General features: G+C 46.4%; 45 protein-coding genes, 1 tRNA gene and 2 pseudogenes (1 of these 48 running past the window's edge). 30 read left to right on the top strand and 18 right to left on the bottom strand.

Annotated elements, in window-relative coordinates; all coding sequences use genetic code 11:
• The 3 genes and pseudogenes from HP548_RS10910 to HP548_RS10900 all read left to right on the top strand — a co-directional run.
• Positions 1-1,811: pseudogene (locus HP548_RS10910) on the top strand (collagen-like protein); the annotation flags it as partial.
• A gap of 412 nt (positions 1,812-2,223) precedes the next feature.
• Complete coding sequence (locus tag HP548_RS10905) at positions 2,224-3,651, top strand: FAD/NAD(P)-binding protein (RefSeq protein WP_175381644.1); 1,428 nt, start codon at positions 2,224-2,226, stop codon at positions 3,649-3,651.
• A 167-nt stretch (positions 3,652-3,818) separates the two neighbouring features.
• Positions 3,819-4,268, top strand: coding sequence for a hypothetical protein (locus tag HP548_RS10900; protein ID WP_099853612.1), 450 nt, complete (start codon positions 3,819-3,821; stop codon positions 4,266-4,268).
• Between the two features lie 116 nt (positions 4,269-4,384).
• Here HP548_RS10900 and HP548_RS10895 read toward each other — a convergent pair whose 3' ends face one another.
• Positions 4,385-5,068 (bottom strand): G1 family glutamic endopeptidase, encoded by a 684-nt coding sequence (locus HP548_RS10895; protein ID WP_175381643.1) that lies wholly within the window; start codon positions 5,066-5,068, stop codon positions 4,385-4,387.
• A 262-nt stretch (positions 5,069-5,330) separates the two neighbouring features.
• On the opposite strand from HP548_RS10895, the gene HP548_RS10890 reads away from it, so the two are divergent.
• The 4 genes from HP548_RS10890 (at position 5,331) to HP548_RS10875 (ending at position 10,104) form a co-directional block, all read left to right on the top strand.
• Complete coding sequence (locus HP548_RS10890; RefSeq protein ID WP_175381642.1) at positions 5,331-6,077, top strand: DeoR/GlpR family DNA-binding transcription regulator; 747 nt, start codon at positions 5,331-5,333, stop codon at positions 6,075-6,077.
• Between the two features lie 2 nt (positions 6,078-6,079).
• Positions 6,080-6,991 carry a 1-phosphofructokinase gene (gene pfkB, locus HP548_RS10885; RefSeq protein ID WP_175381641.1) on the top strand — a complete coding sequence of 304 codons (912 nt, stop codon included), beginning with the start codon at positions 6,080-6,082 and terminating at the stop codon, positions 6,989-6,991.
• A gap of 135 nt (positions 6,992-7,126) precedes the next feature.
• Entirely contained in the window at positions 7,127-9,121 is a 1,995-nt protein-coding gene (locus tag HP548_RS10880; protein WP_076292089.1) for a PTS fructose transporter subunit IIABC, read from the top strand.
• 197 nt (positions 9,122-9,318) lie between these two features.
• Positions 9,319-10,104: a class I SAM-dependent methyltransferase gene (locus HP548_RS10875; RefSeq protein ID WP_175381640.1), complete on the top strand. Its 786-nt coding sequence runs from the start codon at positions 9,319-9,321 to the stop codon at positions 10,102-10,104.
• A 125-nt stretch (positions 10,105-10,229) separates the two neighbouring features.
• On the opposite strand, the gene HP548_RS10870 is transcribed toward HP548_RS10875, so the two are convergent.
• From HP548_RS10870 to HP548_RS10860, 3 genes are all read right to left on the bottom strand, one after another.
• The gene (locus HP548_RS10870) at positions 10,230-11,369 is read right to left on the bottom strand and encodes a zinc-dependent alcohol dehydrogenase (RefSeq protein WP_175381639.1); all 1,140 of its coding nucleotides are present in this window, start codon (positions 11,367-11,369) and stop codon (positions 10,230-10,232) included.
• A 76-nt stretch (positions 11,370-11,445) separates the two neighbouring features.
• Positions 11,446-12,609, bottom strand: a complete 1,164-nt coding sequence (locus HP548_RS10865) for an oxalate decarboxylase family bicupin (RefSeq protein ID WP_076292086.1) — start codon at positions 12,607-12,609, stop codon at positions 11,446-11,448.
• A 119-nt stretch (positions 12,610-12,728) separates the two neighbouring features.
• On the bottom strand, positions 12,729-13,613 hold the full coding sequence (locus tag HP548_RS10860) for an SDR family NAD(P)-dependent oxidoreductase (RefSeq protein WP_175381638.1): 885 nt from the start codon (positions 13,611-13,613) through the stop codon (positions 12,729-12,731).
• Positions 13,614-13,822: 209 nt separating this feature from the next.
• Here HP548_RS10860 and HP548_RS10855 point away from each other — a divergent pair, with 209 nt between their 5' ends.
• On the top strand, positions 13,823-14,257 hold the full coding sequence (locus HP548_RS10855) for a MerR family transcriptional regulator (protein WP_175381637.1): 435 nt from the start codon (positions 13,823-13,825) through the stop codon (positions 14,255-14,257).
• A 61-nt stretch (positions 14,258-14,318) separates the two neighbouring features.
• On the opposite strand, the gene HP548_RS10850 is transcribed toward HP548_RS10855, so the two are convergent.
• The gene (locus tag HP548_RS10850) at positions 14,319-15,251 is read right to left on the bottom strand and encodes an AraC family transcriptional regulator (protein ID WP_099853602.1); all 933 of its coding nucleotides are present in this window, start codon (positions 15,249-15,251) and stop codon (positions 14,319-14,321) included.
• Positions 15,252-15,416: 165 nt separating this feature from the next.
• On the opposite strand from HP548_RS10850, the gene HP548_RS10845 reads away from it, so the two are divergent.
• The 5 genes from HP548_RS10845 to HP548_RS10825 all read left to right on the top strand — a co-directional run bounded on the left by HP548_RS10845 (position 15,417) and on the right by HP548_RS10825 (position 20,145).
• Entirely contained in the window at positions 15,417-15,692 is a 276-nt protein-coding gene (locus HP548_RS10845; RefSeq protein WP_175381636.1) for an Atu4866 domain-containing protein, read from the top strand.
• A gap of 26 nt (positions 15,693-15,718) precedes the next feature.
• Positions 15,719-16,456, top strand: a complete 738-nt coding sequence (locus tag HP548_RS10840; RefSeq protein WP_175381635.1) for an SDR family oxidoreductase — start codon at positions 15,719-15,721, stop codon at positions 16,454-16,456.
• Between the two features lie 142 nt (positions 16,457-16,598).
• Positions 16,599-17,501, top strand: coding sequence for a LysR family transcriptional regulator (locus HP548_RS10835; RefSeq protein WP_076292081.1), 903 nt, complete (start codon positions 16,599-16,601; stop codon positions 17,499-17,501).
• Positions 17,502-17,599: 98 nt separating this feature from the next.
• Positions 17,600-18,349 (top strand): spermidine synthase, encoded by a 750-nt coding sequence (locus HP548_RS10830; protein ID WP_326067265.1) that lies wholly within the window; start codon positions 17,600-17,602, stop codon positions 18,347-18,349.
• Between the two features lie 179 nt (positions 18,350-18,528).
• Positions 18,529-20,145 carry a sensor domain-containing diguanylate cyclase gene (locus HP548_RS10825; RefSeq protein ID WP_099853596.1) on the top strand — a complete coding sequence of 539 codons (1,617 nt, stop codon included), beginning with the start codon at positions 18,529-18,531 and terminating at the stop codon, positions 20,143-20,145.
• A gap of 70 nt (positions 20,146-20,215) precedes the next feature.
• On the opposite strand, the gene HP548_RS10820 is transcribed toward HP548_RS10825, so the two are convergent.
• The 4 genes from HP548_RS10820 to HP548_RS10805 all read right to left on the bottom strand — a co-directional run bounded on the left by HP548_RS10820 (position 20,216) and on the right by HP548_RS10805 (position 23,458).
• A complete protein-coding gene (locus tag HP548_RS10820) occupies positions 20,216-20,575 on the bottom strand; it encodes a winged helix-turn-helix transcriptional regulator (protein WP_064639235.1) in 360 nt (119 codons plus the stop codon).
• Between the two features lie 207 nt (positions 20,576-20,782).
• On the bottom strand, positions 20,783-21,178 hold the full coding sequence (locus tag HP548_RS10815) for a DoxX family protein (RefSeq protein ID WP_099853594.1): 396 nt from the start codon (positions 21,176-21,178) through the stop codon (positions 20,783-20,785).
• Between the two features lie 59 nt (positions 21,179-21,237).
• Positions 21,238-22,230, bottom strand: a complete 993-nt coding sequence (locus tag HP548_RS10810; protein WP_175381633.1) for a Gfo/Idh/MocA family protein — start codon at positions 22,228-22,230, stop codon at positions 21,238-21,240.
• Between the two features lie 40 nt (positions 22,231-22,270).
• Positions 22,271-23,458, bottom strand: coding sequence for an adenosylhomocysteinase (locus HP548_RS10805; protein WP_175381632.1), 1,188 nt, complete (start codon positions 23,456-23,458; stop codon positions 22,271-22,273).
• 239 nt (positions 23,459-23,697) lie between these two features.
• On the opposite strand from HP548_RS10805, the gene HP548_RS10800 reads away from it, so the two are divergent.
• Positions 23,698-23,781, top strand: a tRNA-Leu gene (locus tag HP548_RS10800).
• A gap of 58 nt (positions 23,782-23,839) precedes the next feature.
• Here HP548_RS10800 and HP548_RS10795 read toward each other — a convergent pair.
• Positions 23,840-24,019, bottom strand: a complete 180-nt coding sequence (locus tag HP548_RS10795; protein WP_063564909.1) for a hypothetical protein — start codon at positions 24,017-24,019, stop codon at positions 23,840-23,842.
• Between the two features lie 160 nt (positions 24,020-24,179).
• On the opposite strand from HP548_RS10795, the gene HP548_RS10790 reads away from it, so the two are divergent.
• Positions 24,180-25,334 (top strand): sn-glycerol-1-phosphate dehydrogenase, encoded by a 1,155-nt coding sequence (locus tag HP548_RS10790; RefSeq protein WP_175381631.1) that lies wholly within the window; start codon positions 24,180-24,182, stop codon positions 25,332-25,334.
• Between the two features lie 686 nt (positions 25,335-26,020).
• Here the strand turns inward: HP548_RS10790 and HP548_RS10785 are convergent.
• Positions 26,021-26,617, bottom strand: coding sequence for a helix-turn-helix domain-containing protein (locus HP548_RS10785; RefSeq protein ID WP_024629188.1), 597 nt, complete (start codon positions 26,615-26,617; stop codon positions 26,021-26,023).
• A 438-nt stretch (positions 26,618-27,055) separates the two neighbouring features.
• Here HP548_RS10785 and HP548_RS10780 point away from each other — a divergent pair.
• The 10 genes and pseudogenes from HP548_RS10780 to HP548_RS10735 all read left to right on the top strand — a co-directional run.
• A pseudogene (locus HP548_RS10780) lies at positions 27,056-27,448 on the top strand (phage holin family protein); the annotation flags it as partial.
• A gap of 284 nt (positions 27,449-27,732) precedes the next feature.
• Positions 27,733-28,020 (top strand): Dabb family protein, encoded by a 288-nt coding sequence (locus tag HP548_RS10775; protein ID WP_063564906.1) that lies wholly within the window; start codon positions 27,733-27,735, stop codon positions 28,018-28,020.
• A gap of 171 nt (positions 28,021-28,191) precedes the next feature.
• Complete coding sequence (locus HP548_RS10770; protein ID WP_175381630.1) at positions 28,192-28,653, top strand: DUF86 domain-containing protein; 462 nt, start codon at positions 28,192-28,194, stop codon at positions 28,651-28,653.
• Between the two features lie 11 nt (positions 28,654-28,664).
• A complete protein-coding gene (locus HP548_RS10765; RefSeq protein WP_175381629.1) occupies positions 28,665-29,570 on the top strand; it encodes a DUF4261 domain-containing protein in 906 nt (301 codons plus the stop codon).
• 187 nt (positions 29,571-29,757) lie between these two features.
• Positions 29,758-30,144 (top strand): YtxH domain-containing protein, encoded by a 387-nt coding sequence (locus HP548_RS10760; RefSeq protein WP_175381628.1) that lies wholly within the window; start codon positions 29,758-29,760, stop codon positions 30,142-30,144.
• A gap of 226 nt (positions 30,145-30,370) precedes the next feature.
• Positions 30,371-31,180 (top strand): glutamate racemase, encoded by an 810-nt coding sequence (gene racE / locus HP548_RS10755; RefSeq protein ID WP_076292102.1) that lies wholly within the window; start codon positions 30,371-30,373, stop codon positions 31,178-31,180.
• A 237-nt stretch (positions 31,181-31,417) separates the two neighbouring features.
• Complete coding sequence (locus tag HP548_RS10750; protein ID WP_409347649.1) at positions 31,418-32,632, top strand: M14 family metallopeptidase; 1,215 nt, start codon at positions 31,418-31,420, stop codon at positions 32,630-32,632.
• Positions 32,633-32,862: 230 nt separating this feature from the next.
• Positions 32,863-33,120, top strand: a complete 258-nt coding sequence (locus tag HP548_RS10745; RefSeq protein ID WP_062322197.1) for a hypothetical protein — start codon at positions 32,863-32,865, stop codon at positions 33,118-33,120.
• A gap of 144 nt (positions 33,121-33,264) precedes the next feature.
• The gene (locus HP548_RS10740; RefSeq protein ID WP_063564902.1) at positions 33,265-33,567 is read left to right on the top strand and encodes a hypothetical protein; all 303 of its coding nucleotides are present in this window, start codon (positions 33,265-33,267) and stop codon (positions 33,565-33,567) included.
• A 21-nt stretch (positions 33,568-33,588) separates the two neighbouring features.
• The gene (locus HP548_RS10735) at positions 33,589-33,810 is read left to right on the top strand and encodes a YuzB family protein (protein ID WP_024629198.1); all 222 of its coding nucleotides are present in this window, start codon (positions 33,589-33,591) and stop codon (positions 33,808-33,810) included.
• 93 nt (positions 33,811-33,903) lie between these two features.
• Here HP548_RS10735 and HP548_RS10730 read toward each other — a convergent pair whose 3' ends face one another.
• Entirely contained in the window at positions 33,904-34,302 is a 399-nt protein-coding gene (locus tag HP548_RS10730) for a hypothetical protein (protein WP_076292070.1), read from the bottom strand.
• 204 nt (positions 34,303-34,506) lie between these two features.
• Between HP548_RS10730 and HP548_RS10725 the strand changes: the two genes are divergently transcribed.
• Together HP548_RS10725 and HP548_RS10720 are read left to right on the top strand one after the other, a co-directional pair.
• Positions 34,507-34,788 carry a hypothetical protein gene (locus tag HP548_RS10725; protein WP_076292069.1) on the top strand — a complete coding sequence of 94 codons (282 nt, stop codon included), beginning with the start codon at positions 34,507-34,509 and terminating at the stop codon, positions 34,786-34,788.
• Between the two features lie 173 nt (positions 34,789-34,961).
• Positions 34,962-35,792, top strand: a complete 831-nt coding sequence (locus HP548_RS10720) for an aldo/keto reductase (RefSeq protein ID WP_024629201.1) — start codon at positions 34,962-34,964, stop codon at positions 35,790-35,792.
• A gap of 147 nt (positions 35,793-35,939) precedes the next feature.
• Here HP548_RS10720 and HP548_RS10715 read toward each other — a convergent pair whose 3' ends face one another.
• The 4 genes from HP548_RS10715 to HP548_RS10700 form a co-directional block, all read right to left on the bottom strand.
• Positions 35,940-36,674, bottom strand: coding sequence for a DsbA family oxidoreductase (locus HP548_RS10715; RefSeq protein ID WP_175381626.1), 735 nt, complete (start codon positions 36,672-36,674; stop codon positions 35,940-35,942).
• A gap of 156 nt (positions 36,675-36,830) precedes the next feature.
• Positions 36,831-37,256, bottom strand: coding sequence for a cytidine deaminase (locus tag HP548_RS10710; RefSeq protein WP_175381625.1), 426 nt, complete (start codon positions 37,254-37,256; stop codon positions 36,831-36,833).
• 89 nt (positions 37,257-37,345) lie between these two features.
• Positions 37,346-39,343, bottom strand: a complete 1,998-nt coding sequence (locus HP548_RS10705) for an LTA synthase family protein (protein ID WP_175381624.1) — start codon at positions 39,341-39,343, stop codon at positions 37,346-37,348.
• Positions 39,344-39,556: 213 nt separating this feature from the next.
• Entirely contained in the window at positions 39,557-40,708 is a 1,152-nt protein-coding gene (locus HP548_RS10700) for a THUMP domain-containing class I SAM-dependent RNA methyltransferase (protein ID WP_175381623.1), read from the bottom strand.
• A gap of 241 nt (positions 40,709-40,949) precedes the next feature.
• Here HP548_RS10700 and HP548_RS10695 point away from each other — a divergent pair, with 241 nt between their 5' ends.
• Complete coding sequence (locus HP548_RS10695) at positions 40,950-41,582, top strand: O-methyltransferase (RefSeq protein ID WP_099853576.1); 633 nt, start codon at positions 40,950-40,952, stop codon at positions 41,580-41,582.
• Between the two features lie 244 nt (positions 41,583-41,826).
• Here the strand turns inward: HP548_RS10695 and HP548_RS10690 are convergent, their stop codons facing one another.
• The gene (locus HP548_RS10690; RefSeq protein ID WP_175381622.1) at positions 41,827-43,038 is read right to left on the bottom strand and encodes an asparaginase; all 1,212 of its coding nucleotides are present in this window, start codon (positions 43,036-43,038) and stop codon (positions 41,827-41,829) included.
• A 226-nt stretch (positions 43,039-43,264) separates the two neighbouring features.
• On the opposite strand from HP548_RS10690, the gene HP548_RS33065 reads away from it, so the two are divergent.
• Positions 43,265-43,402 (top strand): hypothetical protein, encoded by a 138-nt coding sequence (locus HP548_RS33065; protein WP_217504676.1) that lies wholly within the window; start codon positions 43,265-43,267, stop codon positions 43,400-43,402.
• 143 nt (positions 43,403-43,545) lie between these two features.
• Entirely contained in the window at positions 43,546-44,760 is a 1,215-nt protein-coding gene (locus HP548_RS10685; RefSeq protein ID WP_175381621.1) for a cytochrome P450, read from the top strand.
• 117 nt (positions 44,761-44,877) lie between these two features.
• Here HP548_RS10685 and HP548_RS10680 read toward each other — a convergent pair whose 3' ends face one another.
• Positions 44,878-45,146 carry the end of an MFS transporter gene (locus HP548_RS10680; RefSeq protein ID WP_076292060.1) on the bottom strand. It continues 943 nt past the right edge of the window, so 269 of the gene's 1,212 nt are visible here — the last part of the coding sequence; its start codon lies off the right edge, out of view; it ends in the stop codon at positions 44,878-44,880.

The raw sequence follows: 45,146 nt of genomic DNA, 5'->3' as shown, positions 1-45,146 counted from the left end.
CTGGAGTAGGAGTCACCGGGGCTACTGGAACTACCGGAGCAACGGGTCTTACAGGAGTAACAGGTGCGACAGGCGCAACCGGGACAACTGGCGCCACAGGATGTACAGGTGTGACTGGTGCAACCGGAATAGGAATCACCGGGTCTACCGGAGCTACAGGTACGACAGGGTCTACTGGCGAAACTGGTGCGACAGGCGCAACCGGAACCGGAGTTACAGGAGCAACGGGTCTTACTGGAGTAACAGGTACGACAGGAGCCACGGGAACAGCAGGAGCTACTGGTGCACCGGGGCTTACTGGTGAAACTGGTGCGACAGGTGCCACCGGAGTAGGAGTCACCGGATCTACTGGTGTGACCGGTGTAACAGGTGTAACTGGAGTAGGAGTCACCGGATCTACTGGTGTGACCGGTGTAACAGGTGTAACTGGAGTAGGAGTCACCGGGGCTACTGGAACTACCGGAGCCACAGGCACGACAGGATCTACTGGGGTAACAGGTGCGACAGGTGCAACGGGAACAGGAACAACAGGAGCTGCTGGAGCAACAGGTTTTACTGGAGTGACAGGTACGACAGGAGCCACCGGAACGGGAACGACCGGCGCCACAGGTGCAACAGGGCTTACTGGGGTAACAGGTGCGACAGGAACCACCGGAACCGGAGCTACGGGAGCCACAGGTGCAGCGGGTCTTACTGGAGCTACCGGAGCAACGGGAACAGGAACGACAGGAGCTACAGGCGCGACGGGTTTAACAGGTATAACTGGTGTGACAGGGGCAACAGGAACCGGAACAACTGGAGCTACAGGCGCGACGGGTTTAACAGGAGTAACTGGTGTGACAGGGGCAACAGGAACCGGAACAACTGGAGCCACAGGAGCAACGGGTCTTACTGGGGTAACAGGTGTGACAGGTACAACAGGAACGGGAACAACTGGAGCCACAGGCACGACGGGACTTACTGGAGTAACTGGTGTGACAGGGGCAACAGGAACCGGAACAACTGGAGCCACTGGAGCAACGGGTCTTACTGGGGTAACAGGTGCGACAGGGGCAACAGGAACCGGAGCTACGGGAGCCACTGGTACAACGGGTCTTACTGGGGTAACAGGTGCGACAGGGGTCACAGGAACAGGAACGACTGGGGCTACTGGTGCGACGGGTTCAACGGGTGTAACGAGTGCAACTGGTGCGACAGGAGCAACGGGAACGGGAACAACAGGCGCAACTGGGGCTACCGGGGCGACTGGAGTTACTGGATCCACTGGATCCACAGGAGCCACAGGAGCCACAGGAGCCACAGGGGCTACGGGTGCATCAGGGCCCAATCTAGCTGCACAAGGATTTTCTGCATTTTTGGCTAATCTATCAACAACAACCAGTGCACAGTTAACCAACTGGAGTACAGCAAGTCCTTACTATGGTAATGCAAATTTTAATGCAACTACAGGCAATTACACGGCGCCCAATACTGGGACCTACTCGATTGTGGCAACAATCAATTTTTCTACAACTGCCGCAATTGCCATCTCATTGGGTGCTGGGGTCAATCCAGCGTTTCTGGTGCAAAGAACATCCCCCACTACGACTACATTGGTCAATGGACTATTGCCGATCCTGAATATCAGCGTAACGCTACTTACGTTGCGGGCAGTGCTTGGTAGTGGAGCCGTAACGCTAGCAGCACAGGTTACGCTGAACGCAGGCGATGTGATCGGGTTGTTTTACGCAGCGAATGGATTAACGATTACTCTGAACTTGGGCATTGGTGCAACGAACGGTATTGTATGGTCAGTACACGAATTGACATGAGGTGTTGATTTTCAGCACCTCACCTATTTGAAAATAAGACAAAACGAAAACAGATCCGGGTTGGATCGACCGTTAATATCCAACCTGATCTGTCTTTTTTACATACAGGACGAAGCCATTAAAATTTGGTTTCGTTATAGTTAACAAGCATGTTAGATATTTTTAGATCTGATGACAAGAAATCTGTCGTGATATTCAAAAAAATGACTCCAACTCATATAATAACGCTAATCCTTATGAAAATGATGTAAGGGATTGAGACGGAATCACCGTCTTTATCCATATGGTAAATGAATTAGGCTGCTTTGAACTTATAGAATATCCATCAACAAAACAAATTATTACACCAACATAACATTAAACGAGCGGTTCGTAGCAGCATACGAGTGGACGTTGAAAGGGTTGATGAATGATGAGCCTTGAAACATTAAACCAACGAGTACAAGATGATCTGGCTTATCTCGCATATGGAGGTGCGGATTGGATTCGCCCTCGCGAACATGACGAAGGCCATATCTATGATGTCGTTATTGTAGGTGGTGGGCAGAGCGGTTTGGGGGCTGCTTTTGGATTCCTACGTGAGCGGATATCCAACATTCTGGTCATTGATGAAAATGCCGCAGGGTTGGAGGGACCTTGGGAAACTTACGCGCGTATGGTCACGTTACGTACACCAAAACATCTGACTTCCATTGATCTCGGTATTCCTTCGCTGACGTTTCGAGCATGGTGGGAAGCGCAAGCGGGTCCTTCGGGATGGGATGAGGTTGATAAAATTCCGCGCAGCGAATGGATGAACTATCTGCGTTGGTACAGGGATGTGCTTAGACTACCTGTCGTGAATGAAGTGAAACTGAGACTGATTGAACCTGCAGATGGAGGCTTACACCGGCTACACATTACGGGTGCAGGGGCTCCAAGTAATATGTTGCTGGCACGAAAGGTTGTCTTGGCTACGGGCATCCAGGGTGGTGGAGAATGGCATGTACCGCCGATGATCGCTGAGAAAGTACCTAGACATCTGTACGCTCACACATCCGAGCTAATTGATTATGAACGGTTAAAAGGAAAAAGGATTGCCATACTTGGTGGCGGGGCGTCTGCCTTTGATAATGCCAACTTTGCACTTGCCACAGGCGTGGCTGAGGCTCACGTATTTGTGCGGCGGGAACAATTGCCAAGCGTTAACCCGATACGTCAGATGGAACAATCCGGTATGATCGAACGTTTTCACGTATTGTCGGACGAGGATAAGTATGTGACCATTTCCCATTTTTTTAAATACAATCAGCCACCAACCAATGATACCTTCAACCGGGCCGCTGCATGGCCAGGCTTCCAATTACATCTTCATGCGCCTTGGCTGAATGTACAGATGAAGGATGGGAAAGCGGTAGTGACTACGCCACAGGGCCAGCACTCCTTTGATTTTCTGGTCATCAGCACGGGTATGGTGAGTGATCCGTCACTGCGCCCCGAGCTCAGAATGGTGGAGGCACACATTGCACGCTGGGCAGACCGTTTTCAAGCTCCGATGGAACAAAGGAATGCATTACTTGACGCACATCCCTACCTTAGTCCCGGATTTGCAATGACCAGCAGAGATGAGGAGGGACAGGTTAAACTGCGTGGGTTGTTTGTCTTTAACTACTCTGCACTTGCAAGTTGCGGCCTCTCTGCCTCGGCAATATCGGGGACAAAGAATGCTGTGCCGAAGTTGGTTTCAGCTGTAGCCGATCAGCTTTTCCTGGATGACCGTGAGCAGATCTTGGAGCAATTTTTGAAGTATAACGAACAGGAATTTACTGCGAGTTGGGTGAAGAGTGAAGTTGGAATCTGAGTATTCAAAATGACCGTACAGCGGAGTAAGATGCTGTACGGTTTTCCTTTTTCTAAAGTTACATTTACGGGTGCTTATATAATGCTGTAAAATATCGAAATATACAGCGTTAAGGCAGGCGATAGATTATTGTGAGAATCATGGATTATGAGGGGTTCAGAACCCATTTGAAGAAAGCGTCACGCAAACGAAATGAACCCTTGATCAAAATTGTGGCTTTTCAGGAAAAGTATATGAAGATTGATGAGATCCAATATTATGATGTAGAGCAGAACTATATGAGTGTTCAGGCGTGTAATACGCTGTGGATGAACTTGAAAGATAAATCGTTCCGCAATCTGGTGTCCCATGATCTGAAGTATTTCCAAACCATGGACAACCTCGGGCGTCATTCATTGGAAAATCTAATTAAAGAACTGTACGACATGGCTGTTCCAATTCTGCTGGATTATGATCCAAGTGATTTTTATAGTTTGCAGCAGTTGTCCGAAATTCTGGTGCTGGATGAGATGAAGCTAATAGAGAAATTGGAGATGGGGCGTTTCAAGGGAGCATTTATTAACGAAGAAGGAAATTGGGTAAAACCCAAACCAGACAGGGCTGAGTTATTCTTATAATTGAAAAAAGAGACTCGTGTCAATTCCACAATGACCGAATATCCATTCTGCAATGGTACGCCGAATACGGCTCATTGCAGTTTTTTTTCATTAACGAATCTGTCAACGAAGAAGACTTAGCCGTTTCGTTTCACGACGAAAGAGTCTCCGCGTGGTCCCGGTGCTCCTGGAATGGAAACAACCTGTTTTTGCTGAATCATGATGCCTTTCTCTTTGGCAACGAAGCCGGGGGAGCAACCATTCAGGCGACAACATTTGAAGGTGACAGGCGTAATTTTTGCCATCTTGGAGATGGAACTTCCCACTGATGGGGCTTCTACAATCCACTCCGCGGATGATTGTTGGCCTGTATATTGCTGAACGGTGCGGAAAGTCCAACTTTGGGTCAGGTTATGGAGTGTGATACACCAGCGGGTACGATTGATTTTATAAATGGCAGCTCTGATCCGATCTCCTGGTGATACAGGAAAAGGGATGACCGTTTCAAAGTCCGGAAGAATTTCCCACCAGGCATAATAACTAGCTTGGCCGTTAACCCAGTCATGGCCTGTTCCAGTCTGAATGAGATTGGAATTCTCGTATCCATCAATACCGATCCAGGCTGAGGAGTATGAGGACTTGGATGATGGTAGAACAAAGGGCACGTTCCATTCAGCCGAGATACGTCTGAATTTAGCTTTGTCACTCGCTCGGGCATAACCGCTCCAGTTGGAGGAAATCCACCCGAAGCGTAGTGAAGAATTTGTTTTACCTGTATGAGGAATACAAGGTCTTCGGTGTTTATTTCTACTATTCGTCATATGGCCACCTCCCATGTGGAAATAGAGACGAAATCATTCGTTCGATATTATCAAATGCATGGAAGAAGAAAGAGGATATGGACATTCTGAAAAAGAAATAAGATTTGAACGATTTTGAACGATATTTAGGGTTGAATACGATGTTTGATGTCTATTAAATGTCGAATGTTGATGGTTTTTGAATGTTTTTAAATTAATTTGAATGAAAATGATTGTTTTTTACGGATTTTATGTTACTATAAAAGCAGTTGGAGGAATGAAAATGCTAACTGAAGAACGATATGCTGCAATTATAGAGCGCTTACATGAAAGAGGAATTGTGAAACTGCAAGAGCTTGTCGATGTGCTTGGTGCTTCTGAATCAACGATACGGCGCGATTTGATTGATCTGGAGAGCCGTCAGATGCTGAAACGCATACATGGTGGTGCTGCTCTAGTGAATGAAAAGACGCCAGAACCAGGTATGGAAGAAAAAACGTTCAAAAACATTCAACAGAAAACGGCGATTGCTCGTTTAGCTGCGCAGGAGATCAACAATGGTGAATGTATCTATCTGGATGCAGGGACGACAACATTAGCCATGATTTCCTATATTGAAGCCAAGGACGTTACGGTAGTGACGAACGGACTTTCACATGTAGAAGCGCTGGTAAGTAAACGAATACGCAGCTATCTACTTGGCGGAATGATGAAAATTCACACCAAAGCGGTGATTGGCAGTATCGCATTACAGAACATGGACAACTTCCGTTTTGATAAATGTTTTATTGGAACCAACGGAGTGGACGCCGAAATGGGGTATACAACTCCTGATCCGGAGGAAGCCTTGATTAAAAGGCGTGCACATCAATTGTCCGGTAAATCTTACGTGCTGGCTGATTCCAGCAAAATTGGAGAAATTACTTTTGCCAAACTGTTTGACCTTGAGGAGGCAGACTTGATCACAGAACATATGCCGGAACACTGGCGCTCTGTAATCGCCGAGAAAACTAAAATAATTGAGGGATAGCCATGATATATACCGTAACACTTAACCCTTCCATTGATTACATCGTGGAAGTGCATGATCTGAAGCTTGGTGATTTGAATCGCATGAATCGGGACCTGAAACTTCCTGGAGGCAAAGGTATTAACGTATCGCGAGTGCTTAATCAACTGGGAGCCGAAAACACTGCACTCGGATTTCTGGGAGGGTTCACGGGCCGCTTCATTAATGACAAATTACAGGAAGATAAGATCCTGACGGATTTCGTTACCATCGCAGATGATACGCGGATTAACATCAAGCTGAAGCATGGAGACGAGACAGAGATTAACGGATTGGGACCAGCCATTCGACCAGAGGAAGTAGAAGAGTTGCTTAACAAGCTATCCGCACTGCAAAAAGGAGATATCGTCATTCTTTCGGGAAGTGTACCACCTTCGCTGGGAGCCGATTTCTACGATCGTCTGATCAACGTGTGCAAACAAACAAGTGCCGATTTTGTAATCGATACGACAGGCCCCGCTTTATTGGATGCTTTAGTACATGAACCGCTGCTGGTGAAGCCGAACCATCACGAACTGGCTGAACTTTTCGGGGTGACGATTGACTCTCAAGAGGAACTGGTGACGTATGGTCGCAAGCTTTTGGAAGCAGGTGCCAAACATGTGTTGATCTCCATGGCAGGAGAAGGAGCGCTGTTGATTACCAAAACAGATGTCTACCATGCGAGTGTGCCAAAAGGAGTCGTGAAGAACTCGGTCGGTGCTGGAGATTCCATGATCGGTGGATTCGTAGGGACATTTGGACTAAACGAAGACCTGCTTGAAGCGTTCCGAACAGGGGTTGCTTCGGGGAGTGCGACGGCTTTCTCGGATGATCTGGCAACTCGGGAATTCATTGAACAGCTGCGTACTCAAGTCACGATAACCCAAATATAGTCCGTACAAAATGAATGGAATGCATGCCCCTTTTAGAAGAGGGGATTCAATGGATAGCATATAACAGCGCAAGAAGTACAATTATAAGTCGGTCTGCATCACAGAGGCCGACTGAATTTAAGGGAGTGTACCAAAATGAGAATAACAGACCTGATGATCCAGGAAACGATGATCATGGACCTGCAAGCCACAACGAAAGAAGAGGCTATCGATGAACTCATTGCAAGCTTAAACCGTAGCGGACGTATTAATGATCCAATTCTGTTTAAGGAAATGATTTATAAACGTGAAGCGGAATCCAGCACAGGGATCGGTGGCGGTATTGCCATGCCTCATGCCAAGACAACAGCAGTTAATGAACCAACAGTTGTATTCGCCAAGAGTCGAAAAGGTCTTGATTTTGAAGCACTTGATGATGAACCGGCCCATATTTTCTTCATGATTGCAGCTCCAGAAGGGGCGGCCAATACACATCTTCGTACACTTGCGGCTCTTTCCAGGCTGTTGATTGATAGCGATTTCATCTCGCAGCTGATGAGCACGGACACTCCTGAAGAAGTGACTGCATTATTCGATGCCAAACAGGCGGAGGAAGCGGAGAAAAAAGCTGCCAAAGAAAAAGCTGAAGCGGAAAAAGCAGCAAAAGCTGCAAATGGAACAAACGCTGTATCTGGCTCGGACAATGCGAATGGACAGAAGCAAAATACATCAGGCCTTATTGTTGGTGATGCGGCATCTGAAGATTTTGTCGTTGCAGTAACAGCATGCCCAACAGGTATTGCTCACACGTTCATGGCTGAAGACGCTCTCAAAAAGAAAGCACAGGAAATGGGCGTTAATATCCGCGTGGAAACCAACGGTTCCGAAGGAGCACAGAACGTACTGACAGCTGATGAAATCGCGCGTGCCAAAGGGGTTATCGTTGCGGCGGATAAAAATGTGGAAATGGCGCGCTTTGATGGCAAACCGGTATTGCAAAGACCTGTAAGTGATGGCATTCGCAAATCCGAAGAACTTATTCGTAAGGCAGTTAATGGGGACGCTCCGATCTACCGAAGCCAGGGCGGTAACGGTGGCAAGAGTGAAGGAGAAAACCAAGGCAAAGTGAGCATGGGCAGCAAGATTTATAAAGATTTGATGAACGGGATCTCGCATATGCTTCCATTTGTCGTGGGTGGCGGGATTTTGCTCGCTATATCCTTCTTGTTTGAACAAATTGCAAGTCCAGAAAATCCTATTGTGCAACTGCTGCAAACCATTGGTGGCGGGACTGGTGCATTCCACTTCCTGATTCCTGTTCTAGCCGGATTTATTGCGATGAGTATTGGTGATCGTCCGGCCCTGATGCCTGGTATGGTCGGTGGATTGATGGCCGTGAATTCAAACGCCGGTTTCCTTGGTGGTCTGGCTGCCGGTTTCCTGGCAGGTTACGTTGTAATTGGTCTGCGCAAGCTGTTTAAAGGACTACCTAAAGCAATTGATGGTTTGAAACCGATCCTGCTGTATCCTGTGTTCGGATTGCTTATCGTTGGTGCAATCAGTTTCTATGTCTTTGATCCAATCTTCGGTTCCCTTAACACATGGCTTGTAGATGCGCTTGGCAATCTGGGTACTGGAAATGCTGTATTGCTTGGCTTGCTGCTTGGTGGCATGATGTCCATCGATATGGGTGGACCGTTTAACAAAGCGGCTTATACGTTTGCTATCGGTGTATTCACATCGAGCGGCAATACGGATGGTGCTTGGATGGCAGCTGTTATGGCAGGCGGTATGGTACCGCCACTGGCGATTGCACTCGCTACAACGTTCTTCAAATCGAAATTTACGGAACAAGAACGCAAATCAGGTTTGACGAATTATGTGCTCGGATTTTCCTTCATCACAGAAGGTGCCATTCCATTTGCTGCGGCTGACCCGCTGCGTGTCCTGACATCCTGTATTCTCGGTTCTGCTGTTGCAGGTGGACTGACTCAACTGTGGAGCATTAACGTACCTGCTCCGCATGGAGGAATTTTCGTTGCGGCACTGGCGAATCACGCATTACTCTTCCTGCTCGCTGTAGCAATCGGTGCAGTAATCTCCGGTCTGATTCTCGGACTATGGAAAAAATCGCCGACCGTTGTGAAATAAGTCAAAGAGTAAAGTTTCCTTAAAAGTTAAAAACAATCTCTATCTCATAGTTTGTTTAAAATAAGATGGCATCTTCTCAGTGAAATTCACTGGGGAGATGCTTTTTTATTTCGCTCCAGGTCATTCTGTGATAAGATATATATTATCAAAATAATGAAACATAGTTTCATCTAATGAAACTCAAAGGAGGAGAGAGTATGTCTAATGATCAGATTAAAGGACAGGTGCGTAAACAATTTGCTAAAAATGCAGAGAAATATGTGACTAGTGCCGGTCATGCTAAGGGGGATGATCTGGCATTGCTTGTGGCTTCATCTCAAGCGAGCTTGGATATGAAGGTGCTGGATATTGCCACTGGAGGAGGACATGTTGCCAATGCGTTAGCTCCGCTTGTGGAGCAGGTTATCGCATTGGATCTAACAGATGAGATGTTACAAGTGGCTGAACGCTTTATCCGGGGAAACGGGCACCAGAATGTGGATTTTGTTGCAGGAGATGCTGAACATATCCCTTTCGAGGATGATTTCTTTGACCTTGTGACCTGTCGCATTGCTGCACACCATTTTCCAGACGTGCAATCCTTTGTATCAGAGGCGCTTCGGGTAATGAAACCTGGTGGCAGACTGTTATTAATTGATAATGTGGCACCTGAACGTGATGAGAGCGACCAATTTTACAATGAAATCGAGAAGTGGCGTGATGGAAGTCATGTTCGGGCATGGCGTAAGACGGAATGGATTCGGATGTTGGAGCTTGCCGGATTTCGAATGGAAACGATGGTTTCCTTTGAGAAACACTTTACATTTGAAGACTGGTGCATCAGGGCTGGACTTCCGGAGACGCAGAGTAAAGAGCTTGAAGCAAGCATGCTGAGCGCGCCATCTGTAATTAAGAAGTATTTCAATTTTGAAGTGACGCAGTCTGGCAGACTCGTTAGCTTCAAAGGAGAGAGTGTTTACATTCAGGCGGTAAAAGCGAAATAAGGTTTATTCGCATTATCATATTGATCCTTTGTAGGAGCATTAGTTAAAGTGAGCAAAAGCAAAATCAAAAAAGGCAGAGGTCCCGTGTATGGGACTTCTGCTTTTTTAATCGTTATACAATCAAATCAAGGCTTCAGTATAACTTTGGTACATTTGTCTTCGTGTTCGTAGAAAATCCGGTAAGCTTCCTTCGCATTTTCCAGCGCAATGCGGTGGGAGATGATCTCGGTAGGGTCGAATTCGCCAGCCGTGATTTTGCGGAAAAGCTCCGGCATATAGTGAATGACAGGAGCTTGTCCCATTCTAAGGTTAATGTTTCGTTCAAACAGATTGCCTAGGGGGAACATGTTATAGGACGAGCCGTAAACCCCCGTCAGTTGCATCGTCCCGAATTTGCGTACAGCCTTGATGCCGATTTCAATCGCACTCAATGAACCGCCATGAATTTTCAGCTTCTGTCCGATTTCCTCCAAAGTGGATTTCTTGCCATCCATGCCTACACAGTCGATGACAACATCCGCTCCGCCTCGGGTTATTTCGCGAATATGTTCACCCATATCTTCGTAATCTTCGAAATTAAATACTTCGGAATCATTCATTCGTTTGGCTTTTTCCAGTCGATACGGAAGACGATCCACTGCAATTACTCGCTTGGCACCTTTCATCCAAGCGAATTTTTGTGCCATAAGACCAATCGGTCCGCTGCCCAATACGGTTACAGTGTCTCCTGGCTTCACCCCAGCATTCTCAACACTCCAGTACGCAGTAGGAAGCACATCGGACAGGAATAACAGAGCTTCATCCTCCAGTTCACATGATTCGGGAATGACAAAAGGCATGAAATTCCCATAAGGAACACGCAAAAATTCAGCCTGACCGCCAGGATAATTTCCGTACCGTTCCGTGAAGCCAAAATAACCTCCGGTATGAACCTCCGGATTGCGGTTCGAGTTATCGCACTGGCTCTCCATGTCGTGATTGCAATAAAAACATTCGCCGCAGGAGATGTTAAATGGTACCACCACACGATCTCCTTTTTTTACTCGCGTTACCTCGGGCCCCACTTCCTCAACAATGCCCATAGGCTCATGACCGATGACATAATCCTTTTGGGCGGGCAGTGCTCCCTGATATATATGTAGATCTGATCCACATATGGCTGTAGAAGTAATACGGACGATGATGTCATCCTTTTGCTGCAATCTCGGGTCTTCAACCTCTTTTACTTGAATATCCTTGGTTCCTTGAAAAGTAACGGCTTTCATCTTTATATTCCACCTCCGTATTGGGATTATTTAACTTTTAACCGATTTGCCTCTATTTGATAGAGGTGTAGCTCCACTAAACAACGGGCCATTTTTCTTTACGCAATGCATGAAGTAGTTCAGGGGAAGCGTTCAGGTTGTCACGTACAAGCTCTTCCGGGGTTAATGCCATCCATTGATTTAGGGAGATATCCTCAAACCGATCACTTCTAAACATCTCCAAAAACCATAACGTGTCTGTGCCCGTATTCTGAATATAATGCCCCATAGCTACAGGTACGTATCCAACATCTCCAGCCCGATAGTCAAATGTGCGTGCAATGCCATTCCCTCCAAAAACCGTCATCCTTCCTTGCCCAGTCAAATAGTATTGCCATTCATCCGCATTAGGATGCCAATGAAGCTCGCGCATACCTCCAGGCTTTATTTCCACGAGTGCTGCTGCAACGGTTGTGGAGATCGGAAAGTTGGTGGAGTCTACAATGCGCACACTGCCTCCTGGTGTAATGATCGGTTTTTGGGCTAACAGCCGATGTTTGAAGGAGAGTGGAACTGTGCCATAGGGGGACTGAACTTCCTGGCTAGCGAGGGAACCAGGGACCTGATCCTGAAAAATGTAAACCTGTTCTTTTGGCATGGATTGGAATGCAGATTCGGGTACGCCAAAATTGACGGATAACACCTCTGGTGGCGTATGTGCAAACCAATCAGAGATGGATAATGTATTCAGATCGGAAAAGGACCCATCATCAAAAACAAGCAAAAACTCACACCCATCAGCTAAGCCCTGAATGGAATGCGGCAGACCTTTTGGAAAAAACCACAGATCTCCCGGCCCCACATCTGCAATAAAATTACGTCCTTGCTGATCCACGGACGTAATTCGTGCCGTCCCCCAGATCATATACGCCCATTCCGATTGTTGATGCCAGTGCAGCTCTCTTACACCTCCAGGTGTAAGACTCATATTTACACCGGCCAGTGTCGTAGCGATGGGCAGGTCCCGTACTGTAATTTCGCGGGACCAACCGCCATGGTTCAACTGCATATGTGTATCGGAAAAAGACATTCTCAGGTTGGGTAATAAGCCGTTGTCGGTTTCCGGAGGCACCAGCATATCCGGATTTTGTAAATCTCTCATTACATCCCGAGGTCCCAGATCGGGTCCTCCGGCACCGTCTTTTCGTATTGGCTGCGGTATAATTAATGGCTTGCCATTGTTGTTGTTTTCATTTTTCATATGCAGATTCCTCCAGTTCATTACTTCATCCCATGACAGATGTCGGTATAGAGAAGTTATGAACCAGAGCCTGTCAATTATGAGGGACGGGGAATTATATCCAAAGTACAGAAGAAAGCTCAGACACTTTCTTTGCTTACTGGATCAGTCTTAGAGTCAAGCTGCAAAAATTCATGCTCATAAATTTCATGCACTCTGTTCAAAATGGCTGGGCCTTGCTCCGTAAACCGGAGATTAGTGGGTTTGTTTTTCATCAGAAACGTACCGGATGTAAGACTGGTTTGCGCAATGGCAGCCTTATACAGCAGAGAAGCTCCGTGACTTGGATGTGGGAAGAACAGCTTCATGATTGGTTTGATATAAAAGGGTAGTCCGGATGTTTTGTTACCTCTGAGTGTATTGTTGCCTCCAGGGTCCACGCTGAGTAACCGGATTCCCTTAGCCGCAGGGGAAGCGGCAGCTTCGCGTGTCCATAAAGACAATGCGAGCTTCGAAGTCGCATAAGGACCGAACAGCTTTTTGAACTCGGCTGGATGTTCCAGGATGTCCAGGTTAAACTGTTTGACCATATTAAACGCACTGGTGGATGTATTAATAACGGTTTTCAAGGTGCCTTTGTGAAGGAGATCCTGTAGTTCCATGTAAATGATGTACGGCACTACGGTCTGTAATTCAAAGTGCATTTCATGTCCCTGATCCGACAAACGGAGATCATTACCGCTACCTCCGGCATTATTAAACAATACATCTATGGAATCCGTTTCGGATTTAATCTGGTTGAATGCTTTTCTCAGACTATCGTACTGCGTAAGGTTAGCTTGAACCCAACGGAGCTGGCCAGAGCGCAATCCGTCCTGAATATCACTGTCTTCCTTCGGAAAAGCGGAACGATTGAGGCCGATAACCTGCCAGCCTTCGGCTAACAAACTGCGGGTCAGTTCAAGACCGATTCCCGAAGTTGATCCTGTAATTAAGGCTGTATGACGTGTATGGTTTGAATTCATATAAATACCTCCTGAGTGAATGGGATGACAGAGCCAATCTGTCTAATGCGCTCATTCTATAATTTGGAGTCGACTCCAAGTCAAGCGTACTGTTGGTTTATATTTTAAATTTTTAGGATGTAGTATCGATGAACTCAAAACAACCTTGACTTGGAGCTGACTCCAAGTTGTAAGATAGAGTTCAATGAAAGCGGAGGAGGTCGACGATGATGAGTGATACTGAAGTGTTCTCCATTAAAGAGACGTCAGAACAGGCCGGACTATCGGAAGATACCATTCGTTATTATGAGAAGATTGGACTTCTTCCCCGGGCTGAACGCAAGGCCAATTGTCATCGGGTATACCGTTCGGAGGATATCCAGACGATGAAGCTTATTACTTGTTTGAAAAAAACAGGCATGTCTCTGGAGGAGATGAAGCCTTATTTACAGATGTCGATGGATTCGGACCTGGAAGATTTCCCGGATGAGCGTGAAATGCTGCTGAACCATCGGAAGAAAATTGAATCACAGATTGCATCCTTGCAACAGATCGTCGATTTTATAGATGAGAAGATGGAGAAGCGAAGCATGTTTCCGGATGAGTGCCCCATTATCGGGGAGAATCAGATGTCTGTATTTGAAAAGAAGAACATCTTCTCCTGAAGGCTGCTAGCCAACAAAACCCAAAAACCACGTCATTATGACGTGGTTTTTTTGCTTATATTTAGCATTCGATATGGAGTGTATGGCGAAGGCGTTTGATATCACTTTTGGGAGGAAGACCATACATGCGAGCGTACTCCCGACTGAATTGGGAAGGACTCTCGTACCCAACCTGGAATGCAGCATCGGCTGCATCGGTTGAACCTGCAAGCAGCATTCGCCGTGCCTCCTGCAATCGAATCTGTTTTTGATATTGCAGTGGGCTCATGGCGGTAATGGCTTTGAAATGATAATGCAATGAGGATGTACTCATGTTGATCATGGAAGCCAATTGCTCGATTCGTAGCGGATGGGCGTAGTCTGATTGAATCAATTCAATGACTTGAGCGATATGCTGTGCGTGACTGTTCTGGACTGCAAATTGCCTGATGGAATGTCCATGTTCATCCTGAATCAGGCGATATAGAATTTCGCGGATCATAAGCGGTGCAAGTATAGGAATGTCTTCAGGTGTATCCAGTAACCTGACCAATCGGATTACAGCTTCCAGAAGCGGAGGTTTGGTTGAGCTTACAAACAACCCACGACGTGTTGAATTGTCGGGTTTGGTTTGTGTAGAAGGAGCTTCCTGAATAAGATCAAAAATCTGCCCTGAATCAAAATCAAGTCTCAGGCAGAGATAGGGATGTTCTGTCGTAGCCTGTACAACTTGCCCTGAAATAGGCAAATTTATGGAAGCAACCAAATACTGTGAAGAGTCATAGGTGTAGCTCTCCTGTCCGAGAATAACCACTTTGGACCCTTGGGCCACAATACACAGGGCGGGTTCGTGCACGGCATGAATGGGCTCTGAAACCTGGGAAGCACGGATCAAAGCAAGCGAAGGAATTGCTGTTAGATGAACCCCGTCTTCGTGGGTGAAACGGCTGATCAGACGGGCCAATTCCTGCTGCTGCTGAACAATAGCTGTATCCTGATCCATTTTTGAAAGCATGGATTGCTGGCCCTCCTTTCCTCGTACTCGTTTAACTATTTTAGAATGTACTGGACGAATAGGCAAGAATACTGTGGGATTCTTCTATCGGATAGAGACTGATTCCTTACATAATGAAGGTAAGCAATTAAATCTGTTGGCAACATAAAGGAGTGTCGTGGAAATATGGCAGGCAGCACAACAGGAAATAAACAAGAAGTGAAGCACCCGTATGTTGGAATGTGGGTGACGAAGGACGGGTACATCAGACATGAACTTCTCCCTGACGGGCGCTATGATGAAGCGCGGGGAAATAGGCAAAGTGCGTATCAAGGTCGGTATGCAGTCGATGGAGACCATATTGAATATGTCGATGATACTGGCTTTACTGCGGATGGAGACTTTAAGGGCGACGTGCTTTATCATGCGGGCATGGTGTTGTACAGAGAAAATGCACAATAAAATATCTAATAGGGAGAGAAATCAAAATGTCTAATGTAAAAGGGAAAGTTGTTGTGATCACAGGTGCAAGCAGCGGAATTGGGGAAGCAACGGCGCGTCTGTTAGCAGAGCAGGGTGCACATGTTGTCATGGGTGCAAGACGAGTGGATCGTCTGGAGACGCTGGCTTCCTCCATTCTCTCTGAAGGTGGTTCAGTAGAATATCATACCCTTGATGTTACACAGCTGGAAGAAATGCAAACGATCGTAGAGCTTGCGCTCAGTCGTTATGGACGTTTGGATGTGATCGTTAATAATGCCGGAGTCATGCCACTATCACCTCTTGAAGCACTAAAAGTAGACGAGTGGAATCGTATGATTGATGTTAACATTCGTGGTGTTCTACACGGCATTGCTGTTGGGCTGCCCGTTATGAAAGAACAGGGCTACGGCCAGTTTATTAATATCGCCTCCATCGGAGCCTACGCTGTGACACCAACAGCCGCGGTATATTGTGCAACCAAGTACGCGGTTCGTGCGATCTCGGAGGGTTTGCGCCAGGAGGTAGGCGCAGATATCCGTGTGACCCTCGTATCGCCAGGTGTAACTGAATCCGAACTTGCCGAATCGATCTCTGATGATGAAGCGCGCGAGCTTATGAAAGATTATCGGCGCATATCCATTCCGGCCGCGGCTATTGCTCAGAGCATTCTGTACGCGATCAACCAGCCGGCTGAGGTAGATGTGAATGAAATCGTGGTGAGACCCACAGCAAGCATGGCTTAAACCTCGATATAAGACTCCAATGATGTCCCCAACCATATGTACTGGTTGGGGGCGTCTTTTTGTCCTCTGAAAGAGAGATCGTCTAGGTTACAATATGGTATAGTATGTTCAAGTAACGCACCAGAGAGAGGGGAATAATGCATTGACGCTGCAACAGCTAAAATATGTGATTGAAGTCGCCACGCGTGGCTCGATGAATGAAGCCGCCAAACGGCTGTTTATTTCCCAGCCCAGCCTGTCGAATGCCATTCGGGATCTGGAGCAGGAGCTACGGATTACCATTTTTGAACGCACGAATAAAGGGATAACCTTGTCCAAAGAAGGCGTGGAATTTCTAAGTTATGCGCGCCAGGTGGTGGAGCAGGCGGAATTGCTGGAGAATCGTTATTTGAACGCGAAGCCGTCTCCGCAACATTTTTCCGTCTCCACACAGCACTACGCGTTTGCAGTAAATGCCTTCGTCAAGCTGGTGCAGCAGTATGGACAGGATGAATATGAACTGGCTCTGCGGGAAACGAAAACCTATGAGATTATCCAGGATGTAAAAAGCCTACGCAGCGAAATTGGCATACTATATCTGAATGAGTTCAATTCCAAGGTTATTAACAAGCTGCTTAAGGATGCGGGGCTGGTGTTTAACAGTCTGTTTATTGCCAAGCCGCATATTTTTATCAGTGTGCAAAATCCGCTGGCGAAGCAGGAATCGGTTGCGATTGAACAACTTCAGGATTATCCGTACCTGTCCTTTGACCAGGGGGAATATAACTCCTTCCATTTTTCAGAGGAGATCCTAAGCACGCTTTCTCATCCCAAAAGCATACAGGTTAACGATCGAGCTACGCTGTTTAATCTGCTGATCGGTTTGAACGGATACACTATCTCGACAGGTGTGCTTAGTGCCGACCTGAATGGGAATGAGATCATCCCTGTCCCGCTGGAGTGTGAAGAAACCATTAATGTTGGCTGGATCAGCCATAAGAATGCTTCGCTTTCCAATCTGGGCGTGGAGTATGTCCAGGCTCTGCATGAGGCGATTCAATCCTAATTGGTCATGGAAAAACCGTTTCCGTTCAAGCGGAGTCGGTTTTTTTTTAGAAACACATGTATAATCATTTGCGTAAAAGTACGAAGGGAGAACGGTCAGTGCGAGTTTTATACCGAAATAAGAGTGAACAGCATGAGTTGACGATATATGATACATCCAAGCTTTATGGGGAAAAGGGCCGATTTCGTGTGCTGGAATTCTCCAATGCTGCAGTACAGGGGGCGATGGATCTGGACGAGCCATCCCGAATGGTGCTTGAGTATCCAAGAGCGATGGTTCACCTGATGGAACGAAATAATCCCGAATATCAATCAGTTTTTGTAATTGGCCACGGCATTGGAACCTTAACAAGCTATTTGTCTAAACGTCAAGTAAAAGTCGCCGAACTTGATGCTGAAGTCGTTGAGCTCAGCAGAACTTTCTTTGGATATCGTGGAGATCAAGTGCTGGTTGGTGACGGTCGTGAACTGTTGGAGCAGGAAACCTCAGGCTCATATCATTATATTATTGTAGATGCTTTTACGGCTGCGGGAACACCTGCACAGTTTACTTCTAGCTCATTTTTCACGATGCTAAAAGACAAATTGCATTCTGGTGGTATCGTATTGCTGAATGTATTTGGTCGTGCAGGCAATGACAGACTGGTGAATGCGATTCATACCACGTTACAGGAACACTTCGCTTATACGCGCTCGTTTGCATTACCAGCTGAAACAACTGATGAAATCCAAAATCGTATTTTGGTGGGTTGTGACGGACCCATTTCGTTTCAATCACGTCATATGGCTGGGTTTGTAGAACAGCAGCCTGGCGAGGGATATGTTATTGTGGATTCAAATGAATTTTAATCTCGAATACAGATCCAGTAGATTTCGAAGAAAGTGTCATATCATGTAATCAATTGTCATTAATTCGTCAATGTTCCTATGTAATTATTCGAACTTCACAAACTATTTATTTCTTCTTAACAACTTTCGTATAAGATAGAAGGAATATGCCTTTTTATGAAAAACCGGGGGACGCAATAATGATCGCAAAGAATAAAACATCCAGATTAAGAAGAAAAGTAAGGGAGATCAAAAAAATCAGCCTTACCGCTCTGTTGAGTGGATTGGTCACCATTGCCGTTTTGATGACATTGACCATTATGTTTATTTCGTCTTATACATCCCAGAAGCAATCGCTGATTGATAATACACTCTCACTTAATTATTCAAGTGCCGTGCAAATGAGCCAAACTCTGGACTCGTTGTTTCAATCCATGCAGGGCAGTTTGAAGTATTCAGCCAACTATTTTCCGGACATAGACTATGCAGACGCCAAAAAACTGGATTCCACACTGGATTTGATTCGAAACAGCAGTAACTACTTCAATTCGGTTTCTCTTATAGATGCATCGGGAATTATTCGAGGTTCATCTCCTTATTTGGAAAAAAGCCTGGGACAGCCTATAACTTCTAATGCAGCGAAAAATGCGTTTAAATCGAGGGCTTCCTTTATATCCGAAGCGTATCGTGCGCCTTATTCGGAACGCATAGTCGTTTTTGTGAGTGAACCGATCTTCAGTCCATCAGGTGAATTCAAAGGTTTAATTAGTGGGAGTATCTATCTGCAGGAAAACAACATTTTGAACCTGTCATTTGGCAGTCAGCTGAGGACCAGTAATGGCTCTTATTTTTATATTGTTGATGCCAAAGGGACGTTGTTGTTTCACCCGGATACGGAAAGAATCGGTGAAAATCTAAGCAAAAATCAAGTTGTGCAGAAATTGCTTAACGACCAAACAGGCAAAGAACAGTACAAGAACCTGGCGGGTGTGAATTCACTCGCAGGTTATTATAAGGTCCCGACAACAGATTGGGGAGTTGTCGTCGTATCTCCAACCCAAATGGTATACGATCAGCTGAATCAACATATTCGTATGTTGTTGTTGTACACTTCAATTCCGTTTATCATTCTGACGCTTATCGTTATTCGTGTAGCTCGCAAGCTGGCTAGTCCGTTTGTTTACCTTGCGGATTTGGTTAACCAGGTGGATCAGGGTAAAGTAGATCTGCCTGTAATGAAGCCGCATTGGAACAGGGAAGCGGACTTATTAACACGCACTGTCCTAAGTGCACTGGCGAACTTTCGAAAGCAAAAGGACCAGCTAACTTATGATGCCAGAACGGATGTATTGACCGGAATGACCAATCGCAGGACATTTGAAGAAGTTATTCAGCAGTGGATTGATGAAGAAGTTCCGTTCTCCATAGTAGTACTGGATATAGATCGCTTCAAATCCATAAATGATACGTATGGGCATCATGCGGGGGATCAGGTTCTGAAGCATATCGCGAATATCATTAAACTGTCGGTTCGGACACAGGATGTATGTTCCCGGTTTGGGGGAGAGGAGTTTGTTGTGTTATTGCGACATACGAATTCCAAAACAGCGTATCAGATTGCTGAGCATATCCGTGTATCGGTGGAACAGAGTATATTGCCCATTGATCGTTCTGTGACGATTTCGGCAGGCATTGCCGAATATCCGTTGCATTCCACAACGGCGACAGAGTTGTTCCATTTGGCGGATAATGCGTTATATCAAGCCAAGGAAGAGGGACGTAATCGTACCATTACCATTCAAACGGTCATAAAATAAGGTTTGCGTACCTTCTATCTTGAAATAAAAAGAAGCTAATCCCATCTAAGAGAGGGATAGCTTCTTTTGTTTAGACCTCTTGTGATCTGGCCTGGACTTCATTTGTATACTGTTCTCCCCAGTCTCGCATGCTGTAAATAATCGGCTGGAGCGTTTCTCCAAACGGTGTAAGCGAATATTCCACTTTGGGTGGAACTTGGGGATAGATTTCCCTGTGAACAATTCCGCTGCTTTCCAGCTCTCTTAATTGGAGAGTTAACATCCGCTGAGTAATATCAGGGAATAACTTTCTGATCTCGTTGAATCTTAACGAGCCGGAGAATAGGTGATATAGAATCGCACCTTTCCATTTGCCTCCAATGACGCTCAGCGTGACTTCGACGGAACAGCCATATGGCGAGGGGCACCCATCGGCCGGGTTTTTTCTCATTATAATTGCACCTCCAGTTCGTGGTGGTTATTTATAGTATCCATTTTAGTACTACAGCACATAAATGTACATATTACTCATCTATGAGCATATCACTTCTCCCTTGGATTATAAACCCCATCCCATACATCTACATGAAGATAAAACAACAAAGAACCCCGGTTTCGTATCACGAAACACCGAGGTTCTCAGGAATGAAAGGCTTGATTAGATTAAAGTGTCCAGGGAGTAAGCTCCAGCACCCGCAAGTGCAACACCGATCAGTGATCCGAGCATAACCAGATTGTACTCGAATCCTCCGTTCAGATTCCAAAGTCCTTTACCTGCATGGACTTTTGCTATGGCAACAACCATAGTGATGATGAGCAAAATGACAGCAAAAACAGTCCACAGACCTGCCCCAAACAGGAACCCGCCGATCAACTCAATAAGGCCTCCACAGACAGCCATAACTCTTGCGGGCCTCAGACCAATCGCCCCGAAAAATTCGGCTGTTCCTGATATGCCTTCTCCACCAAACCAGCCAAACAGTTTCTTGCATGCATGACCCATCATAATGAAACCAATAACAAGTCGAATGATAAGTAATCCGGCGTCTAACATGTGCTTCTTTCCTCTTCTCTAGTTGTATAAAATGATTGGTCTTATATATCGTATGAACGTCAGATCAGCGACGCCAGAATGGTATCACATAACGCCATGGTTTCAATATTATCCTTACCACTGGAATGTGGATCAGATTTGTTCTGGCAGCATTCCATAAAATGAGCCATCTCACCAACAAATCCTCGTAAGTAGAGATCGCGATAAGCCCCTGACATGGGAGAGCCCGACGGGGTGAAAACAGTATCCTGCTCCTCAAGGGATTTCCAGGGAAGGTTATCCCCTGTACGAGATTGATGAACCGTAAGCGTGTTGATTTCATCTGCTAACGCAAATCCGTTGTCAAAGGTGACAAGTACATTTTCGCTTTCGCGTGACCATGCACTCATGCCAACAAAGTAGGCACTGCCTACCACACCATGATCAAATTTCAGGGAAATGCTCTGGTTAATATGTTCTCCGTCCTTAACCGTTGTGCCTGTTACCTGTATGGCTTCCCCGAACAGAAAACGCATCAGATCGACCATATGAATGGCAGCGAGCTTTATGAATTGTTCCTCATCCTTGCAGAATGGTGTGCTGTCTACAGCGAATTTCATTTGGAAAGAACGTGCTCTGCCCAATGATCCACCATCAATCAGTTCCTTGAGTTTCATGTAGACCGGAGCATATCGTTTCATAAATCCAACCATGACAACCACACCTGCCTTTTGGGCAGCTTCAGCCACAGCAGCAGCTTCGGCAGCATTCCATCCGAGGGGTTTATCCACGTATACATTTTTGCCAGCCCGGATGCATTCAAGGGCAAGTGCTGTCTGATCCTCTGGTTGCGCCACAACAACGACGCCGTCACAGTCTTCATTCTGCAACATCAGCTGAGTATTATCATACGCTTTCCCGCTGCTCCCAAAACGGAGGAGAGCATCCCTTGACCGTTCAATACTGCGGGTGGCGATGGCCTGAATGTCTGCTCCTGCTTCAACAGCAGATGGATATATATTCGTGGATGCATGGAATCCTGCACCGATAAAACAAAGTTTCGCTTTTTTCATGTGAACCTCTCCTTTAAATGCAGATCACCAATCACACTGATTAGATTTTGTAGCTTAAATGCTTCAACATCTGTCCTGCAATGGTGTTGTTAACGCTATGAGGAACCGGCTGTGGTCCGAGGGTGAGATGCTGGCGTTGCTGTACAAGATATAGGAGGGAGGCGGCTTGTAGGGACAAGCCTAGATCCATCGTTTCGGCAGGGTTACCGCTGCCACCAGCCAGGTTCAGCATCTCGCCTTGAGTAAGCAGCATGAGTCGACGTCCGTTGGCTAATGTAAATTGTTCGATATCCGCGGTCAGTTGTTCCGTATGCTTCGCATCCTGACGGAGACTTTCCAGATCCATCTCCCAAGAAAAATGTCCGGCATTGGCGAGGATCGTTCCATCATTCATTTGATTAAAATGTTCCTTCAGAATGGCGTTAGGACGTCCAGTGACAGTAATATACACTTGGGCAAATGCAAAAGTATCCTCCAGTCGCGCCACTCTGAATCCATCCAGTGCCGCTTCCAAGCCAGCAATCGGATCGGTTTCAACAACGATGACCTGACTGCCCAAATTCCGCAAATACCTGGCAATGCCTCGTCCACAGGTTCCATAACCTACGATGACGAAACGACGTGTGGGCAGAATCAGGTTTGTAGTGCGCATAAAACCTTCAATAATGGTCTGTCCAACACCGTGTTCATTTTCCATAATTCGTTTGAGTGGGCTGTCATTAATAACAATGATCGGGAAAGGAATGTTCTCACCCGTCTCTTCACGCAGCAGATTGGCACCAGTCGTCGTCTCCTCCGTACCACCAATAAGAGAGTTAGGATCATATTGTTGAATGAGCGTGCGCGCCAGATCAGCTCCATTATCCATAAGGAGATGGGGGTGGTGACGAAGTACGCTGTGGATATTTTGCAGGTGCTCATTGCGTCTGTCCGCACGTTGACCATATACCGTGATGCCTTCTTCTTGCAGAGATGCTGCGACGGCGTCTTTGGTTGTGCCCGGGCTGCCAGTCAATACAACGTTGGCTCCACCTGCCTGGAGTGTGCGGCATAGCACAGCTGTTTTGGGCTCCACATGAATACATATACCGATGGTTAAGCCAGCAAAAGGCCGCTCTTTGGCAAACTGGGTTTTCAATTCGCCGAGTAGGGGCATATGCATTTCCGTCCAGTGAATGCTGCGTTTTCCTTCTTCAATACGTTCATGTGTTGTGTTCTTGATCGTCATGAAAAACTCCCCTTTTCTATGCAAGGTATAGCGTGTCCAGCAGGACACATGATCTGCTTAATGTCTACGATAGGGAGTTTGATGGGGTTAAAAAAGGACATATGTCCTTTTCATTGCATTGCAGCTTGGAAAAAAGGTATTGCAAACTTATTTGAGAGCATGTATACTCTTAATTACGGTAAAACAAGCAATTGCTTGACCGGGATGCTTTTCATCCATGATGAGAAGATACATATTATGCGGTCGTGGCGGAATTGGCAGACGCGCACGGTTCAGGTCCGTGTGGGTTAACCCCCGTGGAGGTTCGAGTCCTCTCGACCGCATCGAAGAAAAAAGCTCGCGAAATTGCTCTAAAAGCAATTCGCGAGCTTTTTTTGTTTTTTATTTATTGAATATGAATTGCTGCACACATAGGCCTGCTATCGCTCCAGCAATACCAAAGAGTGCAACACTGGCCATCACCTCATATGCTTGAAAGCGAAACAAAAAGGCGATGCCGCTGCCAAATGTCGTTCCTGCGAGAAATCCGAGAGAAATTCCTATTTCTTTGGTTAATTTCATAGGTTCACCTGCTTGGGAATGTGAGTTTAGGATTTGCAAATTTTGGATACAGGAAGTAAAGTGTGATCAGGAAAATACTCACATTTTATTTCCTTTTTTCATTTTGTGGTTTTCTCCATGTAATTATGCATGATATTTCTTAAGGGAGGTTAAGAGCGAAATGAATATGAACGAGCGGATTGCCGCATGGAACGAAGAAGCGCAGAATTGTACTTGTGGGCATGATCATCGGTTGGTAGAAATGCAGGTCTATCTGGAGCATGGAGCTATTCAGCGGTTACCTGGTTATTTGTCCGAACAAGGATACAGACATGTAACAGTTGTATATGATCGATTTACAGGTCCGGCAGCAGGACACGAGGTGGTAAAGAACATCCGAGAAGCTGGCGTTTATGTGGATGCGATGTGCATGCCAGAGAACAAAGCAGGCGACGTGATCGCCGATGAGGGCGGGATTGTGCAGGTACTGTTAGGTGTGAAACAGGAAAGTCAGGCGATCATTGCTGCTGGTTCAGGGACCATTCATGACCTGGTACGATTTGTTTGCTCCAAAATGAACAAGCCTTTTCTGTCAGTACCTACAGCAGCTTCGGTTGACGGATTTACTTCGGCAGGTGCTCCTCTTATTGTAAGCGGCGTCAAACAGACGTTCCAGGCGATGCCGCCTGAAGCTATTTTTGCGGATATCGATATTTTGGAACAAGCTCCCCAAGAGATGAATGCTGCCGGATTCGGAGATATGCTTGGTAAATATACATCACTGGCGGACTGGGTGGTTTCCAGGGAGTTGGGTGGGGAACCGTTCTGCCCCGTTGCTTATCGCATGACGGAAGAAGCACTAACGTCCTGTGTGGAACATGTGCAAGGTATCGCTGAAGGACGGGCCGATGGTGTGACTGTATTGATGGATGCGCTGATCGCTTCCGGCATTTCTATGCTAATCATCGATCATTCCCGTCCTGCATCTGGTGGAGAACATCATCTGTCTCATCGGTGGGAGATGGACCTGATGGAGGCAGGGCACAAGCCTGTTTTGCATGGAGCCAAGGTGGGAGTAGCCTGTGCACTGCTTACCGTAAAATACAAAGATCTTGCACAAAAATCCGAAGAGCCGATTTTCCGTATTTATAATAATCTGCCGGATGCTTCTCAACTTATAGCTTGGCTTGAGCAAGTTGGGGGACCTACGACGACTGAACAACTGGGTGTATCCATGGAGATGGTGGAACATGCTTTCACCACAGCTCATTTGCTACGGGATCGTTATACGGGACTGAAATATATCAATGAGATTCTAAATGTCGGTTCGAAATAAAGAAGGAAGAAACAGTATGAACAGTGTTATCTTATACAATTAGTTGTACGTACAAATTAAGAATGATTAATGTGATGTATGAGACAGGATAGTGTCGTTGTATACAATAGAGGTATTGGTGCTTGATTGGAAAGTAATATAGCCGGATAAATTTCTGAAGAACAAGGTCATACAAGGGTTTAGAATAGATCGGATCAAACGTTATTCAAACTGAATTAAAGGATGAATTAAAGCCTACTCCCTTAAGGGAGTAGGCTTTTTTATACTTCATATATAATGTGTTGCATTAAATTGTTCGTACAAATAGATCGGGGAGATGGGGAGCTAACGATGAAGTTTTATTTCTAGAATTGATCAATGATTTAATGGAATGGTTGGTTAGCATGGATAAGAAATATATTGGCATATGAGTATAAGTCGCGCGTATTTCGACAATGGGATTTTCGCCTCGTTCAGAGAGCACGCTGTACCGGCCCAGGTTAAGGAGTGACTGGGAATGAAGGGAATAATGCACCCAAAGCTGTTTGGTGGGCAAGAGGGCCGCTTATCGCCCCTGAGAGACGATGCTGAGTGCAAGCGATTGGAGAAATGGTAACTTAATATAATCTGTACGATGAAAATGGTATTTTAAAAAGGCTCTGTCTTTCCCATTGGGAGAGGACAGAGCCTTTTGGTTGTTCGCTAATTTAGTTATTGTGGCGATCTTTCAAGATGACATCTGCGAACAAAATAGTTTTCGGGATGCGGAAAAATTGTTCCGCTTGTTCCTGAAACGCAGCAGAAGGCAGCGTTCCCTGATGCAGCCATTTGCGGAAAGTGCCGGGGTGAACCCCGATCCAGTGGCTGACATCTGTCACCGACAAATCATGGACCATACACAAGCCTGTCAGAATACGGTTGCTAACCGGAGAACGGGTCACCGTACGCTTCATGAAGCGGGAAGGCTCGGGCTGACAAATGACAGGGCTTTTGCGTACCACTTCTTCATTAAAAAGAATGTGGCGCGGGTAGCCGAGCAATTGGCATGCCTTGTCCAAATTGGTACTGCCGGGTATCCGTCCTTCATACACCCACGCGCTGACGCTGCGTGAAGAGATGGATAGATCTTCGGCGAGCTGAGACAACTTGATATCATTGGCCATCAGCACGGCAAGAAGAACACGGTTGCGGATTTGACAGCGTGTCGGTTTTCGGAATCGTTTAACACGGACGCCTTTTCCCAAATATTTACGGTTGATCAGAGACCACGCCTGGATGGAATGTTGTTCTGGTTGATTAGGCATATTTCCTCCGATTTTTTTAACCAAATACTACAATAAGTACGGGGGTACTTTCAAGTGCCGGGTGCACCTGTTTCAAATGAGTGGATGCGCGAATCCGCTACAAAGGAGGAATTATGAACTAGACCAGACGCAATTCACATCCTAGTATATTCCTAGATTACAATGTTTCACTAAATTTAAGGGATCAAATAGATAATGAATAAAAATAAAATGAGTCTAATTACCTATTAGTGAGACTTTAGTACTTTTATCTATTTTTTGTTGATATGATGCGGTTTATTTCCCTGATTTAACCATAAATATTCGATTTCCGTTAAAGGAACCCATTTCCAATGTGCACAAATCTGAAATTAGAAATCCGCGTGTTCAGCAAGGCATGTGGACTGTCAAAATCTCTTATTCTTACATATCTTGTATGGAGATCAATGAGAGGGAGAGGTGAGAAACGTGAGTCCATCCGTGAGTACCTTTGCTGCCATTTCAGGGGCGTTCATGACGTTTGCTTTTGGTGGATGGGATCAGCTGCTTAGCTTGCTGGCGGTTGCAATGGCTGTGGATTATATTACGGGTCTCGCTGCGGCAGTAAGAACGGGAAAAGGATTGAATAGTAATGTTGGATTCTGGGGGCTTGCGCGCAAAGGTCTCATGCTGACGGTTATTTTGCTTGCCCACCGAATTGACATGCTCATGGGAACTGACATCATTAAAGGGGGAGCCATCTACTTTTATCTGGTGAATGAGCTAATATCCATTACCGAAAATTATGCCCGCATTGGGCTTCCATTGCCTGACAAGCTCAGACAGGCTATAGCAGTGCTGAAAAAACAGGAGGGGTTGTCTGACAGGGAATGGCCTCCACCACAGCCAAACGTGGAGAATAAGGAGACAAAAGAACAAGCAGCAGAAGTCGTACCGGAAAAACAGACAAACCAAATTGAACAGACGGATAATATGTCTCAGGAGAAATCCAAGGCGAATGAAAGCAGCCCCGATTAGGTTGTCTTTTAAGAGAACGTTTCCAAGTATCCTTTCGTAATAGAGGACGTTATGATATATTTTGGATACAAGAAAATTCATTCATACCAATTATTATACTTAAATGAGGTGCTTGTCTGATGATTAAACATATTGTTCTGTTTAAAATGAAAGATCGTTCTCCTGAAAGTATCGAAGCGGCTGCGAATGTTCTTCGCAATCTGCAAGGAAAAATTGATGTTCTGGTCTCGCTTGAAGTGGGTATTGACGTGCTTCGTTCGGACAGATCTTTTGACATCTCACTTACGGCAGAATTTGCCTCACTGGAAGATCTTCAAGCATATCAGGTGCATCCGCTGCATCAGGAAGTCATCAAGTATATGAACGAGGTCAGAGAGCAGTCGATTGCAGTGGACTACGAAATCTAATCTGTTATTCATTCTATTTTGGATAGGGGACTCTGCATGAGCGATTTAAGAGACGTTATGGAATTTTTATATATTTTTGTCGTGTTTCTGATCGCTTGTCCTGTGATGTTATTTTGGCTGAAGCGAAGAGGAAAAAGGAACCGATAATTCACTGAACGGGAAGTGAACACATTGTATTACGTAAACAGAGAACAGATTGCCCGCCGGCTTGCTGCCGTACCGGAGGTGGCTGAAGGTCTTCGCCGCGCATCACAAGCCTGGGATGGTAGTCTAATGCTGGGTCTGGTACAGGAACGTTGTCTTCATCTGGCAATTGAAATCGTTACGGATGTTGGAAGTTATCTCATTGATGGCTTCATCATGCGTGATGCGAGCAGTTATGACGATATTATTCAGATTAACCACGAAGAGAAGGTTTTTGATCATGCAACCTATGAGGTGCTTAGTCGCCTCGTATCGTTGCGCAAGCCGCTCGTTCAGGACTATTACAGCTGGGAGCGGTCTCAACTGCATCCACTGAGCAGTGACTTGCCGGGCGTGCTTGAACATTTTTCCCATCAGGTCAATACCTATGTGGAAAAAGAACTCGGACCTTTCCAGACTACACAGGCCGAGGGACAGAGCAAGGAATGAGGGGAAGCAGCATGACGAACGAATGGAAAGAAGATCGAGAAGTAAATAATGAAACGAATGACATACCTTCCGGGTTTCATCCGGTATATATGATTGAGCTGTTATTTCAGGAACGTCCCGTTATAGATCAAGGGCGTCTGCAGGATGCACTGAGCCGTCATACCGGACAAGTCCGGCTTGATGTGAAGAAGGGTAATGAGGAGCATAAACCTGAGATGCTGGTTTTCTACCATCTGGACCATACGGTTTCTTTTCAGGAAGGTAACATTCCGGCTCAGACTTGCATGCTCCCCATTACTGAAATTGTAGATCGCGCCCGCTTTGGAGGGGCTTTGCAGCAAGCCTGGCATTGGCCAGAAGCAGGACAAGCTATGGATACGATCCGATATTCCATCCGACTTCATGATATGTTCACTGCTGCCATGCCGCGTAAACAGCGGCTCGAATTGTTCCAAAAGACGATTCAGGCTGTCATGGAAGTGTTGCCTTGTGAGGCGTTATACTGGTACGGCAGTGACAAATTAGTTGAACCGGAAGCCTATGTGCTGTCACAGGAACGTGAGGAGCACCTTTACGCTGCGATGAATGTGCGCATGTATCAGGCTGGAGGCACAGAGGAACAGCGTCAGCTGGTTATGGACACGGTAGGTTTGTCAGCACTTGGCGTGCCTGATGTACAGTGTCATTTCATTGGACTCGATCCGGATACGGTAGCCCAGACATTACTGGGTGCCGCCTATTACATATTTGATCAGGGGGATGTTCTACAAGATGGACAGACGCTGGGATCTTCCGGCGGACGACGCTGGCGTTGTGAGCATCAGGCTGCAATAATTGCACCAGGAAGATATGTAATTGATCTGGACCCGGGTGATGAACATGCTGCTGCTCCGCTTGAGCCGGCGCGGCAGACTTGAGACATATCTCGATAACGTCAGAAGGTGCGAAAGACGGTATCCAGAATTTTTTTTGATATCCGAGTGTCAGGTCAAGCCCTTGCTGCTTATACTGCATCAACAGAGTAGGCATTCGCCCGGATTGACGAGCAACAGTCCGTTGCTTGGTTATTCGGTACTTCATTTAAGGTAAAGGGAGAGATGCGACGTGAAGGATTCTAACAAAAGTTTGTTGTGGGGAGCATTAATCGGTTCAGTTGTAGGTTCGGTGACAGCACTGCTGCTGGCACCAAAATCTGGACGTGAGCTGCGTCAGGACATTTCGGAAGGTGCACGTCAGGTGAGTGAGAAAGGTCAGGAGCTGGCTACTAAGGTGGGCGAACAAAGCGCACAGATCGTATCCAAAGTAAAAGAGACGGCAGATGTTGTTATCCAGGATATCCAATCCTGGCGCAATTGCGCTGAAGGTAAAGAAGTGCGCGTATCCGCCGTCATTACTGATTCCGATTCTTCCATCAATGCAGATGCAGCGAATGAGTCAGGTATTGAAGTCATCGCGAAGCTACCTGCCGACGACTCCAAAGATAACATCTAAAACTAAGCTTGAACGCGAGCGGGCTTTCCTCCATCTGGAGGGGGGCCTGCTTTGTTGTGCGTGGTCGTACAGGAGTTGTACGATACAGTATTTTGTTTGAACCCTGCGATGAAATCGGGTAAGATGTAGGTACCTTTTTGCCTGGAAATTCATACGGTAGGAAAGAAAGCTCTGGGAACCAATTTGTTAACAGAACCAAATCAATGAAGAAGGAAGCGGTGTGTTCGTGCAGCAAGCAATCGCTATATTAGACTCCGGTGTAGGGGGATTGACCGTCGCCAAGGAAGTGATGCGTCAGCTCCCACGGGAAAAGATCATCTATTTTGGAGATACTGCCCGGACACCGTACGGACCCCGTTCGTCCGAACAAGTTAAACAATTCACGGAACAAATCGTTGATTTCTTGATCCAGTTCGATCCGAAAGTTATCGTTATCGCCTGTAATACGGCTACGGCAGCAGCGCTCGATTATATTCGAGCCAAGGTGAATGTGCCTGTCATTGGTGTCATTCATCCGGGAGCACGAGCAGCCATCACAGCGACACGCACAGGACGCATCGGTGTCATTGGCACCGTGGGAACTATTGGTAGTGGTGCGTATACATCTGCACTCAAACAGTTGTCTCCCTATATTGATGTGGTCAGTCAGGCTTGTCCGGCACTTGTGCCACTGGTGGAGCAAGGCGAATTCCGTTCCGAGCAAACGACAAGTACGGTGGAGCAATCTTTAGGCGAAATTAAGCAGCAGCCAATTGATTGTCTTATTCTGGGTTGTACGCACTATCCTTTTCTCATGGATACCATCCAGGAGGTTATGGGGCAGGAAGTGAAGCTGATTAGTTCGGCAGATGAAACGGCGAGGGAAATTAGTACGATTTTGTATGATAAACGAAAGCTGGCCAGTGGAAATGAGACGCCAGTCCATCAGTTTTTTTGCACAGGGGACCCACGCATGTTCCAGAATATTACCCGCCAATGGTTAGGAGAGCAGATCTCCAAAACGCCAGTTGTATGGCAGGTTACGCAATTATCATAGCTTTTTTGATGTCTAGGCTTATAAGAATCCCGGAGCACTTAGTGTTCCGGGATTTTTTTTCAATCCAAAAAGTAGAAGAACACCGGATGATCATCACGTTTTTCTTATGTTAAAGGGATATACGCGATTCATGTCACATGACGGACAACCAGATTGGCATACATATTACATACAGTAAGGACACAAGCGAGAAAAGGACAGGAGATTACACAATTTCCTAAGGGAAAGGAGATCGACATGGAACTGCAATGGATTATTGTTCATCAGGGAGATACCTTGTCGCGTATTGCGGCAGCGAACCATATGACGAAGGAGTTACTGGCTGCTCTCAACCCGGAAGCAGCGTCCCAGCCCTATTTACTGACAGGACAGATGTTGCGCATTACGCCGGGGACGGGGCGCAGGTATGCAGTACAGCCTGGGGAGAAAGTGGCCGTGATTGCATTACGTTTTGGACTGAATGAAGAAGAATTGCGCGAGGCCAATCCAGAAATAGCGAACATTCCGGACTGGTGCGGGCGATGTATTCATATTCCGGATTCAAATGGAAAAACTATCGTCAAGCTGCAGGGAGAGTATGGTTATCGTGAAATGAGCCGTGATATCGGTTTGCTCGAAAAGAAGTATCCATTTATCGAGATTGGCTCGATTGGCAGTAGTGTCATGGGCAAGGCTTTGCCTTATCTACGTTTGGGTCAAGGCCCCAGACATATTCATGTCAACGCATCTGTTCATGCAAATGAGTGGCTGACAACGGCCGTTCTGATGCGGTTCATTGAAGAATATGCGAAGGCCTACAGTACACATACGCCATGGCATCAATTCCAGACGGAACGCTGGATGCAGGAAACTACGCTGTGGGCTGTGCCCATGGTCAACCCGGATGGAGTTGAATTGGTGCAAGAGGGCGTGGTCAATGATCATCCCCATGCAGAAGATTTGCTGGAATGGAATGCCGGACGCTCCCATTTTACGCATTGGAAGTCCAATATCAGGGGAGTAGACCTGAACGATCAATTCCCGGCTTATTGGGAGGAAGAGGCGGCTAGAAGAGGGATAACGTCCCCAGGGCCAAGAGATTATGCAGGAACCGCTCCTTTATCGGAACCGGAGGCATGGGCACTTGCACAGTGGACCGAGCAGCATCCTTTTGATGCTGTCGTTTCACTGCACAGCCAGGGACAAGAAATATATTGGAACTACCGAGATTTGGAGCCAAAGGAGAGTGCCCCGCTGTCTCGCAGACTGGCAAAGGCTTCGGGATACAAGGCAGTTAAGTTGGGTGGAAGTGATGCAGGGTACAAAGACTGGTTCATTCAGAAGTTTCGGAAGCCTGGCTTCACGGTAGAAGTGGGACTCGGGGTCAACCCGCTGCCCTTGGATCAGTTCGATGACATCTGCGTAGAGGTTGGCATGCTTTTGGCTGAATTATTATCAGATCGAGAGCACTAACAGGGAAGAACGGGAATCCTCGAATCCTGACTTCACATAATCTGGATGGGGGAACATGAAACTTACGGGTTGTCCACTCGTATAACAGGAACGGGCGCTGTTACCGGCGTTCGTTTTTTAATCTGCATGTTGCATCATTCGTTCCGGATCGCTCTGGAACGGGTAATGATGGGTGTGACTATAACATGTGCTGTTTTATTTCAGTGCATTAATCATACGGAGGGGTTCATATGAAGTGGAGAAGACTGCTGTCATTCAAACGATGGACACAAGTATTCAAACGGCTGCCGCGTCTGTTGAGGGCTCCGCAGATCCCTTTGGGTGAGAAGCTGCTGTTCATCATCCCGGCGCTGCTCTACTGGGTGCTTCCTGACGTGATGCCGTTTATGCCTATAGATGATATCGGGGTTACGTTGTTGCTGATGAACTGGTTTGTAAGTCGTGCGGAGCGCAAATATCCGGTGCTTACAGCGGGTGCGTCGTCTTAATCCGACACAAAATGGGTGGTTTTAACATCGATTTTGCATCAATGTTATTGCGAAGCGCAGTAATTTTCTTTACAATAGATGCTGGAGTTTAGAAATACTGAAAAATTGTTGGGACCAGCAATTACGATATAGGAGATGAATGAAATGAACTGCAAAATTACACGTAATGCCGCGAAAGTATTGAAACTTGAACTGGACAAGCCTGAGAACGAAGGTAAATTGCTGCGCGTTGTGATCACACATGCACATGGAGATCATGCCCACTACGGCCTCGATATCGATACGCCAAAAGAAAATGATACGGTTGTATCTACCGATAAAGAGATCGACGTTATTCTTGAGAATGATCAGCCTTTACTGGATGGCGTTAAAATTGATTACCTTTACTTCCCTGAAGAAGGCTTCGTTATTACGAATCCATCCCAAGGCAACCACGGCGACCACTAAGGGAGCGAAGAAGGGGAACTCATGGCTAACGATATCCGCGTATGCGAAAAATGTAATCATATCAGACTAAAATCGATTGTAGCCAAGTTGGAGAAAATGGCTCCGGATACGGAGATCAAAATTGGTTGCAAATCGTATTGCGGTCCTTGCGCGAAGCGTGCTTTTGTCTTCATCAACGGTAGGTACATCAGTGCTCCGTCAGAAGAAGAAGTGCTTGCAAAAGTAGCGAAATTCGTAAAGTAATTGTATGGGGATGCAGTGGGCAAACTTGTCCACGACAGGGAAGAGAGGCCGCGGCCTCTCTTTTTTTAGTTGTTGATGAGGAATTGTACGAAATTAGAACGTAAAGTCCTGCCTCATTTCAAAAATCTCAAAGGTATCCTCTCGAATCTCTATGGCGATGATAGTATCACTTTTTTTCAGAAAATGAACATGTCCCATACGCTCTTCTTCCACCTCAACCCATCCGGCTTTGGATAACTTCTCAAAATAATCGGATGGTACATATAATCCCTGTTCTCCCCCGATATGTTTCAATTCATATTTAATGCCTGTTTGAATGTTTGGATTGTCTGAATGTGTCGTTATGCTTAGCTGCTTTGCATTCACGGGGACCGGAATCTCGTTATTAATGGAGGAGCCTGTATATCCCGTTATTTCATACGTCGAAGGTGTACAGCCGCTGATGAGTAGTAATAAAAGTACCAGTATGAACACAATCCCAAAGTTCTTCAAATACACACCTCCTTGTGAAAAAGTACTTATCAAATAAACGCAGTCAGACCAGAAAAGGTTATACACTTCATTAATATTCATCTTTAATCTTACATAGGGAACATTGAGTCTATTCGTTATTGTTTCAACAAAAGAAGAATAAGCAAGGCCGATGTCAACCATCCTAAAGGGGTAACAGGAACATGATCCCAAGGAGGAATACTCATGCCGAAGCGTTATGATTCCAGTTTGCAAGCCGATACGACCGTATCCCAGGCGCAGAATGCAGTGAACAAACTTCATTTTGCCGTTTCACAGGCAATGTCACATCCAACAGAACAGACCATTGAACAGGCAGAACGCCGTTTGGCGCATACCGAGCAGGCTATGCTTCAAGCAGAACGTTCACTTGGAGGTCAGGGCGTTGAGCTGGCAGAAGAGATGTTCATTGAGGAGAAGAGAAGATTGAACTCGATCCAGAGTCAGAATGGGCAAGGGGATCTATAGGCGTTCCTGTCACACCAGAACCCGCAGAGCAGCAGTGCTTTGCGGGGTATTTATGTTTCCTTTGAAAGACCCGCAAAATGGATATCAGCCAAACTGTATGCAAAGTGCCGCTTAAAATTTGGTGAGAAGGTTAATAGACCAAGAGCAGGCAAATTTCACACAGGAGGTACAGAATGACAAAACATATTACAGATTGTACGATTCTGAACAACGGCGTGACGATGCCATGGCTGGGATTTGGGACTTATCGAGCAAAGGGCAAGGAAGTACAGCAAGCGGTGGAGACTGCATTGGAAGTCGGATATCGGAGCATTGATACGGCGTCCGTTTATGGAAATGAAGAGGAAGTGGGACAAGCCATTGCGAGCAGTGGTATTGCCCGTAATGAGCTTTTTGTGACAACCAAGCTGTGGAATGAGGACCAAGGGTTTGACTCGACTTTGAGAGCCTTTGAGGCCAGTCAGAAGGCGCTTGGATTAAATGTCATTGATCTATACTTAATTCACTGGCCTGGCAGAGACCAGTATAAAGAGACATGGAGAGCATTCGAACGTCTATATAGCGAAGGAAGTGTACGTGCTATTGGTGTAAGTAATTTCGAAGTGCACCATCTGCGCGATATTATAGATGAAGGTGGAACGGTACCCGCGGTGAATCAGGTAGAACTGCATCCGGGTCTGATTCAACAGGAGTTACAGGACTTCTGCGGGGAGCAGGGCATTCAACTGGAGGCATGGAGCCCCATTATGAGAGGTAAACTGAACAAGGAATCGGCTTTGAAAAGTCTGGCCCAGAAATATGGGAAAACACCAGCACAGGTTATTCTGCGTTGGGATATCCAGAACCAGATTGTGACGATTCCGAAATCGGTTACCCCGGAGCGGATTCGCGAGAATGCGGACATCTTTGATTTTGAATTGACTCCTGATGAGCTGAAACTGATTGATGCGCTGGATTCGGATAAACGGACGGGACCACATCCGGATCAGCTGTTTTGGGATTGAGTGTGTAGCTCAATTCCAAAAATGAGTGTTTAATGATCTGCTTGGAGTTGTTCCGGTTACGACTAAAACTTTATAATGAACTTGAGTTGTAGATTGTAAAAAAAGCAGCAGGTTCAGGGGATTACCCTTGATCCTGCTGCTTTTGTGTTATTTGGATTGGTCCGGTTGCGGAACCTCGCAGCCGTCTTCGGTGCATACTCCACTGCCATCTGCGTCAGTGGTGCTGGACTCTACCATGGTGAAAGGGGAGCGCTCATCCCATGCTTTCTGGATAGCGTCAAGGAACACCTCATCCGGTTGAGCGCCAGATACAGCGAACTTGCGATCAAATACGAAGAACGGTACACCCCGGATGCCTAACTGTTCGCCTTCGGCCTGATCGGCACGAACCTGTTCTGCGAATTGATTACTGGACAACACTTCTGTTGCGGCATTGCGATCCAGACCCACTTCTTCAGCCAACTCGATCAGTACATCGGTATTGCCGACATGTTTGCCTTCAATGAAGATCGCTTGAAATAGTCGTTCGCTCAGCTCAAGCATTTTTCCTTGTGTTTCTGCCCAATGCGTCAAACGGTGAGCAGAGAAGGAGTTGGTAGGGATCATCTCATCAATGTTGTATTCCAGTCCAGCCGTACGAGCATTGGCGTTCATCTGTGCATTCATGCCACGTGCCTGCTCTACACTCATATTGTATTTGGCAGCCAGATATTCTGCGTTGGTTTTGCCACTGTTCAATTCAGCATTTGGATCGAGCTCAAAACTTTTGAACTGTAATTTCACTTCATCGCGGTGTGGGAATTGTGCCAGTACATTCTCCAAACGACGTTTGCCAATATAACAGAAAGGACACATAAAGTCGGACCATATTTCAATATTCATTCATTAAAACCTCCATCATCTATAAATGAAACCAATACAGTTACAATTATATAGCGACTTTCCATCATTCGCAAGGTTGTGGTTAATGCCAGCCTCGAAAAAAGAAGTGCTGAAGCATGCGATGGATTGCAGCCTCAACACTTGTAGTTTAACTTCTTACTTATCCCGGTATGCTTTGGTCCAATGGTAAGGCTGAATTTCGTCCAACCTCTTGTAAATTAAAGCTCCATCTGGATCGTACACGGCAGACTTCACGTCTTCTCCCCAGAAAAACAGTCGTTCCTGGCACACACCACAAGGGGTGAGGACCTTGAATTCCGAATGCTCATCGTCACGTGCTACACAGATCGAGTGGGTGACCCGCTCATTTAATTTGTGGGCTTCCAGATAGGCTCCTGTTTCCATACATAAGTGCGTGGCGTCATTAATCACTTCTGGAGCTACGCTGATTAATAGCGAGCCAGCTACAGTATAAACGGCAGCTGCGCCACCCCACCCTTGGGGGTAGCGATGTTTTACAAAGTTTGCAGCTTCATCGAACAGTTTTTGCTCGATATTGAATTGATCTGGATGTGACGTCATGGTAATGCACTAGCTCCATTTCATTGTAGTGTCGGGTTAGCTTTAATAATTGATTTATACCGTTCCCTCAGCGTACCGTCCCATATCTGTTAGGATTCGGAATCAGACGCTTGCTCCTCACGAAAACGCGAGATCAAGTCAAACGTATTAACCGTATCTGACACATGCAGTCGCTTTGTTGCTTCATCATGACCAGCTCGGCAAGCATTAATATCCGTTTTGTTTCCTGTAGACAGATCGTAACAGGAGCCACTGTCATAGATGTAATCATCCGAAGGAATATAGAACAGGGAGCCATCTGTAAATGCACCACTGCGCAATACCACCATGCGGGAGGAACCGTCGTACACATCGTTGCCCATGTGGTAGTAGGATTGATCTGAAATACCCAGCAGATGCAGTACTGAAGGTGTAACATCCAGTTGTCCGGCAGGCTCGTCAATCGTTCCCGCTGCGGCTCCGTCAGGCAGATGCACCAGCAAAGGCACTTCGTTCATAATCTGCTCCATATCCAGATCAGTTAGTGAACGCCCGAGAAATTTCTCGTATTGTGGCTGTTCCTTGATAGAATTATCGTGATCCCCATAGAACATGAAGATCGTTTTGTCCCATAATCCCCGATTTTTCAGGTCTTCCACCATGTTGCCGAGCGCAGAATCCACGTAATGAACAGATTGCAGATAGTTGCCAAACATCGTTCCTTTGAATTCGCCCACATCCAGCTGCTGTTTATCTTGGGGTAACGCGTATGGATGATGACTGCTGAGAGTAATCAGGAAAGAAGAGAATGGCTCTGTAACCTCACTGCTCATTTTCTCAACCGATTGGCGGAAAAAGGACTCATCGGATAGAGACCAGCCTAGTGGGTCATCCTGTTCAAAATCATTTTTACTGTAAAATTTGTCATACTTCATATTCTGATACATCGTATAGCGATTCCAAAATCCACTCTCATAGGCATGAAATACATTCGTACTATAACCATGATCTTTCAAGATAGAAGGCAGGGAATCATAACTGTGGTCTGCGTAACGGACAAACGCGGATCCAACCGACAGTGGATGTAATGAAATATTGGCCCCAAAGTCAGCATCCGATGTCCGCCCCTGACCTGTCTGATGATAAAAATGACTGTAGTACTGGCTTTCCTTCATCAGCTCGTTAAAATGAGGCGTAATTTCCTGTCCGCCAATGCTCTGACCAATCATGAAATTCATGAAGGCTTCACCTTGGACAATAATCACATTGCTGTCTTTGTACTTGCCAAACATCGCATCCTTCAGTGGATCAGCCTGTTGTCTGCTGGCGAAATAAGCTTCAGCCTGCTCCAAATCGGCAGGATCGACCTCCGGTCCAGAGCCGAGCTGGTCTTTGGCATAGTTGTACAGATCATAGCCATGAAAAGCAAGAAGTCCGGTAACATTGTACATGGATACATTCCACCAGTTGTTATCAAACAACCCTTTTGCCCAGGTTTTACTATAAAAATAAATCGGACCAACTGCGAGCCCCAGACCCAACACTAGGGCAATGCTGCCTGCGGTGAGTCGACGACGCATGCTTGATTTGCGGGAATTTGAAGAGTAAGAATTCAACCCGTTCGAATATGCGCTGAAACGTCCACGACGGTTACGTTTGCTGAACAGCAGGATCGACGCATAGGGGATAATCACCAGCCAATCGACGAAGAACCACAGATCACTGGCGTAAATAAGCGTAGCAATACTGTCTCCCAAAGCGTCGACCTGTCTGGCTTGCATCAGCACAGGGATTGTTAGGAAATCCTGAAAGTAGCGATAATAAACCATATCCGCATAGATCAGTGCAGTGAGCAGCAGATTGAGTATAACGAGTGATATAATCATGCCCCGACGAGGCAGCCACCAGGTCCAGAAGGACAGAAGCAGCAGCGAACCAATGGCAATCACTTTGTCCAGAAGCCCCATTGTAATGTTGTAAGCGTGCAGATTGTGGTGGAGCCACATTAATTTGAGCAGCATGAGTACAAGAAAAATAAGATATAACGTAAGTGGATGATTCAGAAGCCCACGCGGCGTAAGGCTGCGTGTTGGCTTAGTGACAAACATATATGTCTCCCCCCCTGATGAATGGATTTGTTAACGGAATGTAAAATAGGACTTTATCCATTATAGCGTGGTGTCATGGCTTTTCAACTATGCCCAAGGGAGAAAAACTTCATGCGGAAACAATATCACCAAGATCAATCATAGGTCACCGGCAATACATACAAAAAAACGCCCCAGCCGTGGAAGGCAGGAGCGCTGATCATTCTGATATTATTATTGTTGTGGTGTTTTATTGCGTGGAGGCAGTGGCCCCAAATACTGATAATATTGGGTTTCAATACGTCCATTGAACAACTTACGACGTTTGTCTGCCTTGTGGCCAAAGTCTTCCTCGAAAGATTTGGTCGACGTGATGGCAAAAAAGGACCATGTAGGCAAATCGAGGTAACTGCGCCCTAAAGAACGCAGCAGCTTCTGCACTTCTTTCTCTTCACTCAAACGTTCACCATATGGGGGGTTGGTAATAATGACACCATATTCGCCCTGTGGTCTTGCACGATGAGCGGGCAGGGCGCTGACTTCAATCTCTTTGGCGAAGCCGGCACTCTTGATTGCTGCCTGTGCAACTTCAATGGCTTCCGGATCGATGTCGCTGCCCGAAATTTGCAATGGAATATCGTCGCGAACCGCGTCAAATGCTTCTTCGCGCGCCTGTTCCCACAATTCTTCAGGAATGACAGCCCAGTCCTCGGAGTTAAACGTACGACGCAGTCCTGGTGCAATGTTCCAGCCGATCATGGCGGCTTCAATCAGCATGGTGCCTGATCCACAACATGGATCATAGAAGGGGCGGGATACATTCCAGCGACTGAGCTGAATAAGTGCCGCAGCAAGCGTTTCTTTGAGTGGTGCTTCGGTTACGAGTTTACGATAACCCCGTTTATGCAGACCTGGTCCCGTCGTATCTAAAGTAAGCAGAGCGCGATCGTTCAGCAGAATGACCTCAATCACATAACGAGACCCATCCTCTGGGAACCACTCAGTGTCATAAGTCAGCTTCAGTTTCTCTACGATTGCTTTCTTCACGATCCCTTGTGATGCAGGCACGCTGCTTAGCTGAGACTTGTGGGAGCGACCTTCTACCGGAAATTCGCCATCGGCTGGAATCCATTCCTCCCAAGGTAATGCTTTGGTACCTTCAAATAATTCATCGAAAGTTGTCGCCGGGAATTCACCCATTTTGATCAACACCCGATCAGAACTTCTCAGCCATAGATTACACCGGCAAATATCAATATAATCTCCAGTGAAGAAAACCCGGCCGTTGTCGATCGTAACATCCTCATACCCCAGCTGCTTCAGTTCCCGGGCGACAACAGCCTCGAGTCCCATCGCCGAGGTCGCAATCAATTGCAATTGAGCCATGTGATTCATTTCAACTCCATTTCAAGCTGGAGAAGGAATATCCTTCTCTCAGCTGTATAGTGACGGTGCGGCCTTGCCGCTTTCCGTGAAAAAACTTACAATGAGAAATGCGGTGAGCTAATGCATTTATCTTTCGAGTCGATGCAGCAGTTCAACCGCCTGTGTTTGACAACAAACATTTATTATAGAACATTGGCATCCATATGGAAAGCAGTCCAAGTGTCCAAGGAGGATTTTAGCGGTGAATCTGACCCCTGATGAATATGTAAATCAATTATTTCAAGAGGATGATCTCTTGTTAAAGGTAAAAGAAGCCATCCGATCGAACGGCATGCCGGAAGTTTCGGTGGCAGCAGCCTATGGCCGTTTGCTCACTTTTCTCGCGAAGACATCGAAAGCGGAGGCTGTACTCGAAATCGGTGTACTGGGCGGATACAGCGGTATCTGTCTTGCTCGTGGTTTAAGTGACGGGGGAACCCTGACTTCGCTGGAACTGAAAGAGGAATACGCAGCGATGGCACGTGGTCATCTGGAGGAAGGAGGTTTTGGGGATAAAGTCGAATATCGAATTGGCCCCGCAGCCGACAGTTTAGAGCAGTTGGCGCAGGAAGGACGTACCTTCGATTTTTTCTTCATTGATGCAGACAAGGAGAATTATCCCGTATACCTCGATTACGCCATTAAGCTCGCGCGGCCTGGGGCGGTCATTGTGGGAGATAACTGTTTCCTGCGCGGCCGTACGCTGAATCCAGACAAGCAGGGTCCGGCTGTCCTCGCGGTTCGGCGCTTCAACGAACAGATGGCCAGTGACCCGCGGCTCGTAACGACGATGCTTCCGGATTATGATGGTCTGGCTCTGGCCTGGGTGAAGTAAGCATATCAGCTTACAGGAGAAAACTTCGGATGGATCTACATTCAAGCGGTTATTTCTGTTTTGCGATCATCCAATGAAATAAATAACTCAGTATATAGATGAAACGAAATCCGTGTTGCACCTAAATCTTAAATGCAGGAGATGGAGGGGCAATTACACAAAATACAAGAGACGATCACAACCCTGAGACAGGGAGTGGATCGTCTCTTGTTTTCTTTAAAGATATAAAGTGATGAGAGCCTTATTAAACTTCCGGCGTTCCGTAAGTCTCGAACCATTTTTTGATCGTGTCAAAATCATCGCTGAACGACAGTCCGAGCATCAACAAAATACGTGCTTGCTGAGGACTGAGGTTGTCACCGGCGATAACGCCTTTCCCTCCGCCATATACACTGCCTGAACCTGTCCGAGTGGTCGTTACGAAAATTACGCCATCCTCCACCGCTTGGGTACGTGCTTGTCCCATCGCTCTGGAGATACCGCCTGCTCCTGTGCCGGACGTTACGATTCCCTTGGCGCCGCCTTTCACAAATCCTTCAATAGCCTCGCCGCCAGCTTCCTGATAGGAAATCGCAATTTCCACCTTGGCGAGATCTGCCTTCGTGATTTTGCTCAGGTCGAATGCCGGTTTCAATGTACCTTCAGGCTTCAAGGCGCGTGCAGGAGCACGGTAAATTCGAATGTTTTCTTCATCAATATAACCTACTGCACCAAGCATCGGGGTTTCGAACGTGTCTGTTCGATAATCATTCGTTTTGGTCACGCCGCGTGCCAATTGAATGGTATCGTTCAACATCAGCACGGTTCCAAATGAAGTGGTGCGCCCGCTGCCTGCGAGCTTGATGGCGTTGTATAGATTGGCTTGTGCATCCGAGCCGATAACTGTCCAAGGGCGCATGGACCCTGTAATGACGACGGGTTTGTCACTTTGTACGGTCATGTCAAGGAAGTAGGCGATTTCCTCCATGGTATCTGTACCAGTGGTAACTACAACGCTGTCATACTGAGCCAGAGCCTTATCTACCGTCTGAGATAAGTCATAGAGATCAGCCATGGTATAAGAACCTGAACCTGAATTTCCAAATTGGAGTGTGCTAACATCTGCAATCTTCTGTTTGTCCGGTAAGGCATCGACCATTTCTCCAATCGGGAGTGTACCAGCTTTATAGTTCTGGAAGCTGGTTGCATCCTCGGATTGACCAGCAATCGTACCACCCGTTCCAATGACCAGAACATTAGGCAGTGCGGATTGTTTGGACGAATCTGATAGAGCAGGGATGGCCGTATTGCGAGCCGGCGTGGATGATGCAGTCTGAACCGCACTAGTTGTACCGCTCACTTCTACCGTAGCCGCGTGAGCCGCATAGGTCCCGATGGGGGACAGGGAAATGGTCAGAGCTGTCAAAGCGGCTGTGCTCCATACAGCCCAAGGACGAAGATTTGAAGTTTTTTTCATGAATAGCACTCTCCTTCAGGTTAGTTTCGTGTGATGTTTGTTGATGATGATATGTATATGAATTCAAATTGATTGTATTTCATGTTAAATAATATGACAATTAAAGAAAAAGCTAGAGTAATCGGTTACATTGATAGAAATGTAGAGTATATATTGTGTTTATAAGGTTTTATGGATAAATGTAAGAAGATGAAAAAAGGGAAAGAGGAATATGAAATCATGATAAATGATTTTTGTGTCATATTTTATTACACATGAGTCTTTGGGCCTGGTAGATGTAGAAGGGGAATTTGGGGAAAGTGTTGCAGGATCGTCCATAGCAGAAGTGATCTTATCCAAAACGAATAATAGGGGTGTAAGTTAGCAAGTCTTGACGATTTTTGTAATACGGTCTAGGAAAAGAGGCTCAATTATTGCCAAATATTTGTATGCCCGCAGTGTTGAGTCTATAATATATGGTGATTTCAATATGTAAATAAATATATATCATTGATTGGAGGAGAAACGATGAACCGAGCACCCAGAAAGTATGCCAATTACATTCCGATCCGGGAGCTGGAGGTGGTGGAGCACCAATTACTTCCCTTCCAGGTGTACGCTGAACTTCGTGAAAATACTCCAGTCCGCTATGACAACCATCGAGAATGCTGGGATGTTTTCCGATATGAAGATGTGCAATATGTGTTGAAAAACCCTAAACTGTTCTCTTCTGAACGTGATCGTGCCAACGCCAGCATGCTTACTACAGATCCGCCGAAGCACAAACAACTGCGGGATCTGGTTAATCAGGCGTTCACACCTAGAGCGATCGAAGCATTAGCTCCGCGTATTCAGGAAATCGCTGATGAATTATTGACTCCGCACTTTTCAGAAGGCCATATGCGTCTTATCGATGATCTTGCTACTCCACTTCCGGTTATCGTGATTGCCGAATTGATTGGCGTCCCTGCTTCAGATCGCCAAAAGTTTAAAGACTGGTCTGATGCACTTGTGAAGGGTGCGCGGGATGACAGTGATGAAGCTTTCCAGGAATTGATGGAAGAAAAGAAACGGAACCAGCAGGAACTGGCGAGCTACTTCACGACCATTATCGAAGAAAGACGTCAGAGACCAGAGGAGGATCTGATCTCTTTACTGCTTGCGGCGGAGATTGAAGGGGAGAAGCTAACAGCAGAGGAAGTGGTCGGATTTTGCATCTTGTTACTTGCTGCCGGTAATGAAACTACAACCAATCTAATTACCAATGCCGTTCGTATTCTGTCAGAGCAGCCTGAGCTTCAGCAGCAGCTGCGAGAACATCCTGAACTTATCCCGACTGCGGTAGAAGAAACGTTGCGATATTATCCGCCAATTGTGGCTATTGGGCGTATTGCCAAAGAAAACGTAGAATTGAACGGACAAACGATTCAGGCGGGGGAACAGGTGATATCCTGGGTAGGATCGGCAAACCGGGACAACGCTCAATTCGCTCAGGCAGAGAAATTCGTGCCTGACCGCAAGCCGAACAGACATATGGGTTTTGGATTTGGTATTCACTTCTGTCTCGGTGCGCCGCTTGCACGACTTGAGGCGAGGGTTGTACTTCAGACGATGCTTCGCCAAATGGAAGACATTCAGCTTGTGCCGGAAACGGTTTTGCAGCCGATTCAAAGTGCTTTTGTATTTGGCGTTAAAGAATATCCGATTCAATTCACAAGCTCAATCAATTCAAAAGCCATCTGACACACAATGGATCCATGTTGAGGTTTGAGCAAATGAATGTGAAAAGCCGCTTTCATGCCTGATAAGGCGCTGAAAGCGGCTTTTTCTTAAGAACAAAATATCATTTGAATCCAAGCGTCACGATTCTCTGATCAGAGGGGGCTTTTTGTACAGCTTGAATCTTACCCATACCATGTTGAGCAGCAGCAGCCCACCAGAGACGATGAACAGTCCTTCGATGCCGATGAACCCGGCCATAAAGCCGCCGATTACGGCTCCAAGCATGTTACCGAGCGCCAGTGTGCTCGTATTAAAGCTGAACGCGCGGCTAATCATGCTGTCTGGCGTATAGGAGCGAATGAGCGCGTTGACACTCGGAAGCAGGCCACCCATGAACACACCCATCA

Origin of the sequence: Paenibacillus taichungensis (genome assembly GCF_013359905.1) — a bacterium.
GTDB classification, from domain to species: domain Bacteria; phylum Bacillota; class Bacilli; order Paenibacillales; family Paenibacillaceae; genus Paenibacillus; species Paenibacillus taichungensis.
The sequence above is the reverse complement of the archived record's forward strand: the minus strand, read 5'-3'. Positions and strand labels throughout refer to the sequence as shown.

Bases quoted from the DNA above. Each gene is read 5' to 3' on its own strand.
- HP548_RS10905 (WP_175381644.1), top strand. From the start codon at position 2,224: ATGAGCCTTGAAACATTAAACCAACGAGTACAAGATGATCTGGCTTAT.
- HP548_RS10895 (WP_175381643.1), bottom strand. From the start codon at position 5,068: ATGACGAATAGTAGAAATAAACACCGAAGACCTTGTATTCCTCATACA.
- HP548_RS10890 (WP_175381642.1), top strand. From the start codon at position 5,331: ATGCTAACTGAAGAACGATATGCTGCAATTATAGAGCGCTTACATGAA.
- pfkB (WP_175381641.1), top strand. From the start codon at position 6,080: ATGATATATACCGTAACACTTAACCCTTCCATTGATTACATCGTGGAA.
- HP548_RS10880 (WP_076292089.1), top strand. From the start codon at position 7,127: ATGAGAATAACAGACCTGATGATCCAGGAAACGATGATCATGGACCTG.
- HP548_RS10875 (WP_175381640.1), top strand. From the start codon at position 9,319: ATGTCTAATGATCAGATTAAAGGACAGGTGCGTAAACAATTTGCTAAA.
- HP548_RS10870 (WP_175381639.1), bottom strand. From the start codon at position 11,369: ATGAAAGCCGTTACTTTTCAAGGAACCAAGGATATTCAAGTAAAAGAG.
- HP548_RS10865 (WP_076292086.1), bottom strand. From the start codon at position 12,609: ATGAAAAATGAAAACAACAACAATGGCAAGCCATTAATTATACCGCAG.
- HP548_RS10860 (WP_175381638.1), bottom strand. From the start codon at position 13,613: ATGAATTCAAACCATACACGTCATACAGCCTTAATTACAGGATCAACT.
- HP548_RS10855 (WP_175381637.1), top strand. From the start codon at position 13,823: ATGAGTGATACTGAAGTGTTCTCCATTAAAGAGACGTCAGAACAGGCC.
- HP548_RS10850 (WP_099853602.1), bottom strand. From the start codon at position 15,251: ATGCTTTCAAAAATGGATCAGGATACAGCTATTGTTCAGCAGCAGCAG.
- HP548_RS10845 (WP_175381636.1), top strand. From the start codon at position 15,417: ATGGCAGGCAGCACAACAGGAAATAAACAAGAAGTGAAGCACCCGTAT.
- HP548_RS10840 (WP_175381635.1), top strand. From the start codon at position 15,719: ATGTCTAATGTAAAAGGGAAAGTTGTTGTGATCACAGGTGCAAGCAGC.
- HP548_RS10825 (WP_099853596.1), top strand. From the start codon at position 18,529: ATGATCGCAAAGAATAAAACATCCAGATTAAGAAGAAAAGTAAGGGAG.
- HP548_RS10820 (WP_064639235.1), bottom strand. From the start codon at position 20,575: ATGAGAAAAAACCCGGCCGATGGGTGCCCCTCGCCATATGGCTGTTCC.
- HP548_RS10815 (WP_099853594.1), bottom strand. From the start codon at position 21,178: ATGTTAGACGCCGGATTACTTATCATTCGACTTGTTATTGGTTTCATT.
- HP548_RS10810 (WP_175381633.1), bottom strand. From the start codon at position 22,230: ATGAAAAAAGCGAAACTTTGTTTTATCGGTGCAGGATTCCATGCATCC.
- HP548_RS10805 (WP_175381632.1), bottom strand. From the start codon at position 23,458: ATGACGATCAAGAACACAACACATGAACGTATTGAAGAAGGAAAACGC.
- HP548_RS10795 (WP_063564909.1), bottom strand. From the start codon at position 24,019: ATGAAATTAACCAAAGAAATAGGAATTTCTCTCGGATTTCTCGCAGGA.
- HP548_RS10790 (WP_175381631.1), top strand. From the start codon at position 24,180: ATGAATATGAACGAGCGGATTGCCGCATGGAACGAAGAAGCGCAGAAT.
- HP548_RS10785 (WP_024629188.1), bottom strand. From the start codon at position 26,617: ATGCCTAATCAACCAGAACAACATTCCATCCAGGCGTGGTCTCTGATC.
- HP548_RS10775 (WP_063564906.1), top strand. From the start codon at position 27,733: ATGATTAAACATATTGTTCTGTTTAAAATGAAAGATCGTTCTCCTGAA.
- HP548_RS10765 (WP_175381629.1), top strand. From the start codon at position 28,665: ATGACGAACGAATGGAAAGAAGATCGAGAAGTAAATAATGAAACGAAT.
- HP548_RS10750 (WP_409347649.1), top strand. From the start codon at position 31,418: ATGGAACTGCAATGGATTATTGTTCATCAGGGAGATACCTTGTCGCGT.
- HP548_RS10745 (WP_062322197.1), top strand. From the start codon at position 32,863: ATGAAGTGGAGAAGACTGCTGTCATTCAAACGATGGACACAAGTATTC.
- HP548_RS10740 (WP_063564902.1), top strand. From the start codon at position 33,265: ATGAACTGCAAAATTACACGTAATGCCGCGAAAGTATTGAAACTTGAA.
- HP548_RS10735 (WP_024629198.1), top strand. From the start codon at position 33,589: ATGGCTAACGATATCCGCGTATGCGAAAAATGTAATCATATCAGACTA.
- HP548_RS10725 (WP_076292069.1), top strand. From the start codon at position 34,507: ATGCCGAAGCGTTATGATTCCAGTTTGCAAGCCGATACGACCGTATCC.
- HP548_RS10720 (WP_024629201.1), top strand. From the start codon at position 34,962: ATGACAAAACATATTACAGATTGTACGATTCTGAACAACGGCGTGACG.
- HP548_RS10715 (WP_175381626.1), bottom strand. From the start codon at position 36,674: ATGAATATTGAAATATGGTCCGACTTTATGTGTCCTTTCTGTTATATT.
- HP548_RS10710 (WP_175381625.1), bottom strand. From the start codon at position 37,256: ATGACGTCACATCCAGATCAATTCAATATCGAGCAAAAACTGTTCGAT.
- HP548_RS10705 (WP_175381624.1), bottom strand. From the start codon at position 39,343: ATGTTTGTCACTAAGCCAACACGCAGCCTTACGCCGCGTGGGCTTCTG.
- HP548_RS10700 (WP_175381623.1), bottom strand. From the start codon at position 40,708: ATGGCTCAATTGCAATTGATTGCGACCTCGGCGATGGGACTCGAGGCT.
- HP548_RS10690 (WP_175381622.1), bottom strand. From the start codon at position 43,038: ATGAAAAAAACTTCAAATCTTCGTCCTTGGGCTGTATGGAGCACAGCC.
- HP548_RS33065 (WP_217504676.1), top strand. From the start codon at position 43,265: ATGATTTTTGTGTCATATTTTATTACACATGAGTCTTTGGGCCTGGTA.
- HP548_RS10685 (WP_175381621.1), top strand. From the start codon at position 43,546: ATGAACCGAGCACCCAGAAAGTATGCCAATTACATTCCGATCCGGGAG.